The organism is Bacillota bacterium (assembly GCA_023511455.1).
GTDB lineage: Bacteria > Armatimonadota > HRBIN16 > HRBIN16 > HRBIN16 > HRBIN16.
In genome coordinates this window covers 1-54,727 of record JAIMBJ010000023.1, presented here as the reverse complement: position 1 = coordinate 54,727, position 54,727 = coordinate 1, and the positions used below count along the sequence as shown (strand labels likewise).

The following is a 54,727-nucleotide window of genomic DNA, read 5'->3' as shown; positions in this document are numbered from 1 at the left end:
GTGAGCGCGATGTTCAGTTTCGGCAACGGTAGCGGCGTGGTGTATTTGACGCAGGTGAACTACGGAGCGAACTTCCGGATTGAGGCGAACCAGAGCGCGACGTTGCTGTTCTCGGGCACCAACGCCTCCTCGTCAGTGGGTGTGGATGCGGTGGTAACGGTTCAGGTTACCACGTCGGCTGGTGTCACCTCTGCGACCTTCACCGGAGGCCGTGCGGTAGGCGACAGCGGTTTGAAAGTGAAGGATGCCTATGGCAACACGCTGTTGCTGACCGAGGCAGGCAACAGCACGTCGGTGAGCAACACGAAGGTGGCGGTGGTTACCGCACAGAGCCTGGTGTTCCAGATTGGCGCGAACGCGGGGCAGGTCGCGCGTGTCTCCCTGCGCGATACTCGCGCCGGTCAGCTGGGCACGACAGTGGTGGCGGGCAAGTCCCTGCAGGACATCGACGTCACGACTCAGCAGGGAGCACAGGACGCCATCCGCATCATCGACGAAGCCATTTCGCAGATCAGCCAGGTACGCGGGAATATTGGTTCCTTCCAGAAACAGGTTCTGGAGAGTACCATTCGCTCGCTGAATATCTCCCGCGAGAACCTGGCGGCGTCGGAGAGCGCGATCCGCGACACCAACGTTGCCGAGGAAGTGATGAACTACACCAAACTGCAGATTCTGCAGCAAGCGGGCATGGCAGTGCTGGCTCAGGCGAACGCCGCACCGCAAGCAGTGCTGTCGCTGCTCCGGTAATCCGCACCCTCCTGACCGAGAACCCGGCCGCCCCGATGGGGCGGCTGGTGCTTTTACGGCGCTAGGTTAGATACCGTACCGTCAGCAAAGGCGTCCTCTCGAAGGCAGCTATCTCCTCGTCGGTCATGGCTTTTACCTGCTCGACCAGTGCCTGCACTTGCTGACGCAGGTCTTCCACATCCAGCAGGTGCATCACCGCGGGAAACTGCCCGAGCTTGTCCAGCCCCGCCTGCAGTTTGCTCAGTGCGCCGCGGCGGTTGTAACGGACGGTGAGGTGGTAGCAACCCACCGCTACCTGCAGCAGGCCCTGGTAAAACAGGCGCAGTGAGGTTGGCTCCTCGCGCCAGAGCTCCTCCAGCACCTCATGGCACTCAAAGTACTCGCCTGCGTCGAACAAACGCATAGCGTCGTAGAAGCGGGCAGGTAAATCCATGATGAATTCCTTTTTCACCTAACCGCCCATCCCCTTCCCTGCAAGGGAAGGGGGAGCCAGACACCCCTCTCCCGCAGCTTCGAAAGAGGGGACAGGGGTGATGGCAACCTATCACCCCTTTCGTCACAGGAGAGGGGCAGGGGGTGAGGTCAAATTGCCACCAGCTCCGCGCCTCCCAGCAAACCGTAGTTGAAGCTGTTCAGCTCCTCGCGCAGGAACCATTCCTCCTGGAAGGCGTTGGGTCCCGCCCACATGTTATCGTCACCGTTCTTTTCGTGCAGCGGACCCCACGCATTCTGCAGCGAAGAGACCACCTCGATTTCCAGCCGGTTCTGATCGGGCTGTACCAGCGGGGTGAGCTCCAGCAGGTAGGGTCGCCACAGGATGCTGCCTGCCTCCTTGCCGTTGAGGCGCACCTTGAACAGCGTGCCCGATGGACGCATCAGCCGCAGGAACAACCGCTTGCCAGCGGGCGCGGTGAAGTCCGTTCGATACACCATCCTGCCCGTGTAGAAGGGATAGCCCTGCGTGCTCCACGAGCCGACCTTCAGGCGTTTCGGCTCCTCCACCAGTTTGGCCCGGAAGGGGTCGACCATCGCCACGCCGAAATCGCCCACCACGTAGGCGGTCTCCACCTCCGTGAGAAAGTCGTAGTGGACAGCGAAGTCCACAATGTTCTCGCCCCGCTGCACCAGCGAGGTAATCTCCGCCATCTGGAATCCCCTGTCCCAGTACCTGCCAAGCTCCTCTGCGCTATCCCAGCAAACAGGTTGTCCGTTCACCTTCAGCTTGCCCTTATACAGGTCTTCGATGACCACATAGCTCTTCGGCTGCTCGAGGTCGCTGAGGAAGCGGTAGCGCAGCACGATGTCGCCTCCCTTGCCCTCGAACAGCCGTTTGCGAATCGCCACCCAGGGCTGCCACTGCAGGGTCTCCTCCGTGCCGAACCGCTTTGCCAGCGACTTGCGCACCCGCCATTCGTAGTCCTCTGGTTCGAAGGTGTTGCCCCCGTCGAACGAGACGCTGATGCGGTCCATGACCAGCACGTTCGGGTCGGTGCGGGTGAAGTCGAACTCCTGCGGGAGGGGGATGACCTCGCCCTGTCGCAGGTCGGGCAGGCGTTCCTCCACCTGCGCGTTGGGCACATCCGCGCCTACCGTCAACAGCAGCGACCCGCACGGCGGCAGGCTGAACTCGTAGCGCAGGTCGTTGCCGATTGGTATGGCGTTCACGCGGCAGCAGGTCGCCTCCACTGCATCCCACTTCAGTACCGGCTTGCCCGCCGCTCCTTTAAGCGTCAGCACGTAGTCCCTGCCAGCGTTGCGGTCGGAGTTGACGATGAAGAAGATGTGTTCCTCCCCGTCGATGCGGTGCTGCAGGTAGGTCATGGGCACTGCCTTGCCGTCCGCACTTTTGAGGGTGAAGTCGCCCGGGGCAATCTCGTCGATGGCGTTCTGGATGGCTTCCACCGCGCAGGGCAGGGAGCGCACGTTGGGATGGTTGGCGAGTTCCAGCCACTTCTCGCGGGCAGGCTCGCAGTCCAGCTCGGACGGCAGCTCGCCCAGCAGGATGACCTTGCCGCCGTTGTGTGCAAACTGTTTGAGCAACTCGTAGGTTTTCGGTCTCCACGTGGTGGCGGGTGGCACCACCACCACCTGATAAGCCATCTCTCCGATGACGAAGCGGTCGCCTTCCACACGCCCCATGTCCTCGATGTAGCCTTCATCGCCGAGGTCACAGTCATAGCCCGCGTTGAGGATGGCGTCCAGCGTCTTGCGCATCAGCGCGTCCAGCTCATCTGCCGCGCGCAGGTCGGCGGTGGGCACGTCCAGCGGAGTGCGTCGCGCGTTGTCCTGCACCTGCCCCTGCACCTCCACTCCGAATCGTCGGGCAGCGGTTGCGCTCTCGATGGAGTGCAGCAGCAGGATGTCCACCGACGCCTTGCCGCGCGTCAGGGCGTATGCGACGCGGGTAAAGTAGTCATTCAGGGGCTTGAGGTCGTCCCAGTAGGTCTGCTGGTAGTTCCAGTTGGGCGGGTAGTCGCGCTTGCGCCGCCCTTTACCGGAGTACCACGTGAGGTGGGGGCAGAAGAAGTTGGCTCCCAGCACCAGGTCGTAGTCGCCCAGCCACTTGAAGTCCTCGAAGGTGTTGGTGTGGCGACTGACGCCGAAGATTTCGGTCAGCACGCGCTTCCTGCCCAGCTGCCGGGCGGCTGAGGAGACCTGTTTGACGGTGAACAGGTGGTTGTGCGCCACGCGACAGAGGTGGTCGATGCCGGGCGCCTGTTGATAGCGATAGTGCGCCATAATCCCGCCGTAGTGGCAGACAATCTGCCCGTGGAAGGTATCCTCGGCGTTGTAGTGCCCGGTGTGTTCCAGTCCGTGTTGTTCGCACCATTCGTAGATGGGCTTGCTGTACGCCTCCAGAAATTGGCGCAGGATGGTGCGGTGCATCAGCAGACGGATTTTGCGCGCCTCCGCGCCGTCGAAGAACATATAGGGCAGGTCTCGCCAGAAGTCGCGCCCCGTCCATTCGCGATAGCGTTCTGGCAGTCCCTCGTACCACGCGAAGCCGTTGGAGGCGGAGGGCACCTGCGGCTCGTCGGTGAAGATACCGGGGATGCGCTTGCCGAACTCTTCGCCCAGCTCGCCGTAGTAGCGCTCGTGGGTGAGGCGGATGAACTCGCGCATGGCTTCGGGGTGCAGCAGGTTGGCGTAGGACTCGCCGCCCCACCAGCCGGTTTTGGGCTGATAGGTACGCACGAGGAGCAGCCTCTCGTACTGGCGCGCCGATTCTAGCCTGTCCAGCGGCACCTGCTCGGCTTCCAGCAGGGTCAGGCGGTCGCGCTTCTTAATGGCGTAGCAGGCGCGCAGTGCCTGGTCTTCGTGCAGGGTGGGTTCCGGCTCGCCGGGCGCGACGAGAATGGCGTTGAGCGTGGCGGCGCGGTATTCGTCCTTCATGCCCGCGACCTGCCCACCCGCGTTGCCACTCGGCCAGAGGTCCTCGTCATACAGCCAGAGGTAGCCGTCGTGTTCCCTCGCCGCCTGCAGCGCGGCACGCATGGCAGCAAACCACTCCTCGCCCAGATAGTCGGTGATGAGACCGTGCCGCGAGTGGAAAAAGCCGCCCGACAATCCGACGCGAATCATATCCGCCATCTGTCGGGCGACCTCGTTCGGGTCGAGCCTGTCGTTAATCGCCCAGAAAGGCGCAGGACGCAAGATGCTGTCGGGTTTTCGGAATGCTTCGGTGTTCATCGCTCGCTCCTGTTTCCATCAGAGTTCAGACGGGTCTGTATTCGCTACTCGCGCGGTCATCCCTTTTGGCGGTTCGGGCAGGTTATCTGCTTGCCCACTAAGAAAAAAGATTATCGTTAGGAGGCGTTCTCTCATGCTCCATGTGGATAACAACCTGTCGCCGTCCGACCTGCTCCCTGCCATCGAGCGAATGTGGCAGCTGTCGGCGGCGAAGATACTGGATATCGAGCAAACATGGTCACCAGAAATGGGCGCGCCGGTGTTTACGGTGAAGGGGCGGTACGCCAGCCGCGCGTGGACGGACTGGACACACGGCTTCCAGTTCGGTTCCGCGCTGCTGCAGTATGACGCCACCGGTGATGAGAGTTTCCTGCACCTTGGGCGCGAGGGGACGTATCGCCACATCCCTGTACACATCACCCACATGGGCGTGCATGACCACGGCTTTAACATCATCAGCACCTACGGCAACCTGTGGCGGTTGATGGGGGAAGGACGTCTTCCTGTCGACGAAGGCGAGCGTCGGTTGTGCGAGCTGGCAATCCGCTGCAGCGGGGCGGTGCAGGCGAGCCGATGGGCGCGCACGGCAGACGGAGGCGGCTATATCTATTCGTTCAACGGGCCGCACTCGCTGTTCGCGGACACCATGCGCACCCTGCGCGTGCTTGCGCTGGCGCATCGGCTGGGACATGTGCTGAAAACGGAGGGCGACCGCACGGTGTCGCTGCTGGAGCGATTGATCACCCACGCGCGCACTACTACCCGCTACACGGTGTACTACGGCGAAGGGCGAGACATCTACGACGTGCGCGGGCGCGTGGCGCATGAGAGCCTGTTCAACCCGAACGACGGCAGCTACCGTTGCCCCTCTACGCAGCAGGGCTACTCGCCGTTCAGCACATGGACGCGCGGGCTGGCATGGGTGATGCTGGGCTTCGCGGAGCAGCTGGAGTTTGTCGATACGCTTAGCGACGCCGACTTGCAACCCTTTGGGGGACGTGAGGCGGTGCAGGCGATGCTGCTACAGCCCGCGCTGGCGACCGCCGATTTCTTCATCGAGAACACCCCCACCGACGGCATCCCCTACTGGGACACCGGCGCGCCCGGGCTGCGCGAACTGGGAGACTATCTGAATCGTCCTGCCGACCCGTTCAACGACCGGGAGCCGGTGGACAGCTCGGCGGCGGCGATTGCGTGCCAGGCGTTGCTGCGACTGGGGCATTGGCTGAGCGCAAACGGGCGCGAGCAGGAAGGTCATCGTTACGGGCAGGCGGGTTTGACCGTTCTACGCCGTCTGCTGGAAGAGCCTTACCTGAGCATGGACGAATCGCATCAGGGGCTGCTGCTACACAGCGTATACCACCGCCCGAACGGCTGGGACCACGTGCCCGAGGGACGGCGCATCCCCTGCGGCGAGTCCAGCATGTGGGGTGATTACCACCTGCGCGAGGCGTGCCTTTACGTGCAGCGGCTGGCAAAGGGGGAGGGATATTATGCGTTCTTCGGTCGTGACGGGTGAGCGGGTACAATCATGGTGGAGGTGTTTGCCATGAAGACGCTGATTCGGGCGCGATATGACGGCAGGGTACTGGTTCCAGAGGAGCCGCTGGATTTGCAGGCGGGACAAACGGTCACGATGATGTTGCTGGAGCCGTTACCGAAGGCGGAGGAGCTCCCGGTAGAAGAGCGGCTGGAGGCGCTGCGGCGATTTGTGGAAGGGGGAGTGCGTGGCGTTAATCTACCGCCTGAAGCGTTGCGACGCGAAACCATCTATGAGGACTAAAGATGGCCTACCTGGTGGACAGTAACGTTCTCGTGCGGCTGAGAGACCTCGACAGTCCTGAGCGTGCCGTCTGCGAGCAGGTGGTTCAGGTTAGCTTGCAACAGGGTGTGCGTCTGTATCTGTGCGCGCAATCGTTGATCGAGTTCTGGGCAGTCAGCACGCGCCCGCGCGAGACAAACGGGCTGGGATTGGATACAGAGCAGGTTTTCACTGGCATTACCACCATTGTCCGCAGCATTCCGCTGCTCCCTGAACCGCCGGACATCGCGGAGCGGTGGCTGCAGCTGGTAAGACAATACGAGGTCAAAGGCAAAGAGGTGCATGACGCGCGGCTGGTGGCGTTCGCAGTAGCGCACCGCATTGGGGACATATTGACCCTCAACCTCGACGACTTCACCCGCTACCGCGAGGTTGCGGCCTGGACGCCAGCGCAGCTGATAGACCACATCACTCAAGGAGGATAAAAAATGCCAGCACGACCGCGTATTGAAGCCAGTGATGTGGTGTTCATGTATGCACCGGAACCGGAACAGTACGACCTCTACCGAGGAACGGTTACCGGTTGGGGAGGCAGGACACGGCAGCGCGAGGGACGCCCGCTGGAAGAGTTCCGCACCCGCGTCTCCGAGGCGAAGCGACGAAATATGCGCTACTGCGCCAGCGTGGACTTTCTGGTGGACTTCGCCGGTTTCATCGATTTCCGCCCGGACACCTTCATGCAATCTGTATGCCGCGACCTCGACGGCAACCCGCTGACCGTGCCGTGGCTGCACGACCATTCGCACAAGGGGCACCCCGCCTACTGGTTCTGCACCAACAGCCCAGATTATCGCGCCTATCTGATGGACCAGACCGAGCGGGCGTGTCTTGCACCGATAGACGGGCTGCATATTGACGACTATCGGGGTACTTCCGCCTGTGCCGCATGGAACGGTGGATGCTTCTGCCGGCATTGCATGACCGCCTTCCGCGAATACCTGAATCGCAAGGGCAAACTGAGCGCGTCCGAAGCAGAACGCTTCGACTACCGCGAGCACTTGAGACAGGCTGGCATCACTGCTGCACAATACCGTCAGAATCCCTGGAAGGTTCCTTTCGGGGCGGAGTTCCAGCAGTTCCAGCGCGAAGCGGTGGCGCAACTCATCCGGCAGGTGTACGAGAAGGCTGAAAACCTGATGCGCAAACCGCTGCTGCGCAGTGTCAACTCCAGCGCGTCCAGTCCCGAGGCGTTGCTGGTAGAGCCTCTGGTGGACTACTTCTGCGGGGAGGTAGACCACCATGCCAGTCAGAAAGGTATCTCAGTAGAACCGCTGTTCGTGTATCGGCTGGTCGAGGCGTTTAACAAGCGTCAGACTGCGACGGCGAGCGGCTGGGACTGGGCGTGGATTGCCGCCAACGAGAAGCCGGGGCTGGTGCGCGCATGGGTGGCACAGGCGTACGCCTTCGGTTCGGTGTTCATGGTGCCGCACAACCAGTGGTGCTACACGCCGGAGAAGGGCACGCACTGGTGGCGGGGCAAGCCGGAGGATTTCACCCACCTGTACCGCTTTGTGCGCGAGCACCGCGACCTTTTCGACGGATACCTGTTCCTGACGAATACGCTGCTGGAGATAGATGAAGCGCGTTTCGAAGCGGCAAAGCGTCTGGCTCTGGCGATGCTGGAAGCCAGCGTGCCCTTTGCCGTCCTGTACCGCACGCCCGACAGACGCACCCACATCGCCGGCAATCTTCGAGCGAGCGGGTATCGCGTGCTAACCGCAGAGCACACGCCGACAAACCTGCCTGAAGAGACCCAGAACCAGCTGCAGGTGGAGAGCAAGAGCAAGTTTGTCGTCTCCCTGCGCCGGCGTGCGCAGCGAGGAGGCTATCCTGTGGTCATTCACCTGCTGAATCGTGACTATCGGGTGGAGACGGACGGCGTTGTCCCTGCCGATGCCACCTTGCGCCTTGGCGGCGTGTTGCTCCAGCGTTTGGGCATCTCCCCACGGGAGGCAACCGTCCTCTCACCGGAGGGCAGGGCAATGACAACCACTCTCCAGAAGACAAAAGAACGTATGGCGGTGGAGGTCAAAAACGCAGGACTGTGGACGGTGGTGGCGATAAAGTAACTATGCACCCTGTGGCTCTCATTACTGGTGGAACGCGGGGCATCGGCCTGGGCATCGCGCGATGTCTGGCGCAGGAGGGTTATGCGCTTGCGCTCAACGGTGTGCGCCCGGCTGAGGCAGTGAGGGCGGTGCTGGAGGGACTGTGCCAGTCGGGCCCGCCGGTCGAGTATTTTCAGGCGGACATCTCGCAGCCGGAGCAACGCCAGCAACTGGTGCAGGCGGTTCGCGAGCGGTTCGGAAGGCTGAACGTACTGGTCAACAACGCGGGCGTCGCCCCACAGGTGCGGGCGGACATCCTGGAGGCAGGTGAGGAGAGCTTCGAGCGGCTGATTCGCATCAACCTGCAGGCGCCCTACTTCCTGACGCAGGCGGTCGCCCGCTGGATGATCGAACAGAAGCAAGCCGACCCCGATTTCTCCGCCTGTATCGTGTTCATCACTTCCATCTCCGCCACGGTGGCATCGGTCAACCGCGGCGACTACTGTATCTCCAAAGCAGGGCTGTCGATGGCCGCGCAACTGTGGGCGGTGCGGCTGGCGGAGTTCGGCATCCCCGTTTACGAGGTGCGCCCCGGCATTATCCGCACCGACATGACCGCCCCCGTTCAGGAGCGCTATGACCGTCTTATCGCAGAAGGGCTTACCCTGCAGCCTCGCTGGGGCACGCCCGATGACGTGGGCAAAGCGGTGGCGATGCTGGTGCGAGGCGACCTGTCCTACTCGACGGGCGCGGTCATCATGGTGGACGGGGGGCTCACGGTACCCCGGTTGTAAGGGAGCCAGCGGGTCTGGATGCAAGGACTCCGCACCGTGCAAGGCGAAAACTGTTTTCAGGAGTTCGTACTGGAAGAGGGGTGCAGAATGCCAGAAACGGCGATAGCCGCTCCTCCGGTACTGCAGATGCGCGGTATCAGCAAGCAGTATCCGGGCGTGCAAGCGCTGGACAATGTGGACTTCGAAGTGCGTGCAGGCGAGGTGATGGCGCTGGTCGGCGAGAACGGCGCGGGCAAATCCACGCTGATGAAAATCCTCGCCGGCGCAGAGACGCGCGACCGGGGCGAAATCCTGCTGGATGGCAAGCCGGTGCACATCACCAATCCGCACGAGGCGATGGACCTGGGCATCCGCATCATCTATCAGGAGTTCAACCTCGTGCCGTATCTCAGCGCGGCAGAGAACATCTTTCTGGGACGTGAGCCGCGCGCGCGAGTACCCGGCTTTGTGGACTTCCGAACGATGTACGCCCGCGCCCAGCAGCTGATTGACGATTTGGGCGTGCAGATCGACGTCCGCACCCCGGTGCAGTACCTCTCGGTGGCGCAACAGCAGATGGTGGAAATCGCCAAAGCCATCTCCCAGAACGCGCGCGTGCTGGCGATGGACGAACCATCCGCCACCCTCACCGAACACGAGCTGCAAAACCTGTTCCGTCTCATTCGACGCCTGAAGGGGCAGTGCGTTGGCATCATCTATATCTCGCACCGGCTGGAGGAGATTTTTGAGATTGCCGACCGCGTGACCGTGCTGCGCGACGGCAAGCTGGTGGGCGTGCGACAGGTCGCCGAGACCAACCGCGACGAGCTCATCCGCATGATGGTGGGGCGCGAGATTACCGAACAGTTCCCCACCCGTAAAACGCAACGCGGTGACGTGGTGCTGGAGGTGCGCCATCTGAACCGCAAGGGCGTGCTGCACGACATCAGCCTGAAGGTGCATGAGGGGGAAATCGTCGGACTGGCGGGGCTGGTAGGTGCTGGACGCACCGAGCTGGCGCGCGCTATCTTCGGGGCAGACCCCATCGACAGCGGCGAGATTCTGCTGGAAGGCAAGCCCGTGCGCATCCGCTCGCCGCAGGACGCCATTCGACTGGGCATCGGCTTGATGACCGAAGACCGCAAGGCGCTGGGGCTTATCCTCAGCATGACCGTGCGCGAGAACAACACTCTGGCAAACCTCAAAGCGCTGACGCGGTTGGGCTTTGTGCAGCTGCGCAGGGAACGGCAGGTTGCCGAGCAGTATGTACGCGAACTGATGATACGCACGCCATCCATCGAGCAGGCGGTGAAGAACCTGTCGGGGGGCAACCAGCAGAAGGTAGTGCTGGCGAAGTGGCTGTTCACCCGCTCGAAGGTGTTGATATTCGACGAGCCGACGCGCGGTATTGACGTGGGCGCGAAGGCGGAGATTTACCAGCTGATGAACCGCCTGGCAGAAGAAGGGGTGGCTATCCTGATGATTTCCAGCGAGCTGCCCGAGGTGCTGGGCATGAGCGACCGCATTCTGGTGATGCATCAGGGACGCATCGTGGGCGAGCTGTCGCGCGAGGAAGCCACGCAGGAGCGCATCATGCACCTTGCCACTGGCGGTGAATAACACCATGAGCCAGCAGCGGTTTGAGCAACGACGCCGACTGTTCCACCAGGCATTGCAGCGGTTGCGAGAAGCACTCGCGATGCCCTACAGTGAGGTCGTCCGCGACGGCGTGATCCAGCGATTCGAGTTCACCTTCGAACTGCTGTGGAAAACCCTGCAGGTCTACCTGCACCATCTCGGCTATGAGGCGAACAGCCCGCGTCGTGTGCTGCGTGAGGCGTTCGAAGCCGGCATTATTCCCTCAGATTCGGAAGGTGACGGGTGGATGGCGATGCTGGATGACCGCAATCTCACCTCGCACACCTACGACGAGGCGCTTGCCGAAGCGATATACCAGCGCATCGCCAGCCAGCATATCGTCTTGCTGGAAGAGGCGGCGCGACGTCTGCAAAACATCGCTTGGGAGGAGTAGCTGGCGATGCAGGTGCGGGAGGACGACCTGAAAGTGCTGCAGGACATTTTCTCGCGCTTCCCGACGATTCAAAGGGTATTACTCTTCGGTTCCCGTGCTACCGGCACCGCGCGCCGCACCTCTGATATCGACCTCGCTATCATCGCCCCCGACATGTCTCCCGCCGAGTGGGCAGACCTGTGCGAGCAGATCGAGGAATCACCCATTATCTACCAGATAGACATGGTGCGTTTCGACACCCTGCCGCAGGAACTACTCAAAGAGCGTATCATTCAGGAAGGCGTGGTGATATATCCCTCGTGTCAGGGATAGCCTGCTCCCGTTGCTTCCGAACTATTCGTCCCCTACCGCACCGAAGTTGCCCACCAGAATGCCGAAGTCAAACAGGGTGACCTCTTCATCCCCGTCGAAATCCGCATCAGGGTTCCAGTTGCCATCGCCCGGCACCGAGCCGAAAGCCGCCACCAGCGCGCCAAAGTCAAACAGTGTCACCTCGTTGTCGCCGTCCACGTCACCGTTGGTGAGAGAGACATCGACCCCGCTCACGTCCATATCGCTAACCTGTACTCCTGCCACTACCGTCCGCAGCCAGTGACTGGCTTTGAAGGCGAGGTCGTAGGTACCGTTTTCCACGTCGGGGATGGTGTAGTTGCCGTCCGCGTTCAGGAAGATGGTCTCGGTGCGCACAGGCACGCCGCCCTGTCGCAGCTCCATGCCGATGGGCACTTGCGTCACATCTCCGACGAAGTCGCGTAGTTCAATACGTCCCCAAATCCGGAACGTGCGGAGTCCTGTATCCAGGAGAAAGGCTTCGTTGCGCCTCGTCTCGGCATTCCAGCCTTTGCCGACGATGAAACGTCCGTTGGGCGAGATGCCATAAGCAACCCCCAGGTGTGACCCGGGTGTTAACAGGGCGGCATAGGAGGTGTTCAGGTTCTCCATCCCACCAGACTGTGTCCAGCCGAACGCACGGCTCCACGACGCCCCAACGGGCTGAGAATCCCCGACCACCACCTCGCCGTTTGCCGAGACCGCCCGGGCGACAGACTGACTGCCTCCCAGTGTGCCAAGGTCCTGCATTCCTCCGCTTGCAGTCCAGCGAAAGGCGCGTGGCGATGCACTTCCGGCACGGCTGGCGCTACCGACCACGACGCTGCCGTCCGCAGACACATCGTAAGCGCAACTCTCCAAACCTCCCAGTGTACCGAGGTCCTGCATTCCTGCATCCCCCGTCCACCGGAAGGCATGGCGACGGAAGTCTGACCTGTTGGAATCCCCCACAACCACCGCTCCGTCTGCGGAGATGCCTCGTGCCACGCTATCGCCTCCTCCCAGCGAGCCCAGTTCCTGCAGACCGGTATCCGCTGTCCAGAGGAACGCACGGCGCGACGCACCAAAGTATGCCCACCCGCAAACCACCGAACCATCTGCACAGACGTCCGAAGCACCCAGCCCACCAAGATACTGTACCCCGCCCGGTGCTGTCCAGCGAAATGCTCCTCTGTCGGTAGAGCGACCTACCACTACGGAGCCATCTGGAGAACAACCATGTGCCGACCCGTTTCCCGCCACATTCAAGTTCTGCATGACTCCGTCAACCCAGCGGAAAGCGTTATAACCGCCGTAACCTGTGCTCGCCTGCCCAACCACGATACCGTTGTCGGAGACGGCGTACGCCTCGCTCTCACTGCCTCCCAACGTGCCGAGCCAGATAAGACGTTGTGAAAGCGCCGGTGGAGCCAGGCATAGGTACGTCAGGATGACGCAGCACACCACCTGTCGCCAGTGATGTCGCCGTACCATCGTGTATCCCTCCCCAGAAAGCAAGTATTTGTAGTAAGTACAGTGTAGTATGTGAAGTATGGTTAGTCAATGAGGTGTGGACATGGGCTCTTTATCAGTCTACAAAGAACAGGTATTTTCACCGGTTTCCGACGAGAGATATACAGTTCAATAGATTCCAGGCCGATAATGAGAGTATGCGCAATCTTCTGTTCACAATACTTATCGTGGTGAGCGTGATGCTCGCGCTGCTGCTGTGGACACCACCGCTGAGCACAGGAGACCACCGTGCGCCTGTGGTCGCCTCTGCGGGGTTGTTACGGTAGCAGTTCGATACGCCCAATCTGCACTTTCACCCCAGCCCGAGTGCAGGGGTCCAGCCGCAGGCGTGTCACCGTTCCTCGCCACCGCGGGTTCTCACTCAAAGACAGCACGTATTCGCGCCATTGTCCATCGACACGCACTGGGAACCTCTGGCTGGTGGCTTCGCTTTCGCCCATCGAATGGGTCGTCCAGAAGACCTGTGCCATATCCTCGAAGGGTTCTCCCTGCGCTTCCAGCCGCATCCGCAGGCGGATTTTGCGATAGCGACCTGCGGTAATTCGCACGGGAGGTCCGAAGAACGCGGGGTCATTGCTCGTCGTCATCGCGGTCAGTGCGCGGCCCTCGATGCGCGGCTCCGTGAGATTCATTCCGTGGTCCCATCCTGCCCCAGTTCTCGAGAACTCCCCGCGCGGTTGCGCGAACGATACCATCTCCACTTGTGGCGCTGGCAACCCGATATCGGCGGGCGTCAGGTCGATGTGCCCTGGCGAGGCGGAAGTAAACACCTCCCGAATGGCATCTAAATACCCGAAGCCGAACTCACGATGAGGCTCGATGTAGGATCCCTCGCCCCACTCGTTCCACGCTTCAATCAGTATCATCGGAACCACATTGCGCCGGTGCTGTTGTAAGAACTGCAGGGCATCCTGCAGGTGCTTCTTGAACTTGTCGGGTGTGCACCCATAGCGCACCAGCGCATCCTGCCCATGCCACGGACGACTATCCCAACCGCCGCACACCGGGGGCAGCAGGGGAATCGGGCTGTTCTGCACAATGCTCTCCCACTGCTGGCGATAGCCGTCAATCAACGTGTCGAATGGTGCCCACTTCGTACCGCCGGGCACTCCCAGGTGAGGCCAGTTATACGCGGTCACCGCATCGTAGCCTTCACGCGCAACCAGTGAAGCCTCCCCCGCGCTGCCGATACACGCGAGGATGTATAATCCGCCCAGTCCTGCCCGCGCGCACGCTTCACGCATGGCGTCAAACGCACGCCGGACGCCATCGCTGCCCATATCCGCACGCAACTGGTATGGGCTGAAAATCACCACGGCGGGCTTGCCATCGATTCTCAGATGCTCAGGACGGTGGAAGTAGTGTTCTATCCAGTAGCGTACCAAAGCCAGACAGTCCTCGTGCGAGGAAGTACCGGGCGCGTTGTGGTTTGCCCACAGGAGGCAGAACTGCAGAGACCGGCGGTAGTTGCTCTTGAAATACCCCTCATGCAGGGCGTGCTCCAGCTGGCGCGCTCCCTGCACCCAGTACCAATCGTACACAAAGAAGGTAATGCCGTGTTCCACTGCCCATTTGATATGCCAGTCGGCGATTTGGGGGTCGCCTTCGCGGTACCAACCCAGCACTGGCTTACGTTCCGGGAAGCGAGTAATCGGCGCCCACTGCCCCGCACTGCGCCAGCCGGGGAAGTAGTATACCCCTACCGGGTATTTGGGGACTACCGGTGCAGGGGCTGGTACCGCGCGCAGTTTCGCCTTCACCAAACGGGGCGTTACCTCTGCGCTGGTGCTGGCCTGGACAAACAGCGCGTTTGCCGCCCGTAACTGCGCCTGAAAATAGCCTTTCCACGCGCGAGAGAACGACACCAGCCAGCGCCATTCCGCCTCTCCACCAAAAGGTAATTCGGCAGCGGGCGAATGTAACGGCTGCAGCACACGCGCCGTCGGAGGCAGTTGAAGGGATACCCGCATCTCTCTTGCCGGCTGTCCGCCCCGATTCACCACGCGAAGCGTCACGGTCAGCGGGCTTTGCACACGTGGCAGGGCATCTTCTATCCCGAAGAACAACACATGCACATCGGGCGCGCCCAGTGGTTCCGATGCTACCCGCACCTCTTCCAGTGTGATCGCGTCTCCCGCGCGCTCGCCCGGACGGATGCCCAGCATGACCACCTCACCGCTCCAGTTTCGAGAGTCGAGCATATCGATATTGTAAAGGCGCGATTTGCCATCGGGAATGACCTCGAAAGCGTGCTGCTGGAGACCATACGCCTCCGTCGTGGCAAATACGATGGCGCATCGTCTCACTCCGGACGAACGGAGCCGCACCGCCACCATCTGGAAACGCTCCGCTTCGATGCCGACGCGCCCTGCGACAAAGCCGTCCGGTTCCGTCAGCTGCAGCCGCGCCCCGCTCGCGGTCATCTGCATTTGCGCTCCATGCCAGGCAAGCCAGTTGACACGGTTGTCGCGAAAGACGAAATCTCTCTGTCCTTCGCGAACACCCAATCCCGCCAGGCGAACGATGCGGATGGCGCGCAGGTGAAACTCGCCAATGCCGTAGGGGTCAAAGCGCAGGCGGACAATGCGCCCCTCCTTCTGCCAGAACGGGAAAACGCGATAGGTATGCCACTGCCCGTCGCCCTTCACGACAAAATCCGTGCGCTTCTCTGGCAGGAAGCCACCGTACGGGGACTGGGTCGTGTTGCTCCAGAACAACTCGGCAACGCCGGGCGTGGTGGCTTTGAGTTCGATTTCTATCGCCTGGTGTGGAACTGCTTGGAGGTCGAGAAGCGGAATGTACTCCAGTATCGGGTCGCTACCGGTGGTTCGGAACCGCATCGCGCCGTTCTCGAAGCGCACGTCCGTGATTTCGCCGTTTGCCCGCCATACTTCCAGCACATCGGGAGAATCGAAGCGCCACTCCGCTTCTGTTCGCGTCTGGTTCATGATTGCACCTCCCTTTGAGTCACCTCGCGCCAGTAACGCTCTGCCAGAATCACCGCCACGTAGTCGTCGTAGGGTTTGTCCGGGGTGCGCAGCCAGGAGGGTATGAGCCTGCGCCAGCCCTTCGGCGGATTCTCGCGCAGGTAGCGGCGGCGTGCTTGCTCGGAGGTATACGCCTCGTCAACTACCTGCATGGGCACGTCCGGCAGCACACGATGCAGCAACATCTCTATTGCGCGGAAGCCCGTACCGGCGCCTACCACGAGGCATTGCGGGCGAAAACGCTGATACAGCGAAGCCAGTTCCCTCTCGCATTCCTCCACCGCCAGTACGGCGCGATGCAACACCTGCCCGTCGCTCCGCACGACGGCTAAGCCCACTTTACTGCTCCCGGGGTCTATTGCCATCACCACCCCCTCAGACATGCTGCCACCCTTCCAGGCTCACTGCACGATGCGGAACCGCAAACGCAGGCTATCGGCGGAATAGGTATCGGCATCCGCTAGCACCACCACGTTCACATAGCGTCCCCTGCCCTCACGCACGATACGGTCCGCCAGGTCGGTTAACTCTACATTGGAAACCGTACCCACCGACGGTTCCCCGTCAGCCCCAACGCGTGGAATAATACCGGCTTCGATAGCTCGGGCGCGCACCTCATCGCGCAGAAACTCGATGAGAGTATTCACCATCTCGCCGGTGCTGCGCCCCGACCACACTCTCAGACGCGCAATCTCCTCGTCCTTGCGGTATACCAGGCGGTTGCGGTAAGGTCTCAATTCCACCTGTATCGGTTCGCCAGCCACACTGTTGCGCACCGCTACCGCCAGCACCGCCACTGGCACGTCGGATCGGGCTATCTGCTCCGCCAGCACTTCGACGCTCATGGCTTCATCCGCTACGATTTCAGTCGCGGCTCCTCCCGGACCCGGCATACTGATGCGCTTCAGAGGTACATACGCCGCTCTATGTGCGTTCCCTGCTGCGGCTCCTCGCTCCTGCGCAATGCGCGATGCCTCTGTCAGCAACCGGTATATCTCACTGCGCGTGCTGCGCACCGACAGACCATTGGAGATAACCCTGCGGGCAATCTCTTCGTCCTTGCGCGCCACAATCGGCTTCTCTTTCATCTGTTCCAGTCGCTCGACCAGGCTGCGCAATTCCGCCTCCTGCTCTTGCAGCTGTTTAATCGTCTCCCGAAGGGTGTCCGCCTGCTGTTGCAGCTGGCGGCTCTGCTCGGCAAGCTGAACGGTCTGCTGGCGCAGTTGCGCTGCCTGCTGCTGAAGGCGCGAATTCTCTGCGTTCAATTGTACGTTTTCGCTGGCATACCGCATGTTCTGCGATGCCAGGTCCGCGTTATTCTGCTGGTAGAGCGCATTCTGCTCCCGCAGGAACTGCCCTTGCCGCTGAAGCTCCTGATTGGTCCGCTGCAGCTTATCACTGCTCAACCTCAGAGCCGCGTTCTGCTTCAGTAGCCCCTGCAGTTGCAGATTCTGCTCGGCGATGCGACGGTTCAGTTCTGTTACCTGCTTCTGTCTCTGCTGGAGCTGATTCCTTACCTCCTCGAGCTGTTTCCGCTGTTGCTGCAGCTGGCGAGTGTTCTCCGCCATCTGCGTTTGCTGTTCACGCACACGCTGCGCGGCTTCTTCGTAACGTTGCTGAAGCTGACTGTAGTCGCTGCTGAGACGTGCATACTGCTGTTGCATCTGGCGAGACTGTTCCAGAATGCGTTCGCCCCGCACGATGATTTCACGAAACGTCTGCGCGGTTGCCAGCACCGCCACGATGGTCAGGAAAGCAATGAGCGAGCCGGTGAAGCTGGTGATGAGCATCGCGGTATGGCGCGGACGCAACCCCCACACGGAGATGCGCCGCTTGCCTAGGTAGCGTCCCAGCCAGTCGCCAAAGTAGGCGATGAAGCCGCTAACCACGATGAAGATGATGCCGATGATAATGGTGCGAACGGGCATATTGACCCCTCCTTATCGCTTCACCGACTGCGTTTCCAGAGTATCACCAAGCCAGCGACTGCCCCCAGTGCATCGGGCAAAAAGCTGGCGACCAGAGGCGACACACTGCCTCCACGCCCCAGGATGAACAGGTATTGCGCCATCGCCCAGTAAAGGAAAATGATGACGATGCTCAGGGCGAATCCGGCGGCTGCCGTGCTGCGCTGTCTGCGAATGCCCAGCGGCGCTCCCACAAAACCGAAGATGAGACTCGCCAGGGGCAGGGATATTTTGTTGTACAGCTCCACCTGCATCTGTCGCGTGTCCTCCCCTGCCCGCTGGTATCGGCGGATGCGCTCCAGTGTCTGGCGGAAGCTGCGGCTATCGGGGTCGGGCACGAGGTCGGTTTCTATTTCGCGCAGGCTTTTGCGGATACCCCCCCGCAGTACCCGGGTGGTCGTTCTGGTAAACTCGGCGCGGATGCGCCCATCTCCCGTCATCCAGTAACCGTCGTAAAGATCCCACTCTCTGCCGCCCAGCCATTTGGCGCGCTTCGCGTAGACAATCAACACAGGATGCCAGCTTTGCGACGCAGGAGCAAACTGAACGGCAGTGACGTCATACAGGATACCCGCCTGCAGGTCTACTCCGCCCTGTGCGGTGATCACGGTCTCCACCTTGCCCTCGCGCATGACGGTCTGTGTCACAGGTTGTGCCCGCTCGCCAATCTGACGCAGTACCGCCGTGCGCAACCGCCACATCTCCGCCGTCGCCGGTGGAACGACCAGCTCATTGAACGCCATCGCGGATATGCTGACCACTGCCCCCATCGCCAGCACCGGCGTCACAATACGCCACAGGCTGTACCCAGCGGCATACAGTGCGACTATCTCGCTCTCGCCGGAAAGCCTGCCAAAAGACAACAACGAGGAGAGTAACATCGCCATCGGAAAGGTCTTGACCATAATCTGAGGCAGGCTGAGCAGAACCATCTGCCCTACAGTCCATAACGAGGCTCCCCGCACCACATACTCGGTGAGCTGGAACAGGCTGCCACCGGCAAAAAAGAGAATGGTGAACAACAGCACACCGAACACGAACGGTCCGATGAGCTCCTGCAGTATCAAACGGTCTATCACTCTCAGCCGCATGGGTTAGATATGCTCGTACTCTTCGCCAAGATAGAACTGCCGGGCGATGGGGTCGTCGGGCAACCTGTCTGAATCGCCTTCGGTCAGGATTTTGCCGTTGTGGATGATGTAAGCCCTGTCGGTGATACGCAGGGTTGCCCGCACGTTATGGTCGGTGATCAGAATGCCCACGCCAAGCCTCTCGCGCAGGTGCGCGATGATGCGTTGTAGGTCTGCGATGGCAATGGGGTCTACGCCCGTGAACGGCTCGTCCAGCAGGATGAAACGTGGCGAAGCCGCAATGGTTCGGGCGACCTCTACCCTGCGCCGCTCACCACCTGACAACGTGTAACCGCGTGCATGGCGCAAATGGGCAATCTGGAACTCCTCCAGCAGGTCGTCAATACGCTGGCGAATCTGTTTCTCCGACAAGCCCTGCAGTTGCATCACCAGGCGCAGGTTATCTTCTACGGTCAGCTTGCGGAATACGGAAGGCTCCTGCGCCAGATAACCGATGCCCATTCGCGCGCGCGCATACATCGGTAGATGGGTGATTTCCTTATCGTCCAGCCACACCCGCCCCTCGTTGGGATGCACCAGCCCGACAATCATATAAAAGGTCGTGGTCTTTCCCGCACCGTTCGGACCCAGCAGCCCGACAACCTCGCCTGTGCTCATCTCAATAGAGACGCCGTCCACTACTCTCCTGCCCCTGTACACCTTAACCAGGTTCTGGGTGCGCAGCTTCATTTTTTCTTCTCCTCGGCCGGTGGACGCCTCGGTTGAATGACCGTCTCGGTGCGCTCGGGGTCACCCTCCAGAACCACACGCAGATGCTCTTCTCCCAGGTAAATGGTTCCCCTGTCACCCTTCTGCGTCGCCAGAAACTGCGGGTCGTCGACCTGCACAAACACACCGTCCTGTAACGTTACCTGGCGGGTGGTGTCGTCATAAAGCACTGTGCCCGCTCTGCCCTGCGCGGTACGTTTCTCCTTGGGCTGGACGAGGCGGAAAGTCACCTGCCCCTCGGCTCTGGCTCGCATCAAACGGGTTTCCTGCCCTGCCTGCAGGCGCGATTCGGCGGTGATTGTGCTGGCTTCCATGCGCATCTGCCCGTCGGTGCTCTCCAGAACCACACGATTTCCCGTCACTCTCACCGTAACGGTTCCATCCTTTTTATACTCTGTAACAATCTGCTGATAGCGGCTGAGCCGGTACTGTCCAACCTGCATCTGCGCCAGAGCAGGCAGCATGGTTACCATGAAACAGGCTATCAGTATTGGTTTTTGTGCAAATCTCATACACTTTACCCCTTCCACTACTCTTACGGCGAGGAGACCCGCATCATCTGCAAAGCGGTATCCAGCTCCACCTCCTGGGCACGCAGGCTGAACTGCTTGCCCGTGATAACCACATCTCCCCTTGCTATCAGACGATTCTGGCGTGCCAGCCATATCACTTCTTTCGCCTGCAGGTTGACGCCGTTCACCCTTGAGCGGGCACGAACGTCGCCGGTGGCTTCGATGCGCCACTGCTTCTGCAGGGCACGCACCTGCGCTGCGCGCAGGTCGGTGGTTGGCTGCCCCTTTTCGTACAGCACACACTGCACGTTCTCGAAGACGCCCGTTGCCCCTGCTTGTGCGCTTTTTGCCTCCGCACGGGGCACAACCGCTTCCCAGACCGTCTGGCTGGGAGTGCCGGGCTCCAGCCACGTCAGGCGCAGACCCTCTGTCTCCACCTGCAGGGAGGGCAGGTGCGCCCGCTGCTGCTCTGGCTGACGCGGAGGGGATGTATTTCGGTTTTCCCGCTGTGTGGCGCACCCCATGCCGCTGAGCCATACACAGCCACACAGCAGCGCAGCAACAAGCTGTATCCGGTTCATAGCGGGTACATGTTACACGAAGGACAGCGTGATGTGCAAGTTAGCGGACGGGGCAGGGGATAGACACAGAGCCATGAAAAGCAATGCCGGTACCCCACGGGGGTACCGGCACACAAAACCGGCGAAACTACTTGATTTCGACAGTTGCGCCTTCGGCTTCGAACTTCGCCTTGATTTGCTCCGCCTCTTCCTTGGTCACGCCCTGCTTGATGGGCTGTGGCGCGCTCTCCACCAGGTCTTTTGCTTCCTTCAAGCCCAGGTTGGTGATTTCGCGCACCACCTTGATGACCTGAATCTTCTTCTCACCCACCGACTTGAGGATGACATCGAAGGACGTCTTCTCCTCTTCAGCAGGAGCGGCTTCTGCGGCTGCACCTGCCGCTGCCATTCCCGGCATTGCGGCCACTGCCACCGGTGCCGCAGCGGTCACGCCAAACTCTTCCTGAAGAGCCTTCACCAGCTCGTTCAGTTCAAGCACACTCATGCCCTTGATGGCTTCGATAATCTCTTCCTTGGTCAGTGCCATGGTTGTACTCCCTCCTTACGCGCTTTGCGCAGATTTCTTGTCGGCTATCGCCTGAACGGTGTATACGAAATCACGCAGGATACCCTGCAGAGTGCCCACCAGTCCGGTGATAGGCGACTGCAGTCCACCTACCACCTGTGCAATCAGCACCTCGCGCGGCGGCAGTTTCGCCAGTTCCTGAACGGCTTCTGCACTGTAACGTTTACCGCCAAGAACAGCGCCCTTGACCGTCAACACGCGCAGTTCCCGGATGGCATCCGCTATCGCCTTGGCGGTGGCTGCTTCGTCGCCGTGAATAAAGGCAACAGCGGTCGGACCCTCCAGGATGTCGTCCAGGTTGTCGGTGACGAGCCCCTGCGACGCGAGTTTGAAAAGCGTGTTCTTCACCACCCGGTACTCCGCCTGATTCTGGCGGAGCTGCCGGCGCAGCTGGGTAATCTGAGATACGTTCAGCCCGCGATAATCGGTGAAGATGACGCCTTTCGACGCGCTCAGCCACTGGCGGATCTGCTCCACCTGCGCCACCTTTTGCGGATTGGGCGTTGCTCGCACGCGGTATCCACCTCCTTTCTGTTGGCGCGCTCCAAAGCACAACGGGGAACCCTGCCAGAGGCGAGGGTTCCCCGTACGAAACCACTCATCGCGCCAGCGGCGCGATATGGATTTCCGAACACACCCCATCTTCGCCTCGGCAGGCGGATACCCCATTAAGCTCTTATCGAGCGCCTGCTGTCTTCGGACAGCCTGCCCTGTGGGCAAGCGGTATGATTATACTTCAGGTTTCTGTCAAATGCAAGCCTTCAGGCGATGATGTTGGGGATTCCATCCAGGGCAGGTGCCAAACTGACTGGCGATGTGTTCGTGCCACAGCCCATAAAGCGCGGGCCCAAATCTTCCACCCATTTCTCGCCTTTCTGCTTGCGCAGCTCGTTGATTTTTTCCCGGAACTCCCAGTCGGCATCCTGCACAACGGTTTTGACATCCCGTTGCTCACCGGTGACTCGCATCAGATGCTTGATCCAGCGGCTGCCAAAAGTGACGTGGGTGCGCTCGTCCACAATGTCGTATTCATGTTCCAGGGCGGAGAGCGGGTCGTTGCGTTTCCACGCCGCCGCCACCCATGCCCGCTTAGGCTCAAAGCTGCACGCCTCGCCTACCTGAGTCAGGCTCGCCAGCCGATGCAGCAGGCTTAAGCTCGTCCAAACAGTGTAATGTCCAACGGGAATGGGCACGCTGTAGGGGTCTACACCGAACGCTTTCAGCCTTTCGAAGCCCATCATCGTGTGGCGTGCTTCGTCCCACATTTGCCGAATGAACTCCATGTAGTAGTCGAAGGGCATGTCGTACTTGCGACCGTCATACACGATACTGCCCACGATGTCGATGACAGGCAGTTCGGTGAAGTGGGTATAGGCAGTGGGTATGGCTTCGTATTCGGGCCAGTCTGGCAGAGTATAGCGGTCTGCGCTGCGGATGGTGAACCGCTCCTCCAGCGCCATCTCGGTGGGGTAGTGCCATTCGGGATATTCTGGAATGGGTGGGGCATCGGCGGGCGGACGCACCCCGAAGATGCCACCAATCGCGTACAGATGTTCGCGCAACTGCTGCTCGAACGTCAGGTCGCGCAACCTGCCTACCTGCTCTTTGCGCTTCAGGTAGTCCGTGCCCCAGCCGATGTCGCGCTTGAGCAGTGGCAGGTGCATCTCGAACAGCTCACGCGTCGGCGCGTCGTTTATCGGCAACGTATATCGATAATGGAGACTGTACGCCTTGTATTGAGCAGGGCGGATCACATAATACAATGCACCAAGCAGAGCCACATCATCCTTTGCGGTCATCAGGTGACGTACGAAATTCCGCCATTGCGGCAACACTTTGCGCTCAGCCTCGCTGACCAGAAAGTCGCGCAGGCGGGCACGCACGTCTCGGGCGCGGAGCATCGCCGAATGCAGGTGGTGGCTCAGCTCACACTTAGCCTCCAGGTCAGGCAGGATAGAGATGGCCCCTGCCAGCGTCGTTGCCAGCTCGAACTCGAGGGAGAAATAGTGATGGAAAATCGCCTGGTTTTCTTCCACACGGAAGTACGTCTGTTGTTTCTTCCGCCGCGTGTTCCCAGACACACGTTGTGCTGCACGGTCAGACGTGCGATGCACAATAGCCACAGCGGTTCCCTCCTCTCGTGTGCGTTTTGGTTAGTATAGCAAAACGTTTTCGAGAACACAAGAGGAGAAACCTGCCCGAGAGCGACTTACATCCTTCCCAGAGCGGTGTCGCGTTTGCGCTTCAGGTAAGCCGCCTCAGCCTGCACCATCTTCGCCAAAGACGCGCCGGCAGGCACGGTAAACTCCGCGTGTACCGAACAGGGTCCGGTAAAGCCTTCCTTGACCAGCAGGCGAAACACCTCGCCCCACGCAACGCCTCCCTGCCCGGCGGGAACGCATTCCCAGTGCAGCTTCTGTTCGTCCCCTGACAGCTGCAGGATGGGCTTATAGTCTTTCAAACCCACCATAGCCAGATATGGTTTGACCATTGCCAGTGCGAACGCAAATGGTTCCCCGTTCACCACCAGGTGCCCGGCATCCAGATACGCTCCGATGGCTGCGGGGTCAAAGTCGCGTAACAGATGCATGAGCGCAGCGGCGTTCAAACCCATGTATCCCATACCGCTATGCGTATGGTAAACCACCTTCACGTGATAGCGGCGAGCGAGCTTCTGCCAGCCATCCAGCGCGCGGCGAACGTTATCCACTTCCTGCCAGTACTGCCCCTTCGCCGGGTCAAACAGGAAGTAGCCGAGTTTGAGAATACGCACGTTAGCGACGTCCATCGCCCGCAGTAAAGGTTCCGCGTATGGAGTGGTGGGATAGAGCAGGCTGGTCTCACCTGTTACAGCCAGTACCGGTTGGTCGGACTCTGCCAGACGCTTTGCTGCCAGGGGGAGCGCGTGTTCCACATTGTCCGGGTTCACCGGATGCCCCTTGCGTACCGCGAGGTCCCAGCCTTCAGTACCCAGCTCCCGCCCCAGGGACACCAGCTCACCGATGTCATATTGCTGAAACATCTTGCTGAAAACGACGATGCGCATTGCCTTTTCCTCCCTTCACGGTTCCAGAGGCAGTACCGGTCGCCTGCCCCGAATCCGTGCGATTTGCCCGGCGCGGCGCACGTCCGGAGGAACGCCCATGTTATAGTTTTCGCGGTCCATGCTGCGCGCCCTCTCTATGCTCCGAAAAGCCTCTTCGATCTGCCCTGCGCGCGACTGCGCACCACTCAAAACCACCACCGCCCACGGGTCCTCCGCCGACTGTTTGACCGCTTTCTGTGCCAGTTCCACCGCAAGCCGTTTGTCCTCAGCACACAGCGATTGCCCACACAACACCCATGCGTCGTTGGGGCGGATGCTCGCTGCCAGCGCAAAGTAGCGCGCAGCAGCCGCGATGGAACCCACCGCTAATGTCTCATACCCTTTCTGCGCCAGAGCCAGCCAGTTCAGCGGGTTGCTCAGCAGGGCATCGCGGAAATGGTCTTCGGCACGCGGGAAGTCGCGCGTTTCCGCAAAAGCGGTCATCAGCAACGTATCTATCCACCCGGATGCCATCCCTTGCGTGTGAAGCGGCACCAGAATACGCAGCGCGTCGGAAGGTTTCATTTCGCGCAAAGCGATTTCTGCACGCGCCAGTGCCAGCAGGGTCTTTGCCTCGCCGGTTTCCTGCAGGTTCTCCACGACGCTACGTGCCTCCGTGGTTCTGGCGCGTGCCGCTTTTATCAGTGCACGGAATATGCTGACCACCGTTTTGTCTTCTGCCTGTCGCTCCGCCAGGTTGCACATCCGCTCCGCATCCTGCCACCTTCCGGCAAGTAAATAACAGCGTGCTGCAGACAGAAAGTTTTGCCTGTTGCTACCTGCCTGCAAGTAGGTCGTGGCTGCCTCCTCCAGCCTGCCCAAACGTGCCAGCGCGTGGGCTTTCTCCTGAGGCGTTTTCGCCTGAGAGAGAAGCAGTTCTCCGCCGCGCCGGGCTGCCTCTACCGCCGATTCCAGACTGGCAAACCTTTTCTCCTGGTCTAACTTCTGCGCGAAGGCTACTCGCACATGCGCTTGTGCCAGAGTCTCGAAGGTTTCGGGAGAGGGTGAGAGCTTTGCCGCCTGCTCCGCGCTCTCCACGGCTTTTGTCCACTGAGATACCCCCAGCCACGCACGCGCCAGCAGGTGGTGTGCTTGCCCATCGTTCGGGAGCAGACGCACCGCCCGGCGTGCTGCCTTCAGTGCATCGTCCCATCGGCCCTCTGCCAGATGTTCGCGAGACGCCTCCAGGTAGAAAGCTCCACCGCGCGATAAGCCGTTGTCCACCACATAGCGCACCTCGGTCGTCATCATGCGGTCACTCATATCCAGCACGCGCACTGTCAGCACGTGTTCGCCTTCCGACACAGAAAGAGTATCCCATGTCCACGTATACGGGGTACTGGTATCGCTGCCCATCAGGTTGCCATCCAGCAGGAAATCCACCCGCTTCAACGGCTCGCTGGAGGTCACCCGTATCTCGACGATGTCCGACACCTTACTCCCCGCCTCGGGAACCACTGTCAGGCGTGGTGGAAACCCCATCACGATGGCGATTGCCAGCCAAAACAGCATTTTCATGGCTCTACCTCCTCTTATTCATCGCTTCCCACATCACGGCAGGACACCCTCAATCGGGAGTATCCGTTGTTGAACAGCACGCTGACCACCACCACAGGCATCGTCTGCCCATCTGGCGGCTGAAACGAGGCTTCTGCACGTTCCATCGGTCTGACATTTGCCAGTACCACGGTATCGCCTTCCGCCGAATCCTCCAGAGCGAAACGCAGTGCCTTCCACAACTCGCTACCCGCGTTGATGACGGTTACTTTAACCGCTTTATCGTCCCACGATACGCCCACCGCCACATTCAGCAGAGCCGACGAAAGCTCCGACAGGGCATCGATCGCCGCGTCCGCCTCATCAGCCACCTCTTTCAGCGCAGCTTGCTGGGACGCCACCGCTCTGATTCCGCTGACCAGAAACAACATTCGGTGTACGCCGCGCGCCGTCATCCGCACATTGCCTCCACGCAGACGCGCCATGGACTGACGCCAGTGGTTGTCCACCTCGCGCATGAGCGAGGCTAATCGGGACAGCACGCCAGCGGGTGCTTTGCTCTGCCATATCGACCGCCGAAGACCAACGAGCGTTTTATCTATTTGTTGTCTTCTCTCTGCAAAGCGCAGCACCAACCCTGTGTCAGCCTGAAGCCACTCTGTTCGCTGTACCTTTCTGCCTGCTCCGTATTGCAACAGCCCGTTGCGTCGCTCGAAGGCAACGATTTCCCCTCCCCTGGTGAGTGTTAATCGCTCTACGGTGTAAACCCCGGCAGGTAACTCCCCTTCTATCGTCACCCTGAGCTTCTGAGGCGAGCTGTTCCACAACGCCAGCGTCCATGTCCGTTCCTGCCGCAGAGCCGCAGCACGTAACTGCTCATCGCTGCTGTCGCAGAGCAGGGTTTCTCCGTCGTCCCATCCCGCCCATCGCACGACGGCTGCCAGGTCGCCCGCAGGCTCGGTCGCGCCGACAAACTGGTGAAATGGAACGAGAGGTGTCTGGGCGCTCTGGGGGTACCACTTCACTTTCTCCTCCACCTGTGCCCACGCAACATGCAAACACCCCACACTCAGGAGTATGCTAGCCGCCAGAAACTTCACCCTCCGCTTCCTCCTCTACCAATCGCCGGCGCAGACGCCGTTCGAACTCGTCGCGGGGCAGTAATATGCGCCTGTCACAGTGCGTGCAGACCAGCCTCACATCTGCCCCCAATCGCACCACCCGCCAGCGGTTAGCCCCGCAGGCATGGGGCTTGCGCAACACTACATAATCTCCTATTTGCACTGGCAGGATTTCCATGTGCGTCATCCAATTTTCCTTGTATCCGATGCATTTGCCAAAAAGGACTAACCGTATGGAGATACGCGCTCCCTATCCTCATGAGCTGGACGAGATGCTGGAACTGATGTGTCGCGCTTTCGACCTGGACGCTGAACTGGCACGAGATATATTTTACTCCGACCCCTTCTTTGACCTGCTGGAGCGACGGGTGCTGGTGGACAAGGGGAAGTTGATTTCCTGCCTGACACTGGTGCCCGGTGTGTTCGCGCTGGGCAATGCACGCATACCTCTGACGGGAATCGCGGGCGTTGCCACGCACGAGGAGTACCGACGCAGAGGTTATGCTGGCGCGCTCTTGCGGGATACCATCAAACTGATGTACGACAAAAAAGTGCCTCTCTCCATGTTATACCCCTTTTCGCCTCGCTATTATCGGAAGTTTGGCTGGGAAATCGCTGCGGTAGAATGGTGGTGCGAGATACCCTCCCACCTGCTGTTGCCCTGCTCAGAGAGCCGCTTCGTCCGCCCCTATCGGGAGGGTGACCTGCCGCACCTGCACCGCGTGCATGACATCTACCTGCACAATACCCCCGGCGGTTTCGAACGTGAGCCAGCCCGATGGCAGTGGATTATGCGACAAAAATATCAGTGCGTCGTTGCCGACTTTCATGGAGCGGTAGAGGGTTATCTGGTTTACGACGTGCAGTCCGGGCGCAACCGTGTAGAAGTTCGAGAGATTATCTTTATCACATCTCGCGCCCAACGCGCTCTGCTGGGTTATCTCTCCAGCGGCAATCTGGCGGAAAAGATAGGCGTTGTAGCCCCCGTTTACCATGCCCAGCACTGGAGCACCTGGATAACCGACAACGAGGATGACCTGTTGCTGGATGCGCGCGGGGGGCTGCGACCCACCTACATGCTGCGCATTGTCCATCTACCTGCCCTGATAGATTGCCTGCGCCCACACTGGCGACGCTGGCAGGGAGCCATTCGTCTCTTGGTCGAAGACAGCTTTATCCCCGGAGGAAAACAGCAGGCACTGCTCACAGGCGAAGACAGCGCAAAACCCGTTAAAACCACGCAGTGGGCACAGGGTAGCGTGCAAGTTTGGAGCCAGATAGTTGGTGGCTATCTTGCCCCTTCGGAAGCGTATTCAGCAGGTCTCATCACACTGTCTGATCCACAAGTGGCAGATACACTGGATGACCTGTTCCCGAAATACTACCCATTCACCACGATAGCCGAGAGGTTCTGACCTACTCATCCAGCATACGGGTGCTGTTGTCGGGCAGTTCACGCGCCCCGCCCCTGACCTGCACATAGAAGCCGTAGAGCAAGAACGGCACGCTGGCCACACCGGCGATGCGGGTTATCCAGTAGGCAAACTGCGCCAGCACCAGCACCAACCAGCCCACGACGGACGCCGTAAGAAGCAGTAAGCCAATCGTCAGATAGATATTCAAGCCCTTCATGACCGCCTCCCCTTGGGGTTTCTATTCTCCTCGACACGCCGAAGCCAGCAAAGTTTCTCTGCACGTTAATCGACCAGCGCGGCGTGAGCCTTGCGGGGAGAGCTGCACAAAGCGCGTACCGCTTCTACGATATGCTCCGCCGACAACCCGACGAGCCGGCGCAGGATATCGATGGAGCCGTGTTCGATGAATTCATCCGGTATACCCAGGTGTTTCACCTGCACGTCGGCGACGCCCTCGTGTGCCAGCAGCTCCAGCACCGCAGCACCGAACCCGCCGCACACGGTATTCTCCTCGACCAGCACGAAACGTGGAACACGTTGCGCAAAACGCAGGATAGTCTCTCTGTCCAGTGGCTTCGCAAAGCGAGCATTCACCAGCGCGACATGCATCCCTTCCTGTTCCAGCTGCTGCACCGCCGCAAACGCGGTCGCCACCATCGAACCGATGGCGAAAATGACTGCGTCATTCCCCTCGCGCAACACCTCTGCCTTTCCGAGCTCAATGGGGCTGTCCGGTACACCCCAGTCCATCGCAGGCACCGCCCCCCGCGGGTAGCGTATGGCAACGGGACCGCTGTGCGCGACAGCAAAGCGCAACATCGCACGCAGTTCCTCTCCATCTTTCGGGGCCATAATCACGACATTAGGAATCAGGCGCAGATACGAGAGGTCATACACTCCGTGGTGTGTCGCGCCGTCGTCCCCAACCAGACCACCGCGGTCCAGCGCCAGCACCACGTGCAGATTCTGTATAGCCACATCGTGTAAAACCTGATCAAAAGCGCGCTGCAGGAAGGTCGAGTAAATGGCGGCTACTGGCACCATTCCTTCCGCTGCCAGCCCAGCCGCGAAGGTAACGGCATGTTGTTCGGCAATGCCGACATCGAAGTACCTTTCTGGGAACTTCTCCTGAAACTTGACCAATCCAGTCCCATCGGGCATTGCTGCGGTAATGCCCACCACCTTGGGGTTCTCCTCCGCGATACGTATCAGCTCATCCGCGAAGACCTGCGTGTAGGTTTCCCCTACTGCCTTCTTTTCCATCTTCCCGTCGTGCACGCAGAAGGGAGTGACACCGTGGTACTTTCGTGCATCGGCTTCGGAGAATTCGTACCCCTTGCCCTTCACGGTAATGACATGTATCAAAACGGGACCTTTCAGCTCTTTGGCGTGCGAGAAAACGTCTATCAACAGGTCGATATCGTGCCCATCCAGCGGACCGATGTATTCAAAGCCCATCTCCTCAAAGATGGCTCCTGTGTTTTCTGGAGCCACAATGTGCGTGATGCCGTGCTTGAGACCTCGGGCGTGTTTGGCAAGGATACGCGCTCTGCCTGGTAGGCCCTCCAGCACTTCCTTCGCTCGATGTTCTGCCCGCTGGTACCAGGGTTGCGCCCGCAAACGCGAGAGGAAAGTGGCAAGCGCGCCCACGTTCTCTGCAATCGACATCTCGTTATCGTTCAACACAACGGTCAGGTCGGTCTTCGCTTCTGCAGCGTTGTTCAGCGCCTCCAGCGCCATGCCCGCCGTGAGCGCAGCGTCCCCGACCACTGCTACCACACGCTCGCTGCTACCCCGCAAATCGCGGGCTTTGGCAAAACCCAACGCAGCGGAGATAGCGGTGCCAGCATGTCCTGCCCCCCATACGTCATATTCGCTCTCGTCGCGGCGCAGGAAGCCGCTGATGCCACCGTACTGCCTCAGAGTGCCAAACCGCTCCAGCCTGCCGGTGAGCAGCTTGTGGGCATAAGCCTGATGCCCCGTGTCCCAGATAATCTTGTCCTGCGGCATGTGCCACACGCTATGCAACGCGATGGTTAGCTCCACAGTTCCGAGGTTGGAGGCGAGATGTCCACCGGTGCGGGAGAGGGTTTCAATGATGGTTTCGCGGACCTCCGCCGCGAGCTGTTGCAGCTGCTCCCGGCTCATGGAACGCAAATCTGCGGGTGAGCGAACGATCTCCAGCAAACGCACGCACCTTCTCCTTCTTTGAGGGATTTCTTACCGTACTCAGTGTACCTTACTCTACACAACGTGTCAATGGAGAGAAGGGGAAACGGTAAGACCACTCGCAGCGGCCTTTTCGCTTCGCTTCTGCTCATACATGTCCTGGTCTGCCAGCAATAGCAGGCTGGTGTCACCGTTGCTCACAGTAGCACATCCGATACTGAGCGTGACCTCGCAGGGCAAATCCAGCTGTGCCGTAGCCTCTTTCAACGCCTGTTGTAAACGCTGCGCCAGCATCCGCGCTCCAGCCTTGTCCGTGTCCGGTAACAGTATCACAAACTCGTCGCCGCCGTAGCGGGCAGGAATGTCGCCAGCCCGCACCTGCTGAAGCACCTGCCCAACCACCTGCAACACCATATCACCGGTTTCATGCCCGTAAGTGTCATTGATTTGCTTGAAATTATCGATATCCATGAGCAGCAACGATACCAGACGGGGATGCCTTTGTGCGCCATGCAGAATCTGCCGGTAAGCAACCTCGAAGTAGAGGCGATTGAACAGACCCGTCAGCGGGTCCTGGTACACCTTTTGCAGGAGGTCGGACTGCGTTTCCAGAACATCCAGAGAGGCTGCCATCATCTGCACGGTTACCCGCAGCCACTCGGTCTCGTCTGCGCTGAAATCGCCATGCGGTTCTTCTCGCCACAGGAGGATGCACCCTTTCACCATGTCGCGAACGGTCATCTCGTCAGCAACGCAGTATTGACCATGACGACGAATGAGACTCTCCATGTTTCTCACCCACACATTCAGCCCATCGCCGGGTGAGGGCATCTCCCAGAGCTGACGATACAACCAGTTTGGCACGCTACCGATGGCAAACCGATGCCACGAGTTATTCCACGATGAGAACCACAGCAACGTGCATCCTGCCGCCTGCAACAGTTCGCACAGCCGTCTCAAAGAGTTTTCCACAATGATGCGATACGCCTGATGACTAGGGTCCTCGGAAGGCGTTCCTATCGGCGATCTGTTGGTCTGCAGGATACTTTGCGCGAGGCGGGCGAAACGGGGCATCAGACGGTGATGCAGGGAACCGATTTTCGCTACCTTCACAGCAACGTACACCCTGAACAACGGATAACCGCTACAGACCACCGCATAGGTTTGCCCTTGAGACTGCACCACTACCGGGGAGGATTGAGCACGTGTTCTGGTCATCTGTTGCAACAGGTGCACGTTCTGGAGACTCATATTGCGCACAACCAGCGTATAGACCGAATGCTCGTGTTCCACCCAGATGGCTCCAGTGTCGCTCCGCAACGCCGCAAGCATTGTGTCCACCAGCTGCTCTATCGCCTTCGCCGTGTAGCGAGGGAGGGATGCGAGGCGAGGCGACAGAGAAGCCCCGTTGTCGCCACTATCGGACCGATTTCGAACTTGTGTGAAACTCATTCACTTGCCCCTCCAGAGGATGTCCCGTACAGCGCGTCCTCCTCCCGATATGTTGCCAGCCAGGCAACGATAGCATCGCGGTGGAAACGCCAGTGCTTACCCACCTTGCGCCCCGGCAGTTTGCCCTGCTCGGCGAGACGGTAGACGGTATGCACGGACAGCCGCAAAAAATCCGCAAGTTCTCGCACACTCATCACTTCGGTGGTAGCTGTTTCCGGATTCTTCTTTTGTGTTTTCCTGCTCATTTTTTGCTCTTTATTGCGTCTGTTTGCTGTTCTTATCATCGGTAAAACTATCGGGATTCTTTAGGGTTATTTCCGCAGCAGTGAATCCGCCTTACAGCAGAGAAAAGAGTCTATACCATGCACGTCACGCTTTTGCGAGCGCATCCACACAGCGCACCCAGCATGAAGCGAGTCACACAGGCAATGCACCGGTATCTGCCTGTGCCGTGCGAAATCCGATACGTGAGCCTGCGCCCCCCAACGATTCTCCGATGGCGCGTGCCTGCGGCGGTTATCCACGTTCTGTACGTGCTCTTCACGCAACGATACCTTCAACATCTGGCAGCCCGCCTGCCGCGCTGCGATGTACTGCACGTGGTAGACCACAGCGAGTCCTTCCTGTTTCCAGTTACATCTGCGAACCGGAAGGTCGTTACCTGTCACGACCTGATACCGCTCGTCATGCAGAATATCTATCGCCACCCTTTAAGCCGGATGCTGGGGCAATGGCTGTATCGAAGGTCAATCGAGCACCTCACAGACGCAGAAGTCATCATCACCTGCAGCCACGCCACTGCCAGCGACCTGATGCGTCTCTTTTCTGTGCCCGCGCAGAAAGTGAAAACGGTATATAACGGCGTGGATACCGGCTTTTTCACCGTCCTGCCAGACGACCTGCGGCGGCGCAAACGCGAGGAGCTGGGGTTCCAGCCGCACGAGATAGCGATACTGCACGTCGGCTCGAACGCCCCCTACAAGAACATTCCAGCCGTCCTGCGCACGGTAGCACACCTGCGCCACATCGGTCATCCGGTGAGGTGGGTCAAAGCAGGACAGCCCTTACCGCCATCCCACCAGCGATTGGCACGCGAGCTGGACATTGCAGATTGCATTCAGGTGGACGCCGATACAGACGACCTGCGCCTTCGCGACCTGTACCAGAGCTGCGATGTCCTGCTTTTTCCCTCGTGGCGCGAAGGATTCGGTTTGCCGGTACTGGAATCGCTGGCGTGCGGCACGCCAGCAGTAATTGCAGACACCCCTGCGCTGAACGAGTGGGCAGGCAAGGTCTGTCCGGTTGCATCGCCGAACGACGTACAGTCGCTGGCGGAGAAGGTGCTTCTGAGCGTGGAAGAGAGCCGTTCACACGCTGTGCGGGCACGCTGGCGCGAATTCGCTCTGCAGTTCGAATGGCGAAGCATCGTCCGGCAAATCGCGGAGGCGTATGCTCAGGATTAATGCCATGCGAATCCTTTATGTGAATCAGTGGGGAGGGCTGGGCGGAGCAGAAATCAGTTTGCTGCGCGTGCTGGAGCGCCTGCCGCGCGATCAGGTGCAACCGGCTCTGGCTTGCCCGCCCGGCGCACTTGCCGAAGAGGCGCGCGCTCTGGGGATAGATGTGCTTCCCATCGAGTTCCCTTCCCTGCGCCGCAGCAGTAAACTGAGCGAGGGTGTTTCTCAACGGCTCCGTAATGCTATCGCGCGGTCCGACCTGGTGCATGCCTACTCCGTACGCGCGGGGTGGTTTGCCGGCCGTCCTTGCCGCGACCTGCGCGTGCCGTTGGTGTGGTCTATCCACGACCTGTTCCCCTTCCCCTGGCAGAGGATATGGCTTCGAACGGTGGCTCAGCGCTATGCACAAGCGGTGGTTGCCTACTCCAGGGCGTTACAAAGACAGATGGGAAGGAGGCTGCAGGACAGGGTACAGCACCTCCCGCACGGCGTGGACACCTCCCTGTTCCGCCCGCTGGAGCCTCCAGCGCGTACGGAGGTGCGCCGTCGGTTTGGCACCCCTGCCGATGTTCCTGTGGTGATTCACGTGGGAAGGGTGATGCCCTTCAAAGGACAGCACCTCTTTTTGCAGATGGCGCAGATACTGCGTTGCCAGCATCGTGAGGCTGTCTTCTGGCTGGCGGGTGATGACAGCATGGGAGACCATCGTTATGCCGTGAGGGTGCGGGCAATGTCCGAGGCAAATCATTCGCAGATACGCTGGTTGGGATTTCAGCGCGACATTGCTCCTGTTATCGCCGCTGCTGACGTGCTGGTACATTGCAGTACCCGCCCGGAGCCGTTTGGTCTGGTCATTCTGGAGGCAATGGCAAGCGGTGCTGTCGTTGTTTCGGCAAATCGGGGTGCGCCAGCCGAAATCATGGAGAACGGACGAACCGGTATTCTGACGCCCCCAAACAAACCCCGTCCCCTGGCGGATGCCGTGCATTCCCTGCTCACCAGCGAGCAACAACGATGGGAGATAGCCTCTTCGGCGCGCCGCGCGGTCTGTGAACGATATACTTTAGAACAGCATATCCAGCGCCTTCTCGCGCTGTATCAGAGTCTACTGTAAACCACGTTGCCACCGCTCGAAGTGCTCGCGAGCGAGGCGTTCCCAGCCCTGGCGCACCAGATTCAGCCCGAACATGTACAGCTCGAACCGTTCGGACAACCGTCTGAACAACGGCGCCTCCTAACGCCACTCGCCCTCTTCAAAGGTGGAAACGATGTAGTAGGACTTCTTGCCCTGCTGCACGTAATCGATCAGCGCATCTTTGCTCAGCGCGTGGCGAAGGCGCGGCATCGCCTCTGGATAGACGCCTGACCAGAACAGCGTAAAGTCCCCGATATGACGATGTACCTCACGCTCGCGGGCAAAGGATGTGGCGTTGAGCAACATATCGCCTTCCGCCAGCATCTCGGCTACCTCTTGTAACGCCCTGCCGCGAGCATCGCGGATGCGGTAGACGTTATCGACGTGGGTAAACTCGGTCAGCAGGTTCACCATGTAGCGTAAAACCGCAGGCTCGTACTCCTGAAGCACGCGCGTAAACGCCTGCTCCACTAGGGTAGCAAACAATTGCCGCAGCGGATGTTGTTCTGAGATAGGCTGTGGCATTGCTTTGCCCTCCTGTGCCCAACCGTCTCAGAGAAACTTGCCACACTATCTTCATCTATTATACTATGACCGTGAGGAGAAGGGTTTCGTTCCATCATCAGGGGACGGGATTGTCAGCGTCTACCTCTGGAGGCAAACGGGATGTCTCATAATGGAAAACCCGAGGACCGTTCCGCGCTGGATATGCCTGCCTGGATGGTTGCACTGGTCATCGTGGTGATGCTGTTGATTGCCCTTTTGGCTTTCTGGCACAGCGCAAGGGTCTCGTACCAGTCGCTTCCGCGCAATCAGTCCGCCGTGGTGGAGCAGTAGAAAAAGGGCGTCCCAACCGCGGGACGCCCAGAGACGACCGCTTCTATCGCGGTGGCAGCTGTTCCGGCGCAACGGTAGCGTTGGCACCTTTGCCTTTCATCGGTCCCGTGTAGTATCCGGGTGCCGAAGGCTCAGGAAGTGGTCTGGGGCGCGTATTCACCCAGTAAGCCACCGCGTGGTGCTATGCGGGCGGCTTCCATCGATTAGACACGCGCTTCCCTGATGGCAGGTAGGTTAACCTCAGTTACAGAACTGAATCGGCATCACGGTTACCATCGTGGAGGCACCCGATGAAAATCTGTTTCAACACCATCACCTGCGGGGCAGATAAACCGCTGGAAACAACGCTCGACCTGCTGGGCAAATACGGTTACGATGGCGTGGAGATCGAGGCTGGGCGTATCGATGACTATCTTACGCGCCATTCTCTCAGCGACCTCAGACGCCAGCTGGCAAAGAACTGCCTGCAAGTCGCGGCAGTGATGGCGTTTCCCTTTTTCGCCTTCGATACCGTCCAGCAGGAAGAGCAGTTGCGTCGCATCGACAGGTATGCACGCACCGCCCGCCAGCTGGGCAGCAAAACCCTTCTCTGCTTCACTGCCGACGCCCCACCGCCGGGCATGGGCATCGCCGAGGCGATTGAGCGCGCAGGCAAATCCGCCCAGCGCTACGGCGAGGTCAGTGGGCAGTATGGGGTGAAATGCGCGCTGGAGCCAATCGGTGGCGCGCCCTTCATGCCCGGACCGCGACAGGCACTGGCGGTGGTCGGAGCATCTACCAGCCGGAACGTCGGCATCATGATGGACACCTTCCACTACTATAAGTCGGGCATCCCGCTGGAAGAGATACGCCGGTTGCCCAAAGAGCACCTGCTCATCGTACACGTCAACGACTGCCCCGACCTGCCTCGCGAGCAGATGAACGACAGCCACCGTGTGTATCCCGGGCACGGCGTGATACCGCTGGTGGAGGAGTTCCGAATTCTTAAAAACGAGATAGGCTACACGGGGTTCTTGAGCATCGAAATCTTTAACCGCGACTACTGGGCAGACAGTCATGAAAACGTCATCCGTAACGCCAAAGCCGCGCTGGATGCTGTGCTGGCAAAAATCTAATGAAGGAGGAGGCAAAACGTGGAAAAGATTCGTTTGGGATATGTTGGAGCAGGCTTTATGGCACAGGCAGTGCACCTGCCCAACTTCACCGCCCTGCCCGACTGTGAAGTGGTGGCGCTGGCGGAGGTGCGCCCGCAGCTCGCGCAGAAGGTGGCGGAGCGTTTTGGCATCCCGCGTGTATATACCACGCATAGCGAGCTGCTGTTAGACCCAGACATTGATGCCGTTGCGGTATCGGCGCATTACGTGCATCAGGCGCAGGTGGCAGAAGACGCGCTGCGGGCGGGCAAGCCTGTGTTCATGGAAAAACCAATGGCTCTGACGGTGGAGCGTGCGGAACGCATGTTACAGGCGGCGCGAGAGGGAGGCGGTCGCCTGATGGTTGCCTACATGAAGCGATACGACGCCGGCATTGAGCTGGCAAAGCAACTCATCGACCAGTGCCGCCAGTCCGGCGAGCTGGGCAAACTCTTCTACCTGCGAGCCCGCTGCTTCGGAGGCAACTGGACGGCAGGCAACTCGGCAACGGTCATCCAGACCGACGAACCTTACCCCAGTGCGCCCAACGAGGTACCCCAGTGGCTGCCTGAGAAATACCACCACAGCTACATCGCCTACCTGCAGGTGTACTGCCACAACGTGAACCTCGCCCGCTGGCTGCTGAACGCTGGTGATGACTGGCAGGTGACAGCCGTCGACCTCGACGACGACGCCTTCACGGGTGTGGCTGTACTGCGGATGGGTGGCGTGCGTGTTTCACTGGAAACGGGGGGACTGGCAGCGCACCAGTGGGATGAAGATAGCCAGGCATACTTCCAGAAGGGGTGGGTGAAGGTAACCTCGCCCCCGTTGCTGCTGCGCAACTCCTGTGCTACCGTAGAGGTTTATCGTGCAGAGGATGGCGCAGAGTACTCCCGCCACTTTCCCGAAGAGGGCTGGTCGTGGTCGTTTCAGCGTGAGGCGGCACACTTCATCCACTGCATACGCACGGGCGAACCATTTCGTTCTTCTGGAGAAGATGCGATTCAGGACGTCCGTATCTTCGAAGCCATCTATCAGAAGTGGCTGGGGATGTGAAAGGGGGGAACTTTGCGTGCATATCCGCGTTCTAATACAACGGGAGCCCGATGCAGCGGACCTTCCCCTGCCCCAGTATGCCACGCCCGGGTCGGCGGGGGCAGACCTGTACGCGGCGATAGATGAACCGGTGATACTGCAACCCGGTGAGCGTCGAAAAATCAGCACTGGCATCCGCATTGCCCTGCCGCCGGGTTACGAAGCACAGGTACGCCCGCGCAGCGGACTGGCAGAGCGGTATGGTTTGGGCATGGTGAACGCTCCGGGAACCATCGACAGCGATTACCGGGGTGTTGTTCAGGTCATACTCATCAACCTGGGGCAGGAGCCGATTACCATCCGTCGCGGCGACCGCATCGCGCAGATGGTGATTGCACCGGTAGCGCGGGCAGTTTGGCAGGAAGTGGATGCGCTGCCCGAAACCGAGCGTGCAGAAGGTGGATTCGGCAGCACCGGATTCTCTACGGAAAAGTAGCAAAGAGGTGTGTCCAACATGAAGTTCTGTGACCATTGCCTGGCACCACTGAGCCAGAATGCGACGCATTGCCCGGAGTGCGGTCTTCCGGTCACCTCCGGCACGGATGACCCGCTGCTGATTGCCGAAGAGGAACGCCTGGTCAACCCGCGTCTGGCGCACGCCAACCTGTTGCGAATGCGTGGGCAGTGGGAAGAGGCGATGCGCGTGTGTGCCGATGTGCTGCGCCAGTTCCCCAGCAACGTGCACGCCCACGCACTGATGGGCGATATCTACCGGGACCAAGGGAACCTGGAAGAGGCGGCACAGTGGTATAAACTCGCTTTAGACCTTGCTCCCGACAGCGTGGTAGACCGCCGCCGTCTGGAACAGGTGCAGCAGGAGCTGGAGCTGCGCCAGAAGGCGCAGAGCCAGTCGCAGGAGGTAGAACACCTGCAAAGGCAAGCGCGAACGTTGCGCATCTTCAGCGCATCGGTACTGGGAGCGGCAGTGCTTATCGCCATCGGCATCACATGGGCGTTCCAGAGCCGGATAGCAGGACGTTCGGCTCCTGCCCCGGTCAGCATCACCACCACTCGTCTGCCGATGGAAGCATCCGGCGCAACTACCCTGCCTGCACCTGAACCCAACGCCGATAACTCTCCAGTTACTCCCGCTGCAACTCCTCAACAGCCCGCTACAACGGTCAAAACAGACTCTCATCCGCGCACGGAGGATGACCTGCTGGCAGAGAAAGTGAAAGAGTGGCTGCTCCAGCACGAGATAAAGCCCTCTGTGCTGGCAACGGCATATGACCCGCTGGCGAATCACCTGCTCGTCACCTTCGGTTACGATTCAGACGCAGGCAAAGACACCCTTTACCGCACTGCCTGGCTGGCAGCCGCCGCCGCTTTTGCCATACAACCCGATGTCCAGACCGTCCGGATACGCTGCATGGTACCGGTAAGCAGCCATGCGGGAGAGAAGGTGCTGGTGCTGGGGTTCGCCGCCGACATCCCGCGCAAGCAGATGCCGCCGCAGCCTGAAGGTACTCCCGCGAAAGACATCCCCGCCTTCTTCCAGAACGCCTACTACAACCCGGCGGCGGGTCTGGCACCTGAGGTACGTTAGCCGCCGTTCCACACTTCATGGACAAACTGGAGGGCGAACCTCCGGGTGAGCCGAGAACGTGGCAAATTGGCTCGGCAGGAGCTTCGCCCTCCAGCACGGGGAACAGCAGGGGTGGGAGACGACCCACCCTGCCTCACAACTACTTGCCACCAGCCCGCTGCTGCAACCCGTTGAAAAACTGATTCCACATCTCAGCGCTTCGCTGACCAAAGGGGGTGCTGGTATCCGGCTTGAAGGGGTTGAAATCCTTCATTTGAGACGGGTCGGGCATCCGGAAGTTTCCCCCAGGTCCGCCGCCGGGTCTGCCGCCCGCACCGGCAGCACCGCCCGGACGAGCACCAGGTGCCCCGCCAGGTGCACCACCGGGTCCGCCCGGTCGCATTCCCATGCCACCGCCGCCGGGTCCGCCGCGACGGTTGCGCCTCTCCGCTTCAATGCGCGCGATAGCGTTCAGCTGGTTCACGTTCAGCGCCGCCTTGATGCCCTTCAGCGCGTTCTTGGCATCGTCCTGCGTCATTTTTGGCTTGTTGCGGTAGGGTTGCAATACCGCCAGAATCTTCTTTGCCTGTGCAGGCGTCAGCTTCGTCTTCGGGTCCTTGTCGATCTCTGTGAGCGCACGCAACGTGCTGGTGAGCTGGAAGGTGTATTTGTGCGCCTCACGCCACTTGCGCCATGCCTCTATCTGCCTCTGCATTTCCGGGGTCATCTGGAAGCCCCCCGCGCCCGGTGGCGGTTGAGCGACAGCTGCCACTGCGGTGATAAGCAGCAGCAACACGCCGGTGCACAGAGCTAATCGTTTCATCATCACGTTCCTCCCTCAGGTTTCTTGGTTACTCGTAGCGCAATGCTTCTATCGGATTGAGAGCCGACGCCTTTTGCGCCGGATAGATGCCGAAGAAGATGCCCACTGCTGCCGAAAAGCCGAACGCCAGCAGGATAGGTTGCATCGTGATGTGCACCTGCCAGCCAGACGCGCTTGCCAGCACGTACGACGCCCCCAGTCCGGCGGCAACACCGATCAATCCTCCAACGAGGCTCAGCGTCATCGCCTCAATCAGGAACTGCAGAAGGATGTCTCGCCGTTTTGCGCCGACCGCCTTGCGGATGCCGATTTCGCGCGTGCGCTCGGTAACCGACACCAGCATGATGTTCATAATGCCGATACCGCCCACCAGCAGCGACACGCTTGCGATGCCCGCCAGCAGCAGCGTGAACGTGCGCGACACATCCTCTGCCGTCTGCACGAACTCCGCCTGATTCATGATGCGGAAGTTGTTCTCCTGACCGGGGTTCAGGCGTTGGCGGCGGCGCATGATGTTCTCTACCTCCTGATACGCGGCGTTCATGCGCTCCTCACTCACCGCCTGCACACTGATACTGTTGATAAAATCCATCCCAAACAGACGACGCATGGCGGTGGTATAGGGCACGAAGATGATGTCATCGGGGTTGCCAAAGCCCTGCGCCCCTTTGGGCGCGAGCAAGCCCACCACCTTGAAGCTGACGCCGCGGATGCGGATGGTCTTACCGATGCACGAGGAGCCGTTAAACAGGTTCTCGTACACCGTTTGCCCGATGACGCACACCCGCGCCATGCTATCCACCTCGCGCTGGGTGATGAAACGCCCCTGCTGCACGGGGTAGTTGCGGATTTCGGAATACTCAGGCGACACGCCGCTGACATTGGTGTTGGTGTTGCGGTTCTTGTACTTCACCTGCGCGTTGCGACGCACCTCCGGCGACGCCGCGCGCACCGAGGGGCAACTGCGCCGGATGGCGTCCACGTCCTCCGGCTTCAGGATTTGCATCGAGCCGAAGCCCCCAAACGCTGCCCCCATGCGCTGCTGACCGGGGAACACCACCAGCACGTTCGTGCCCAGCTGCTGGATGCGCTGCATGGTCTGCTCGCGTGCGCCCTGCGCCACCGAAATCATGGCGATGACCGCTCCCACACCGATGATGATGCCGAGCATGGTCAGCGACGAGCGCAGCTTGTTCGCCAGCAGGCTACGCAGGGCTATCTGGAAGTTCTCCACGAAGTTCATGCGTTCACCTCCCGCACTATCTCATGCGCATCGGCGGACCGCCGAACATGGGGAAGCCCATTCCCCGAGGCGGACCTCCGCTGCCTTGCGCCTGCGTTTGCGGCTGGATAATCTGCGTGACCACCTCCACGCCCTCCTGCAATCCGCTGACGATTTCGATGGTGTCGTTGCCTTCCAGACCGATTTCCACGTCGCGGCGCACGGGCTTACCGCCTTCCATCACCTGCACGTAGTATTTGCCGTCCTGCTCCTTGACTGCCTCCGAAGGCACCATCAGCACATCCTCTTTGCGGTCGACCACGAACTCGCAGGTGGCGTTCATGCCGGGCTTGAGGCGGGCATCGGGGTTCTCGATCTCCACCCGCACGTAGACCACCGTCACGTTCTGCTCGACCACTGCCTGCGGGTCGATGCGGGTTACCGTGCCTTCAAAGATTTCGCTGGGGTAGGCATCTAAGGTGACATCCACCTTCTGCCCCGTCTGGATGAAGGCGATGTCGGTTTCGTCGACCTGCACGTCCACGAACATGCGGCTCACGTCGGCAATCTGCACGATGCTGGTTCCCTGCGAGAAGACGTTGGTTCCGGGCGGGACGATAGTTCCCTCTTCCACGAACTTCTTAATCACGATGCCATCACGAGGGGCGACGATGGTGGTGCTGCGCAACTGCTCCTGCGCGTTCTGCAGGCTGGCTTTGCTGCGCACCTTTTGCGCCTGCGCGGAACGGATGTCTGCCTCGCGGATACGGTTCTGCAGGGCGTTTGCCTCCGCCTGCTTGAGGGCGGCTTCCGCCTGTCGAACCGCCGCCTCTGCCTGCATCACATCCGCTTCGCGAAGTGCGACCTGCTCGGCGTTGGTGCGCGCCGACTCCAGCGCGGCTCGCGCTTCTTCCAGACGCCGTTCGGCGTTGCGCAGGGTGGTTTGCAGGTCGCGCTCCAGCATGGACAACCGTTTCTGCGCCGTGTCGAACTGCGCCTTCGCCACATCGCGTTGTGTGCGGGCGGTATCCACCGCCTGCTGCGACACGAAGCCCTTTCGAAGCAGCTCCTCTTGACGTGCCAGATTCTTCTCGGCGTTCTCGTAGTTCGCCTTTGCCTGGTCGTATTGCGCCTGCACCTCGGTGCGCGTCTGCGGGATGGTAACCTCCTTCAGCTGGCGCAGGTTCTCTTGCGCAGTCTCGTAGCTCGCCTCCGCCTGCTGGATGGCTGCCTGGCTTAATTTGGGTTGCATCGCCAGCTGGCGGCGTGCCTGTTCCAGACGCGCCTTCGCCGCTTCGAGGTTCGCCCGCGCCTGTAGCACGGCTACCTCGCTCTGCACGCTTTGCAGCTGCAGGTTCAGGCGCGACTGCAATTCACGCGCCTCCGCTGCCTGCAGGTCTGCTTGCGCCTGCTCGAATACAGTCATGGTGTCGGTGGGGTCAATGCGAGCAATCAGCTGCCCGGCTTTCACCTCCGAGCCGACGTCCACCGCCAGCTGAGTCACCATGCCACCTGCCTTGGACTTCACGTCCACCACCGTTAGCGGCTGTAGCGTACCCTCAGCGGTTACCGACTTGGTGACTGTGCCGCGCTCAACCTTCGCCGTACGGTATTCGGGCTTGGGCTGGTTGTTATTGCGCAATCTGCTCCACGCGATGGAACCACCAGCCACGATGATAATCAGTATCACGGCGATGATAATCGCTCGTTTCATCCCTGTGCCCCTCCCTCCGAGAACGCATAGTCTTTACCGATAGCCCGCTGCAGCCGCGCGTCCGCTGCCAGCAGGTCATAGATGGCTTGCACGTAGTTGGTCTCGGCATTTACCAGTGCCACCTGCGCGTTAATCACTTCAATCAGGCTGCTGACGCCCTCTTTGCGGCTCTCCAGCGCGGCTTCGTAGTTGACCCGTGCCGCCTCCAGCGCCTTGCGTGCGGCGTTCAATCGTTCCAGCGCCTCCGCTCGCGACAGGTAAGCCTGTTCGACGTCCAGACGCACAATCAGCTTTGTCTGCTCCAGCTGCTGCATCGCGCTATCATAGCTTGCCTGTGACTCCCGCACCGCCGCGCGCGCCGCGCCCCCGTCAAACAGCGGATAGGTCGCGACGACACTGAAGCTGCGCGTGTCGCCCGGATCGGGCTCGATACGCCGTCCGTAGGTGAAATCGCTCTGTATCTGAAGTCCCGCCTGAATCTGTGCCAGACGCAGGCTCAACCGCTGGATTTCACTGCTAACGCGCTGACGCTGGTAGTCTGGGCGCTGCGCGAACGCCTGCTGCAGGTAATCCTCCAACGAGCCTAATGGCGGCAACTGCGCTGCCTCCTGCTCGCCCACTTCCGCCACTTGCACAGGCACCTCCTGACCGATGCCCAGCTCATTGCGCAGGTTCGCCTCCGCTAATCGTACCTGATTGCGTGCTTGTATGAGTGATACCTGCGCATTTGCCAGCTCGGCTTCCGCCTGCAGCACGTCCTTCTGCGCCGCCACGCCGACCTCCACCTGCGCCCGCACCACGTCCACTGTCTGCTGGGCCCGCTGTACGCTTGCCTCTGCCACCCGCAGTAACGCGATGCGGCGCAGCAACTCGTAGTATGCAGTGGTGACACTGAGTACCTTTTGCTGCACCGCCTCCCGATACGCTTGCTCTGATGCCTCCACCGAACGACGCGCCTGAGCGGCAGAGATTTCCCGCTGTCCCGAATCGAACACCGTCTGCCGCAGGGCGATGTCGGAGCGCGTTTCGTCGATCTTGCCGATGCGCGTGCCAAAGCCGGGCAGCGCGGTTCGCGTCTGCTGATTCACATAGCTGACCGACGGGCTCAGGGTGGGAAAATAACGTGCCTCCGCCTGAACTCGCCTTGCTTTTGCCTGCTCTAACTGGTTCTTCGCAATAGCAACGGACGGATGTTTCTGCAGAGCTATTCTTATCGCATCTTTCAGAGTTAGCGGCTGGGGCAACTGGCTAATCTCCTGCGCCCACGCCGATGCCGCCAGCAACAAAACGCAACACCACACTCCTCGTTTGAGCATCACCTGTTCGGTTCCTTTCCCCCTCAATTTTTCGGAGCCGATATATTTGACGTGAGAAGGACGGGGCTGGTTGCGAAGTTCCTGCCTGCCCTGCGCCACCCTGTACTATTACGCAAGTTAGACTGCGAAAATATCACTTGCTTTATTTATGATGAACCACCAGGTCACGAAGGACACCAAGAAGACGAAGGTTTCCTCTTCGTGCCCCTTTGTGTCTTCGTGGTTTGCTCTGTGCATGATGAACCACCAAGTCACGAAGGACACCAAGAGATGACAGCAGGTCTTGCTTTTTTTTTCGATGTGATATGATGAACTTAGAAAAGCGGGTAACGTCGCAGTCCACGTATCGGCAAGGAGGCTTGGGCAAAGGATGAAACGCTTGGTGAGTGTAAACCTGCTGATAGCCCTGGCGTCTAACCTGCAGAGTATGCCATGTTGTGGAGTGAGGGCTTGCTGCTGGTGTGGACAGGCTCATGGCCTCTGCCGGTAGGTGTGATGCCCTACAGCACCGTTAACACACCTTCGGAGGTGTTCGTGGTGCTGGACGCACCCAAAGCGCCGATGAGCCCCGCGTGGGTGAGCTTGTTGCGGTATAGCTGCAGATGGGCGGCAAAGCAGAACAATCTTTACGATGCAGCCAGGGCTGTGACCTTCGGTGTATTTTACCAGAGACTGGGCTTTTTCTACCCTGACGACACCGCGACCCGTTGGGTGCGAGAAGATGGCTTCTACATGTTGAGAGCCGTTATAAGCCGATGGGAGACAGGAGTGTGGACAAGAGGCAACTGTGTAGATGTTTCCTTTTTCACCATGCTTGCTTTGTGCGCGGTGGGCATGGACTTCTCTGCTAGACAGCTTGCCACTACATCGTTGCTGCCGCCATCTCCACAGTGTGGGCGGGAGAACTGCACTAATCGTGGACATCCGCATTTCCATACCAACATGCTCTGTCCCATCGGGAGCGACCCAACCCCAGGCGATGACCCACGCGAGCCTATACCCCCTTACCCAGACTACACTTACAGATGGTATTCTTGGGCTTGGCATCAAGTCTGTTCAATATCTGGTGCCGACGACACTGGCGCAGGTATTTGGGATCCTACGGCGGCACAGAAGCTCGACCTCTTCGGCAGTAGCTACCGAAACCCCGCCGCTGACCACCCCTCTTGCCGATGGATACAGGAAGGCTACTGGCAAACACCTCGTATGCCCGGAGCGATTCTGGGGTTGGTTAACGAACCATGGCAGGCAGACACAGAACCAGTGGTCGTGTGGATAGGAAAATGCGCAGTGAGCGCTGAGGACCTCACCCCATCCGAGTGAAAACGCGGGAGGTTTGATATGTGGACAAGAAGGTGGTTCATCATCCTGACAGCAGCTGCTGTCGTCACGCTGGCGCTGGCTTGCCAACTGGTCGGGCAAATGAGCCGTGACGAACTCCGCCGACTGCTCAAAGAGCAGGTTGCTATTCGGCAGGGCGAGCTCCCCTACATTGAGAAAGTGACAGTGGGAACGGGGTTTATGGCGCACGGAGCGCCTTACCTCACCCAATCGCTGCGTTTCCAGCGCCAAGGACTAATGGGATACTTTCCAGCGGAGATGACCGTAGAGATGGTGGTCCCTTCAGATGAGAAGCAGGCTTACCGGCAAGCGGTCTTTTTTGCACAAACGCAGTTTGCTCTGCCAGGGACTCCAGGTTTGCCCGAAGGCACTCACAGTGGCTTCCCCGTCGGATTAAAGAGCTGGGTATACGCTCCGCCTGATGGGGCTAAGCCTGGTCCTGGGCAGGGAACGTCGGTCATTGTGGTATATGGTGGCTCCGTTGCCCTCAGGGTGTCCATACAATACCAACCCATTGACCCTAAGGCGAAGACAGCGGTCTTTCTGCCTGTCAGCCGTGAGGACCGGGAACGCTCAGAGTATGTCGCGCGTCTCTTGCTCTCTCGTGTCCAGATGCTGCTGATGAACTGGGAGGGGTCCAATGTGCTCCGTATTCACAGTGGGCGAGCTACTCTGCCTGCAAGGAAAACCTCGACGGGTCTATACATCCCGGCTGGCTCCGCTCTGCGACAACATGGCGGCGTTGTCAAACAGGGTCGGACAGGGGTGTTCACGGCGGACTGGCGGGGCAAGCGGGTTACTGTCCCCGTGGCTGCACGAGTGCTACTGATAGGTAAGCAACAGATATCCCTCTCCACGCCAGTGCTGTATGATGGACAGGAGGTCTGGGTAGAAGCGCGAGGGTTTGCGCAGGCACTTGGCGGGAAGCTGGTGAAACAGGGAGGGGCTATATCGCTCTCGCCATAACGACAGACAGGCTCTGTGCGGCACACTTCTGGCATGTCACTCTTCGGCGTGGGGAGCGATGGATAGCGCTGGAGGCGTTTCGTCGGGTTTGCTATCCATTGAGGATAAAGTGTGGGATGCCCCTTACGGCTTTGTCAGAACAGATGGGTCAATTGTCCACAGCACCGGCTGGACGCGGGATAGTCATTATAAGCCCGTATTGGTGCGCCGATTCGTGAGGTGGGAGAATCACGCTCCTCAGCAAGAGGTTGGCCCCTTAGACCCTGGAAACCCATGGAACCCTTCGCCTGACAACGGGTTCCTACCCGCTATAACTGCTGAGGATTTGCCCGAGGCGAACTAAGGAGGGTGAAACCATGTCCGAGAGAACCCGATTGGTTTTGAGCCTTCTGGTAATACTGCTGGCTGAATGTACGAAGGCACAACCACTGCCGCCTTCCCACGCCTGGGAGCTACGGACAAACCAGAGCGGACGACACTACCACGAAGCCATCTGGAACCATAGCCATTGGCTTAAACACGCGGACGTCCCGGACGCAGACAAGACCGCACTGCTGGGGTTGAATCTGCTCTATGCAGAAGAGGAAATCCCGGGCTTCTCTTCGTTTCCCAGCGATTTGAACGGATTGCATACGTGGGTCTCTGTGGGCAAGGTAAGCGGCTTTCGCAGAACATACAGTGCGGCTGAGACACGCCACCTCCAAATCGGCGAGTTGGAGAAGTTCACTCCTGTGAGGCAACTGGATATCGCCATAGAACTATTTCCTTCCGCCGATTCCGCGCGCGTGTCATTGGATGCCATTTATCGCAGCCAGTTGCGGAGCTATCAGAACCGGATAGTTTCTCTCTCCGAATCAGACAGCCTCCCCACACTCAACTGCGGCTTGCCTTCGGGCAACCAGCTGGGAACCGCCTTTGTGGTCTGCCCGGCCTATTCCCCTGCACCGATCATCGCTTTTCAAGTGGGGCGCGCACTGGTGCGAGTACAGATGACGGGTCACACAGACCTCAAGTTTGCCGAGGCGGCTGCATGGGGGATACTTTACCGCCTGCAGCACCATCCTGAACTCATTGGCAGGGGAACGCCGCTGTTCCGCCTTGATGGCACTGTCGACCTGAACGGGGTGAAAGTAGCTGCGTTGACACTGTTACGCGACGCCAGCTGTCAGGTAAAAGAAGACAGGGAGGTGCGCCCCTGGTCGCGTCAGGTGCAGATTCTCGTCTCCAAAAGCCCGCTGCCAGTTGTCTCGAAGGGCACGATATGCACGCGATGGACTGCTCGGGTAACCTGGGGTCAGCGCTGGGTGGAGTTAGAGGCGTTTGGCTGGGAGATGAAGACGTGGGACGGCAAAGTAGTGAAGTTATCCCGTCCGGTTTTCCCCTACCGCGGCGAGCTGATTGCCCCGTTGCAGGAGGTCAAGCAGGCGTTGGGCTTGACGGTGCAGGCGCAGTAGTCCGTGGGGCGGCCGCACCATGTTTTGTGTGCCCTGCGCAGGCTGAAGCCTGCGGCTACAGAGCTGGTGTCTTCCGCAACGTTGGTGCGCCCCGCCTGTACGTCGCCCGCTGTCTCCTTCCTACCCCTCTTCCAGCACCACCATCTGATGTCCACGTACTTCGGGCACGGTCAGGCACAAATAGTCCCCATCCATCTGGAAGGGTATCTGCTCGCGCTGCGGCGCCAGATACACCCGCTTGGGCGAAGCACTGCGCAGGCGCAAAGACACGTTGTACAGCGGAAGGACGTCCTCCAGATAGTCTGCCGCCAGCGTGCGCCGCTCTGGGATGTAATGCAGCAAATGCACCACCGAACGCCGATGCGCTGGCTGACGGTTCCACGTGACCTGCAGGGTGCTGGGCGCGTCGGTCATCACCAGCGGGTCGGGCAGCAGCAAGCGCAGGGCGTTCAAAACCATCTGTTTATAGAAGGTCATCCCGTACTGCGCGAAGGTGCTGAACACGGGATGCGCCACATACACGATGCCGCCCTTCCTGAGCGCGGCGGGCAGGTCGGTGCGACGCGCGGGTGGCGTGTGTGCGTGGCTGCAGAAGTGCTGATAGGTGCGGTTGAAATACGGCTCCCACACCTCCGCCAGCACCTCCGCCCCCTCTGCAGGCGACACCCTCTGCCCGCGCAGATACATCACGTATAGCGTATCGGGGATATCCTGCGCCAGCGCGCCCAGTGGACGCACGAAATCGGGCGAGAAGGGCAGCTCGCCCTCGTGGATGGCGGGCATGTCAGGCAGGGCGAAGCCAGAACCATCTTCCCTCAAGCCCGACCGCCCCGTATACAGCAGGGCACCCCCCGTCTGCACATACGCCTGCACCTTTTGCGCCAGCGCGTCGTCCACCACCACCTCGTCGGGCAGAATCACCACGCGGTAGCGGCTCCAGTCGCTGTCGCCGTCGATGAAGTCAAACTGGTGCCTGCCCTCCTGCAGGATTCGGTATGCGCCGAGATTCGCGGGTGGGATGCGCACATGTTGGGGCTGCAACGCCTCCACATTGAACACACCGACTTCCACGACGGGCTGGGCGTCCACGCACCACTCCTCCCGCTGCTCCACCTGCGCATACACCGGTCCAATCAGGTCGTAGGTAGCGGGGTCTAACTTGCCCGATGGGTGCAGCTGGTCGCCGATGCTACATTTCGCCCCCAGCGCCAGCATCTGGAAGCATTCGTACTCCAGCGCGGCGCGGGGCTTGTAGCTGTTGAAGTGCCCCCAGCTTACCGCAAACTTGCCGGTCATGCCTAAGCAGTCCAGCCCCAGCGTGCGGGCGTAGCGCATGGTGATGGGGAAGTGCGCGTAGCCCCAGCCGCCAGATGGCAGCGACTCCAGCTCCAGATGGGTGTAGGTATGGAGGCTGGGGCGGATAGCGGGGTTGATATGCCCTGCGTTGAAGAAGATGGTACACCGCTTGTTGCGGACGCGCACCGCCGACGCCAGTCGCTCTTTGGTGCGGTTCACCAGCAGGTCGCGCATTGCCTGTTGCGCCTTCGGGTCTGCGGGATCCCACCCCTGTCGCTCGAACTCCTGCAGCGCCCACACGCTGAACACGTCCACCTGAAAGATGATGTCGAAGAAGATGCCGTCCACCTCGTCCCCAAAGCGTTGAAGCACCTCATCGGTCTGCTCGATGACGTAATCGATATAGGGCGACGCGAAGCACAGCTTGTGCCAGCCGGGCTGCAGGGGTGGCGGTCCTGAACGCTTGCCATTGGCGTCCACTTCGAGCCATTCTGGGTGCTGCCGTGCCATGTATTCGTCCCAGCCGACGGTGATGTAGATGGGACAGCGGATGTCGTGCCGATGGCAAGCCTCTATCTGAAGGGCAAGCAGGTCGCAGGTCAGATGGGGATGCTTGTTCAGGAAGCGCGTCTCGTGATAAATCCAGCCGTGATGGCAGCGGCTGAACAGCGTGACCGAATTAACGTGCGCCCGCTTCAGCGTGTCGACAAACTCGTCCGCGTTAAACTCCGAGCCGACGCCCGGAATGTGTTCGGAAGTATGGAAGTCTAAATGAACCTGTCGAAAGCGAAGTACATGCACGCCTCGGTCCTCCCTTTTCACTGTCACATACCACACCGAAGCGATTCTTTAGCCAAAGCGGTTTCTCCTTGTCAACCGGCTCATGCTCGGAATCCAGGTCTGGAAAAGGGTTCTCCGGCAACAGGAGGATTATTGGCGGTCGTCGTCCCGACTATAAAACACCACCCCAACGCGCCGGATATGGTCAATCACATCGGGGTCGGTAATATGGCTGAGGATAGAAAGGTCCACCATATAGGGCAACAGCAGGTCATCTATTTCCATATCGATGCGGGCGAGCAACCTGTCGTTCAGGTCATCGTTGCCAATCAGCACCAGGTCAATATCCGACCCTTCTCTATAGTTCCCTTTGGCGCGGGAACCGTACAATATCGCCCGATGCACCTGCGGGTACCTGGCAAACACCTCGCAGATTTTGTGTATGGTAGCCTCTTTCAAACCGAAACGCTCACCCATCACGAGCTTTCCTTCAAAGCCTGCAATGTCTCGTGGAGCTGGACAAATAGAGGAAAGTACTGCTCGGTCACCAGTCTGGCTATCTGATGCGCTGTGTCCTCGTTGTAGGTGTGGCTGGTCAGCGTGCGACTGCGAACCATGTCCATCCACACCTCACTACTATTGTAACACCATGGCACTCAGCCCATCAAATCACTGATACCGCCAGCACACTGATGGCGAACAACAGCAGTAACAGCAGACCGTCCACCGTATGGCGCATATGGGCGGGAAACAGACTGCGCCACCCGATGACGAACGCCAGCGCAATGGGCACCAGCGCGGGATAGAGATACCGCCCCTGCGTCTGGAAGTAGGTCAGGATGAAGCGCACGAACGCCCCCAGCACCAGCAGCAACAGCACGCCTGCCACCGCCCACCAGCGAAACGCCCCTTCGGCAAACGTCTCCCGCTCGCGCCACAATGCCAGCGCAAACCCCAGCAGGGTCAGCAGGTGCCAGATGCCCAGCACCAGGTACACCCTGTCTGGCAGGAAGTTGGGCAACCCTTTGGCGGCGGTTTGCGGCGTGCCGTAGGCAAACCAGAACGATCGATACGTCCAGTCCGCCACCACCTGCAGGTATTCCGTCATACTCGCGCCCCCCTGCAGGAACTGCTCGGCGCGGGCGGTCACAGCGAAGGTGCGCTCGAAGGCTTTCAGCAGCAGGGGGTCATCATACAGCTGCATGTTGCGCACGAACCAGGGGAACATCATCGCCAGCGCAAGCCCCACGCTCACCAGCAGCCCCAGCCAGCGGCGGGTGTGGTGCGTGCGGGGAACCAGCAGCCACCCGACCACCATCGTCGGTAGCAGCAGCAGCGCGGTGACCTTCGTTAACCCCGCCAACCCAGCCCAGACCCCCATGCGCCATGCAATCCAGCGCGACGGCTTCGCCTGCGTGTACAGCAGCGCAAACTCCATCAGCGCCAGCGCGAACAGCAGATTGGTCAGCGAATCGTTGTTGACCGCCGAGCAGATAGCCACGTTCATGGGCAGCAGGGCGGTCATCCCCGCCGCAGTGAGCGCCACCGCAGGCACTTCCGGCATCAGTAACCTGCCGATGCGGTAGACCACCAGCACCAGCAGCACACCAAACAGCATGGACAGCATCCGCACGACGCGGGCTGGGGGGACAGGCAAAATCCGCCCCATTCGCCACACTTGCGCCGCGAGTGTGTAGTACAGCGGTGGCTGATGCGCCTCGTAGCCCACCCCGGAGTAGCCTTCAAAGCGCGGTAGTCTGCCCTGCTCCGCCACATAGCGCACGTAGGCGATGTGCGCGCCTTCATCGGGGGTGTGGAAATAGCCGTTGCGTCCGACAGGCGTGCGGAAGTTAAACAGCAGGCTCAGCACGAGAAACACCGCCACCACTGCCCATAACAGGGCGGATGGAGTGCCGCGAAAATCCTCGCTGCCTGCCTTCGCTTTTGCACGCCGATTTCGGGACACGTTTACAGCTCCACGACCTGCGCGGTCTCCATTCCATCTAAGGCGCGGATTTCCGCCAGCAGGGAGGCGTCAATGGGGTCGTCCACCATCAGCACCATCAGCGCCTTACCCCCTACCCTCTCGCGTCCCAGGTGCATCCCCGCGATGTTCACTTTTCGGCTGCCCAATAGGGTACCGACACGCCCAATGACGCCCGGCTTGTCGGTGTGGCTGGTGAACAGCATGATGCCCTGCGGGATGACATCCACGCGGTAGCCGTCCACTGTCACGATGCGGGCATCGCTTTTGCCGAACACCGTGCCTGCTATCTCATGCTTGTCACCACCCGATGTCTGCGCCGTTACCGTAATCAGCGACGGGTATAGCTCATGCGCCTCTGGCTGCTGCTGCAGGCTCTGGGTGACGTGGATGCCGCGGCTCTGCGCGATGAGCAGGGCGTTGACGGGGTTGACGGGTTCGCTCAGCACTGGCTGCAGGATGCCTGTAACCACCGCGCGGGTGAGAATGTCGGTGGGCAGCTCGGCGAAGTCGGGGCTGTAGGTGACCTGCACCTGCACGATGGGCGCGCGCGCCAGCTGTGTGTGCAGCTTGCCCATCTTCTCCGCCAGCATCAGGTAAGGCGCGATGCGCTGCAGCACCTCGGGGTCAATGGGTGGCAGGTTCACTGCGCTTCGAGCGGGACCACCTCTCAGCACGGACACAATCTGTTCCGCCACGTCGATAGCCACGTTCACCTGCGCCTCCGTTGTAGACGCTCCCAGGTGGGGGGTCAGCACGCACTGCTCCAGCGACAGCAACGGGTTATCAGAGGGAGGGGGTTCCTTGCTGAACACGTCCACCGCTGCGCCTGCCAGCTTCCCTGAACGGATGGCGTCTGCCAGTGCCTGTTCGTCCACGATGCCGCCCCGCGCACAGTTGATGAGAAACGCGCCATCCTTCATCCGCGCGATGCGCTCGGCGTTGATGAGATTGCGCGTCTGCTCGTTCAGGGGAGCGTGGATGGACACGAAGTCACTCTGTGCCAGAAGGGTGTCCAGGTCGGTCAGGGTGGCACCGATTCGTTCCGCCACTTCCGACGGCGTAAAGGGGTCGTAGGCGATGACGTTCATGCCCAGTCCCTTCGCCCGTCGCGCCACCTCACGCCCAATCTTGCCCAGTCCGATGATACCCAGCGTTTTGCGGTAGACCTCGGTGCCGACGAACTTGCTGCGCTTCCACTCGCCTGCTCGCAGGCTGCGGTCTGCCTGCGGGATATTGCGCGCCAGCGCGAGCATCATTGCCACCGTCAGCTCCGCCGCAGCAATGGTGTTGCCCTCCGGCGAGTTCACCACGATAATGCCGCGTTGGGTGGCAGCCGCCACATCGATGTTGTCTACTCCCACACCTGCCCTGCCGATGATGCGCAGGCGCGTCGCCGCGGCAATCACCTCGGCGGTTACCTTCGTCTCGCTGCGCACCACCAGCGCATCGTAATCGCCGATACAGCGGATGAGTTCCTCCTTCGGCAGTCCCGTGCGGACGTCCACCTCGCCCGCCTGTCGCAAGACCTCGACGCCAGCTTCCGCGATGGGGTCGCTGACCAGAATACGAGCCATGATGCGTGCCTCCCCAAAAGCAGAGCGTTCCAGAGAAGATTTTGTAACGCAGGGAAGTTTCTCCTGCTGGTGGCTTTACACTGCCCGCTGGATATAACCGCTGTAGTCGGGCAGTAGTCGCTGATACTCGCCCTGCATCAGCGGCGAGGAGATGATGAAATCGGCGGAAGCGCGGTTGCAGGCAATAGGGATGTTCCACACTACCGCGATGCGCAACAACGCCTTCACGTCGGGGTCGTGCGGTTGCGGCTCCAACGGGTCCCAGAAGAAGATGAGGAAATCGATCTCCCCCTCCGCAATCTTCGCGCCAATCTGCTGGTCACCGCCCAGCGGACCGCTTTTCAGTTTGATAACGGGCAGTCCCAGCGTTTCTTCCAGCAGGCGTCCGGTAGTGCCGGTGGCGTACAGGATATGCTGTGCCAGCAGTTCACGGTTGAATCGCGCCCATTCCAGCAGGTCTGCCTTCTGATGGTCATGCGCCACCAGTGCAATGCGTTTCTTTGGCGGCATCGATACCGTCAGCTCTGTGGTGGTTGGGTTCACCAGCGTATCTCCTGTTGCTCCATCCGTTGGGTGATTTCCACCCAGATTATACTCTTCAGAGCGACGCTGTGGAAAGGTTTTTTGCAGGGATGCGAAACGAGAAGGACGCAAGCGGCGAGTTCCGCAAAATGTTCAGCACTGATGGTGGGCGAACGGGCGAAAATGTCGGAAAGGGTGCCCGCTTCCCAACGCATTCAAACCCACGTAGGGGCGACCCCTTGTGGCTGCCCGCAATCCTGTAGGGGCAGGCTCTTGACTCCCCTACTCCATCGAGAGATAATAACCCTGAAAATGAATACGTATTCTCAACAGGTGAACACGGTACCAAATTACCCGAAAGGAGGGCATTCACATGATACACA

52 protein-coding genes are annotated in these 54,727 nt (G+C 60.1%); 20 read left to right on the top strand and 32 right to left on the bottom strand.

Annotated features, from left to right (window positions below; translation table 11 throughout):
• Nucleotides 1-747, top strand: a 747-nt coding sequence (locus K6U75_12140) for a flagellin (protein ID MCL6475789.1), incomplete at its 5' end; no start/stop codon positions are given.
• Between the two features lie 61 nt (nucleotides 748-808).
• Here K6U75_12140 and K6U75_12135 read toward each other — a convergent pair.
• Nucleotides 809-1,198, bottom strand: coding sequence for a DUF309 domain-containing protein (locus K6U75_12135; GenBank protein ID MCL6475788.1), 390 nt, complete (start codon nucleotides 1,196-1,198; stop codon nucleotides 809-811).
• A gap of 131 nt (nucleotides 1,199-1,329) precedes the next feature.
• Entirely contained in the window at nucleotides 1,330-4,437 is a 3,108-nt protein-coding gene (locus K6U75_12130) for a hypothetical protein (GenBank protein MCL6475787.1), read from the bottom strand.
• 133 nt (nucleotides 4,438-4,570) lie between these two features.
• Here K6U75_12130 and K6U75_12125 point away from each other — a divergent pair, with 133 nt between their 5' ends.
• From K6U75_12125 to K6U75_12090, 8 genes are all read left to right on the top strand, one after another.
• Nucleotides 4,571-5,956 carry a glycoside hydrolase family 88 protein gene (locus K6U75_12125; GenBank protein MCL6475786.1) on the top strand — a complete coding sequence of 462 codons (1,386 nt, stop codon included), beginning with the start codon at nucleotides 4,571-4,573 and terminating at the stop codon, nucleotides 5,954-5,956.
• A gap of 30 nt (nucleotides 5,957-5,986) precedes the next feature.
• A complete protein-coding gene (locus K6U75_12120) occupies nucleotides 5,987-6,220 on the top strand; it encodes a hypothetical protein (protein ID MCL6475785.1) in 234 nt (77 codons plus the stop codon).
• Nucleotides 6,221-6,222: 2 nt separating this feature from the next.
• The gene (locus tag K6U75_12115; protein MCL6475784.1) at nucleotides 6,223-6,684 is read left to right on the top strand and encodes a PIN domain-containing protein; all 462 of its coding nucleotides are present in this window, start codon (nucleotides 6,223-6,225) and stop codon (nucleotides 6,682-6,684) included.
• Between the two features lie 3 nt (nucleotides 6,685-6,687).
• A complete protein-coding gene (locus K6U75_12110; protein ID MCL6475783.1) occupies nucleotides 6,688-8,328 on the top strand; it encodes a hypothetical protein in 1,641 nt (546 codons plus the stop codon).
• A gap of 2 nt (nucleotides 8,329-8,330) precedes the next feature.
• Nucleotides 8,331-9,101, top strand: coding sequence for a 3-ketoacyl-ACP reductase (locus K6U75_12105; protein ID MCL6475782.1), 771 nt, complete (start codon nucleotides 8,331-8,333; stop codon nucleotides 9,099-9,101).
• Nucleotides 9,102-9,188: 87 nt separating this feature from the next.
• Nucleotides 9,189-10,700, top strand: coding sequence for a sugar ABC transporter ATP-binding protein (locus K6U75_12100; protein ID MCL6475781.1), 1,512 nt, complete (start codon nucleotides 9,189-9,191; stop codon nucleotides 10,698-10,700).
• Nucleotides 10,701-10,704: 4 nt separating this feature from the next.
• A complete protein-coding gene (locus K6U75_12095) occupies nucleotides 10,705-11,112 on the top strand; it encodes a nucleotidyltransferase substrate binding protein (protein MCL6475780.1) in 408 nt (135 codons plus the stop codon).
• A gap of 6 nt (nucleotides 11,113-11,118) precedes the next feature.
• Nucleotides 11,119-11,424: a nucleotidyltransferase domain-containing protein gene (locus K6U75_12090; protein ID MCL6475779.1), complete on the top strand. Its 306-nt coding sequence runs from the start codon at nucleotides 11,119-11,121 to the stop codon at nucleotides 11,422-11,424.
• 21 nt (nucleotides 11,425-11,445) lie between these two features.
• Here the strand turns inward: K6U75_12090 and K6U75_12085 are convergent, their stop codons facing one another.
• From K6U75_12085 to K6U75_12015, 15 genes are all read right to left on the bottom strand, one after another.
• Complete coding sequence (locus tag K6U75_12085; protein MCL6475778.1) at nucleotides 11,446-12,915, bottom strand: hypothetical protein; 1,470 nt, start codon at nucleotides 12,913-12,915, stop codon at nucleotides 11,446-11,448.
• Between the two features lie 296 nt (nucleotides 12,916-13,211).
• A complete protein-coding gene (locus K6U75_12080) occupies nucleotides 13,212-15,902 on the bottom strand; it encodes a glycoside hydrolase family 99-like domain-containing protein (protein ID MCL6475777.1) in 2,691 nt (896 codons plus the stop codon).
• The gene (locus K6U75_12075) at nucleotides 15,899-16,324 is read right to left on the bottom strand and encodes a resolvase (protein MCL6475776.1); all 426 of its coding nucleotides are present in this window, start codon (nucleotides 16,322-16,324) and stop codon (nucleotides 15,899-15,901) included. The genes K6U75_12080 and K6U75_12075 overlap by 4 nt, the downstream gene beginning before the upstream one ends.
• A gap of 18 nt (nucleotides 16,325-16,342) precedes the next feature.
• Nucleotides 16,343-17,869 carry a DUF3084 domain-containing protein gene (locus K6U75_12070; GenBank protein MCL6475775.1) on the bottom strand — a complete coding sequence of 509 codons (1,527 nt, stop codon included), beginning with the start codon at nucleotides 17,867-17,869 and terminating at the stop codon, nucleotides 16,343-16,345.
• A 20-nt stretch (nucleotides 17,870-17,889) separates the two neighbouring features.
• Entirely contained in the window at nucleotides 17,890-18,999 is a 1,110-nt protein-coding gene (locus tag K6U75_12065; protein ID MCL6475774.1) for an LptF/LptG family permease, read from the bottom strand.
• Between the two features lie 3 nt (nucleotides 19,000-19,002).
• Complete coding sequence (gene lptB, locus K6U75_12060; GenBank protein MCL6475773.1) at nucleotides 19,003-19,728, bottom strand: LPS export ABC transporter ATP-binding protein; 726 nt, start codon at nucleotides 19,726-19,728, stop codon at nucleotides 19,003-19,005.
• Nucleotides 19,725-20,279: a hypothetical protein gene (locus K6U75_12055; protein ID MCL6475772.1), complete on the bottom strand. Its 555-nt coding sequence runs from the start codon at nucleotides 20,277-20,279 to the stop codon at nucleotides 19,725-19,727. Before K6U75_12055 ends, lptB begins: the two co-directional genes overlap by 4 nt.
• Before the next feature lie 23 nt (nucleotides 20,280-20,302).
• Nucleotides 20,303-20,860: a hypothetical protein gene (locus tag K6U75_12050; GenBank protein ID MCL6475771.1), complete on the bottom strand. Its 558-nt coding sequence runs from the start codon at nucleotides 20,858-20,860 to the stop codon at nucleotides 20,303-20,305.
• A gap of 127 nt (nucleotides 20,861-20,987) precedes the next feature.
• Nucleotides 20,988-21,380 carry a 50S ribosomal protein L7/L12 gene (rplL, locus tag K6U75_12045; protein ID MCL6475770.1) on the bottom strand — a complete coding sequence of 131 codons (393 nt, stop codon included), beginning with the start codon at nucleotides 21,378-21,380 and terminating at the stop codon, nucleotides 20,988-20,990.
• A gap of 21 nt (nucleotides 21,381-21,401) precedes the next feature.
• A complete protein-coding gene (gene rplJ / locus K6U75_12040; GenBank protein MCL6475769.1) occupies nucleotides 21,402-22,067 on the bottom strand; it encodes a 50S ribosomal protein L10 in 666 nt (221 codons plus the stop codon).
• 119 nt (nucleotides 22,068-22,186) lie between these two features.
• The gene (locus K6U75_12035; GenBank protein ID MCL6475768.1) at nucleotides 22,187-23,548 is read right to left on the bottom strand and encodes a ferritin-like domain-containing protein; all 1,362 of its coding nucleotides are present in this window, start codon (nucleotides 23,546-23,548) and stop codon (nucleotides 22,187-22,189) included.
• An 86-nt stretch (nucleotides 23,549-23,634) separates the two neighbouring features.
• Nucleotides 23,635-24,471 carry a sugar phosphate isomerase/epimerase gene (locus K6U75_12030; protein ID MCL6475767.1) on the bottom strand — a complete coding sequence of 279 codons (837 nt, stop codon included), beginning with the start codon at nucleotides 24,469-24,471 and terminating at the stop codon, nucleotides 23,635-23,637.
• 15 nt (nucleotides 24,472-24,486) lie between these two features.
• Nucleotides 24,487-26,028 (bottom strand): hypothetical protein, encoded by a 1,542-nt coding sequence (locus K6U75_12025; GenBank protein ID MCL6475766.1) that lies wholly within the window; start codon nucleotides 26,026-26,028, stop codon nucleotides 24,487-24,489.
• A gap of 14 nt (nucleotides 26,029-26,042) precedes the next feature.
• The gene (locus K6U75_12020) at nucleotides 26,043-27,107 is read right to left on the bottom strand and encodes a hypothetical protein (protein ID MCL6475765.1); all 1,065 of its coding nucleotides are present in this window, start codon (nucleotides 27,105-27,107) and stop codon (nucleotides 26,043-26,045) included.
• Complete coding sequence (locus K6U75_12015) at nucleotides 27,088-27,306, bottom strand: DUF951 domain-containing protein (protein ID MCL6475764.1); 219 nt, start codon at nucleotides 27,304-27,306, stop codon at nucleotides 27,088-27,090. The genes K6U75_12020 and K6U75_12015 overlap by 20 nt, the downstream gene beginning before the upstream one ends.
• Before the next feature lie 55 nt (nucleotides 27,307-27,361).
• On the opposite strand from K6U75_12015, the gene K6U75_12010 reads away from it, so the two are divergent.
• A complete protein-coding gene (locus tag K6U75_12010) occupies nucleotides 27,362-28,543 on the top strand; it encodes a GNAT family N-acetyltransferase (GenBank protein MCL6475763.1) in 1,182 nt (393 codons plus the stop codon).
• Nucleotide 28,544: 1 nt separating this feature from the next.
• Here the strand turns inward: K6U75_12010 and K6U75_12005 are convergent, their stop codons facing one another.
• From K6U75_12005 to K6U75_11990, 4 genes are all read right to left on the bottom strand, one after another.
• A complete protein-coding gene (locus tag K6U75_12005; protein ID MCL6475762.1) occupies nucleotides 28,545-28,760 on the bottom strand; it encodes a hypothetical protein in 216 nt (71 codons plus the stop codon).
• Between the two features lie 65 nt (nucleotides 28,761-28,825).
• On the bottom strand, nucleotides 28,826-30,736 hold the full coding sequence (dxs, locus tag K6U75_12000; protein ID MCL6475761.1) for a 1-deoxy-D-xylulose-5-phosphate synthase: 1,911 nt from the start codon (nucleotides 30,734-30,736) through the stop codon (nucleotides 28,826-28,828).
• A gap of 63 nt (nucleotides 30,737-30,799) precedes the next feature.
• Nucleotides 30,800-32,164 (bottom strand): GGDEF domain-containing protein, encoded by a 1,365-nt coding sequence (locus tag K6U75_11995; GenBank protein MCL6475760.1) that lies wholly within the window; start codon nucleotides 32,162-32,164, stop codon nucleotides 30,800-30,802.
• A complete protein-coding gene (locus K6U75_11990; GenBank protein MCL6475759.1) occupies nucleotides 32,161-32,409 on the bottom strand; it encodes a helix-turn-helix domain-containing protein in 249 nt (82 codons plus the stop codon). Before K6U75_11990 ends, K6U75_11995 begins: the two co-directional genes overlap by 4 nt.
• Nucleotides 32,410-32,526: 117 nt before the next feature.
• Between K6U75_11990 and K6U75_11985 the strand changes: the two genes are divergently transcribed.
• Together K6U75_11985 and K6U75_11980 are read left to right on the top strand one after the other, a co-directional pair.
• Nucleotides 32,527-33,627: a glycosyltransferase family 4 protein gene (locus tag K6U75_11985; GenBank protein ID MCL6475758.1), complete on the top strand. Its 1,101-nt coding sequence runs from the start codon at nucleotides 32,527-32,529 to the stop codon at nucleotides 33,625-33,627.
• A 4-nt stretch (nucleotides 33,628-33,631) separates the two neighbouring features.
• The gene (locus K6U75_11980; protein MCL6475757.1) at nucleotides 33,632-34,735 is read left to right on the top strand and encodes a glycosyltransferase family 4 protein; all 1,104 of its coding nucleotides are present in this window, start codon (nucleotides 33,632-33,634) and stop codon (nucleotides 34,733-34,735) included.
• A 120-nt stretch (nucleotides 34,736-34,855) separates the two neighbouring features.
• On the opposite strand, the gene K6U75_11975 is transcribed toward K6U75_11980, so the two are convergent.
• The gene (locus K6U75_11975; GenBank protein ID MCL6475756.1) at nucleotides 34,856-35,281 is read right to left on the bottom strand and encodes a hypothetical protein; all 426 of its coding nucleotides are present in this window, start codon (nucleotides 35,279-35,281) and stop codon (nucleotides 34,856-34,858) included.
• Between the two features lie 141 nt (nucleotides 35,282-35,422).
• Between K6U75_11975 and K6U75_11970 the strand changes: the two genes are divergently transcribed.
• From K6U75_11970 to K6U75_11950, 5 genes are all read left to right on the top strand, one after another.
• The gene (locus tag K6U75_11970) at nucleotides 35,423-35,593 is read left to right on the top strand and encodes a hypothetical protein (GenBank protein ID MCL6475755.1); all 171 of its coding nucleotides are present in this window, start codon (nucleotides 35,423-35,425) and stop codon (nucleotides 35,591-35,593) included.
• Between the two features lie 290 nt (nucleotides 35,594-35,883).
• Nucleotides 35,884-36,708 (top strand): sugar phosphate isomerase/epimerase, encoded by an 825-nt coding sequence (locus K6U75_11965; GenBank protein ID MCL6475754.1) that lies wholly within the window; start codon nucleotides 35,884-35,886, stop codon nucleotides 36,706-36,708.
• Between the two features lie 18 nt (nucleotides 36,709-36,726).
• A complete protein-coding gene (locus K6U75_11960) occupies nucleotides 36,727-37,785 on the top strand; it encodes a Gfo/Idh/MocA family oxidoreductase (protein MCL6475753.1) in 1,059 nt (352 codons plus the stop codon).
• The gene (gene dut / locus K6U75_11955; GenBank protein MCL6475752.1) at nucleotides 37,727-38,260 is read left to right on the top strand and encodes a dUTP diphosphatase; all 534 of its coding nucleotides are present in this window, start codon (nucleotides 37,727-37,729) and stop codon (nucleotides 38,258-38,260) included. The genes K6U75_11960 and dut overlap by 59 nt, the downstream gene beginning before the upstream one ends.
• Nucleotides 38,261-38,278: 18 nt before the next feature.
• Complete coding sequence (locus K6U75_11950; GenBank protein MCL6475751.1) at nucleotides 38,279-39,370, top strand: tetratricopeptide repeat protein; 1,092 nt, start codon at nucleotides 38,279-38,281, stop codon at nucleotides 39,368-39,370.
• 139 nt (nucleotides 39,371-39,509) lie between these two features.
• On the opposite strand, the gene K6U75_11945 is transcribed toward K6U75_11950, so the two are convergent.
• From K6U75_11945 to K6U75_11930, 4 genes are read right to left on the bottom strand one after another with little or no spacing between them, the layout of a single operon-like run.
• Complete coding sequence (locus K6U75_11945) at nucleotides 39,510-40,175, bottom strand: hypothetical protein (protein MCL6475750.1); 666 nt, start codon at nucleotides 40,173-40,175, stop codon at nucleotides 39,510-39,512.
• A gap of 25 nt (nucleotides 40,176-40,200) precedes the next feature.
• Nucleotides 40,201-41,415 carry an ABC transporter permease gene (locus K6U75_11940; protein ID MCL6475749.1) on the bottom strand — a complete coding sequence of 405 codons (1,215 nt, stop codon included), beginning with the start codon at nucleotides 41,413-41,415 and terminating at the stop codon, nucleotides 40,201-40,203.
• A 16-nt stretch (nucleotides 41,416-41,431) separates the two neighbouring features.
• Nucleotides 41,432-43,108 (bottom strand): efflux RND transporter periplasmic adaptor subunit, encoded by a 1,677-nt coding sequence (locus K6U75_11935; protein ID MCL6475748.1) that lies wholly within the window; start codon nucleotides 43,106-43,108, stop codon nucleotides 41,432-41,434.
• Entirely contained in the window at nucleotides 43,105-44,424 is a 1,320-nt protein-coding gene (locus K6U75_11930) for a TolC family protein (GenBank protein MCL6475747.1), read from the bottom strand. Before K6U75_11930 ends, K6U75_11935 begins: the two co-directional genes overlap by 4 nt.
• Before the next feature lie 432 nt (nucleotides 44,425-44,856).
• Between K6U75_11930 and K6U75_11925 the strand changes: the two genes are divergently transcribed.
• From K6U75_11925 to K6U75_11915, 3 genes are all read left to right on the top strand, one after another.
• Nucleotides 44,857-45,747, top strand: coding sequence for a hypothetical protein (locus K6U75_11925; protein ID MCL6475746.1), 891 nt, complete (start codon nucleotides 44,857-44,859; stop codon nucleotides 45,745-45,747).
• An 18-nt stretch (nucleotides 45,748-45,765) separates the two neighbouring features.
• Nucleotides 45,766-46,731, top strand: coding sequence for a hypothetical protein (locus tag K6U75_11920; GenBank protein MCL6475745.1), 966 nt, complete (start codon nucleotides 45,766-45,768; stop codon nucleotides 46,729-46,731).
• A gap of 356 nt (nucleotides 46,732-47,087) precedes the next feature.
• Nucleotides 47,088-48,185 carry a hypothetical protein gene (locus tag K6U75_11915; GenBank protein ID MCL6475744.1) on the top strand — a complete coding sequence of 366 codons (1,098 nt, stop codon included), beginning with the start codon at nucleotides 47,088-47,090 and terminating at the stop codon, nucleotides 48,183-48,185.
• Nucleotides 48,186-48,305: 120 nt separating this feature from the next.
• On the opposite strand, the gene K6U75_11910 is transcribed toward K6U75_11915, so the two are convergent.
• From K6U75_11910 to K6U75_11885, 6 genes are all read right to left on the bottom strand, one after another.
• Nucleotides 48,306-50,282 (bottom strand): beta-galactosidase trimerization domain-containing protein, encoded by a 1,977-nt coding sequence (locus K6U75_11910; GenBank protein MCL6475743.1) that lies wholly within the window; start codon nucleotides 50,280-50,282, stop codon nucleotides 48,306-48,308.
• 129 nt (nucleotides 50,283-50,411) lie between these two features.
• A complete protein-coding gene (locus tag K6U75_11905; protein MCL6475742.1) occupies nucleotides 50,412-50,738 on the bottom strand; it encodes a nucleotidyltransferase domain-containing protein in 327 nt (108 codons plus the stop codon).
• Nucleotides 50,738-50,884, bottom strand: a complete 147-nt coding sequence (locus K6U75_11900) for a nucleotidyltransferase substrate binding protein (protein ID MCL6475741.1) — start codon at nucleotides 50,882-50,884, stop codon at nucleotides 50,738-50,740. The genes K6U75_11905 and K6U75_11900 overlap by 1 nt, the downstream gene beginning before the upstream one ends.
• Nucleotides 50,885-50,925: 41 nt before the next feature.
• Nucleotides 50,926-52,227 (bottom strand): glycosyltransferase family 39 protein, encoded by a 1,302-nt coding sequence (locus K6U75_11895; GenBank protein ID MCL6475740.1) that lies wholly within the window; start codon nucleotides 52,225-52,227, stop codon nucleotides 50,926-50,928.
• A gap of 2 nt (nucleotides 52,228-52,229) precedes the next feature.
• Nucleotides 52,230-53,822, bottom strand: a complete 1,593-nt coding sequence (serA, locus tag K6U75_11890) for a phosphoglycerate dehydrogenase (protein ID MCL6475739.1) — start codon at nucleotides 53,820-53,822, stop codon at nucleotides 52,230-52,232.
• Between the two features lie 75 nt (nucleotides 53,823-53,897).
• Nucleotides 53,898-54,332 (bottom strand): methylglyoxal synthase, encoded by a 435-nt coding sequence (locus K6U75_11885; GenBank protein ID MCL6475738.1) that lies wholly within the window; start codon nucleotides 54,330-54,332, stop codon nucleotides 53,898-53,900.
• Nucleotides 54,333-54,727 lie beyond the last annotated feature (395 nt).

Excerpts from the sequence above, each read along its gene's own strand:
- K6U75_12130 (MCL6475787.1), bottom strand. The coding sequence starts at position 4,437 with ATGAACACCGAAGCATTCCGAAAACCCGACAGCATCTTGCGTCCTGCG.
- K6U75_12125 (MCL6475786.1), top strand. The coding sequence starts at position 4,571 with ATGCTCCATGTGGATAACAACCTGTCGCCGTCCGACCTGCTCCCTGCC.
- K6U75_12120 (MCL6475785.1), top strand. The coding sequence starts at position 5,987 with ATGAAGACGCTGATTCGGGCGCGATATGACGGCAGGGTACTGGTTCCA.
- K6U75_12115 (MCL6475784.1), top strand. The coding sequence starts at position 6,223 with ATGGCCTACCTGGTGGACAGTAACGTTCTCGTGCGGCTGAGAGACCTC.
- K6U75_12110 (MCL6475783.1), top strand. The coding sequence starts at position 6,688 with ATGCCAGCACGACCGCGTATTGAAGCCAGTGATGTGGTGTTCATGTAT.
- K6U75_12105 (MCL6475782.1), top strand. The coding sequence starts at position 8,331 with ATGCACCCTGTGGCTCTCATTACTGGTGGAACGCGGGGCATCGGCCTG.
- K6U75_12100 (MCL6475781.1), top strand. The coding sequence starts at position 9,189 with ATGCCAGAAACGGCGATAGCCGCTCCTCCGGTACTGCAGATGCGCGGT.
- K6U75_12095 (MCL6475780.1), top strand. The coding sequence starts at position 10,705 with ATGAGCCAGCAGCGGTTTGAGCAACGACGCCGACTGTTCCACCAGGCA.
- K6U75_12090 (MCL6475779.1), top strand. The coding sequence starts at position 11,119 with ATGCAGGTGCGGGAGGACGACCTGAAAGTGCTGCAGGACATTTTCTCG.
- K6U75_12085 (MCL6475778.1), bottom strand. The coding sequence starts at position 12,915 with ATGGTACGGCGACATCACTGGCGACAGGTGGTGTGCTGCGTCATCCTG.
- K6U75_12080 (MCL6475777.1), bottom strand. The coding sequence starts at position 15,902 with ATGAACCAGACGCGAACAGAAGCGGAGTGGCGCTTCGATTCTCCCGAT.
- K6U75_12075 (MCL6475776.1), bottom strand. The coding sequence starts at position 16,324 with ATGTCTGAGGGGGTGGTGATGGCAATAGACCCCGGGAGCAGTAAAGTG.
- K6U75_12070 (MCL6475775.1), bottom strand. The coding sequence starts at position 17,869 with ATGCCCGTTCGCACCATTATCATCGGCATCATCTTCATCGTGGTTAGC.
- K6U75_12065 (MCL6475774.1), bottom strand. The coding sequence starts at position 18,999 with ATGCGGCTGAGAGTGATAGACCGTTTGATACTGCAGGAGCTCATCGGA.
- lptB (MCL6475773.1), bottom strand. The coding sequence starts at position 19,728 with ATGAAGCTGCGCACCCAGAACCTGGTTAAGGTGTACAGGGGCAGGAGA.
- K6U75_12055 (MCL6475772.1), bottom strand. The coding sequence starts at position 20,279 with ATGAGATTTGCACAAAAACCAATACTGATAGCCTGTTTCATGGTAACC.
- K6U75_12050 (MCL6475771.1), bottom strand. The coding sequence starts at position 20,860 with ATGAACCGGATACAGCTTGTTGCTGCGCTGCTGTGTGGCTGTGTATGG.
- rplJ (MCL6475769.1), bottom strand. The coding sequence starts at position 22,067 with ATGGGGTGTGTTCGGAAATCCATATCGCGCCGCTGGCGCGATGAGTGG.
- K6U75_12030 (MCL6475767.1), bottom strand. The coding sequence starts at position 24,471 with ATGCGCATCGTCGTTTTCAGCAAGATGTTTCAGCAATATGACATCGGT.
- K6U75_12025 (MCL6475766.1), bottom strand. The coding sequence starts at position 26,028 with ATGAAAATGCTGTTTTGGCTGGCAATCGCCATCGTGATGGGGTTTCCA.
- K6U75_12015 (MCL6475764.1), bottom strand. The coding sequence starts at position 27,306 with ATGGAAATCCTGCCAGTGCAAATAGGAGATTATGTAGTGTTGCGCAAG.
- K6U75_12010 (MCL6475763.1), top strand. The coding sequence starts at position 27,362 with ATGGAGATACGCGCTCCCTATCCTCATGAGCTGGACGAGATGCTGGAA.
- K6U75_12005 (MCL6475762.1), bottom strand. The coding sequence starts at position 28,760 with ATGAAGGGCTTGAATATCTATCTGACGATTGGCTTACTGCTTCTTACG.
- K6U75_11995 (MCL6475760.1), bottom strand. The coding sequence starts at position 32,164 with ATGAGTTTCACACAAGTTCGAAATCGGTCCGATAGTGGCGACAACGGG.
- K6U75_11990 (MCL6475759.1), bottom strand. The coding sequence starts at position 32,409 with ATGAGCAGGAAAACACAAAAGAAGAATCCGGAAACAGCTACCACCGAA.
- K6U75_11985 (MCL6475758.1), top strand. The coding sequence starts at position 32,527 with ATGCACGTCACGCTTTTGCGAGCGCATCCACACAGCGCACCCAGCATG.
- K6U75_11980 (MCL6475757.1), top strand. The coding sequence starts at position 33,632 with ATGCGAATCCTTTATGTGAATCAGTGGGGAGGGCTGGGCGGAGCAGAA.
- K6U75_11975 (MCL6475756.1), bottom strand. The coding sequence starts at position 35,281 with ATGCCACAGCCTATCTCAGAACAACATCCGCTGCGGCAATTGTTTGCT.
- K6U75_11970 (MCL6475755.1), top strand. The coding sequence starts at position 35,423 with ATGTCTCATAATGGAAAACCCGAGGACCGTTCCGCGCTGGATATGCCT.
- K6U75_11965 (MCL6475754.1), top strand. The coding sequence starts at position 35,884 with ATGAAAATCTGTTTCAACACCATCACCTGCGGGGCAGATAAACCGCTG.
- dut (MCL6475752.1), top strand. The coding sequence starts at position 37,727 with ATGCGATTCAGGACGTCCGTATCTTCGAAGCCATCTATCAGAAGTGGC.
- K6U75_11950 (MCL6475751.1), top strand. The coding sequence starts at position 38,279 with ATGAAGTTCTGTGACCATTGCCTGGCACCACTGAGCCAGAATGCGACG.
- K6U75_11945 (MCL6475750.1), bottom strand. The coding sequence starts at position 40,175 with ATGATGAAACGATTAGCTCTGTGCACCGGCGTGTTGCTGCTGCTTATC.
- K6U75_11940 (MCL6475749.1), bottom strand. The coding sequence starts at position 41,415 with ATGAACTTCGTGGAGAACTTCCAGATAGCCCTGCGTAGCCTGCTGGCG.
- K6U75_11935 (MCL6475748.1), bottom strand. The coding sequence starts at position 43,108 with ATGAAACGAGCGATTATCATCGCCGTGATACTGATTATCATCGTGGCT.
- K6U75_11930 (MCL6475747.1), bottom strand. The coding sequence starts at position 44,424 with ATGCTCAAACGAGGAGTGTGGTGTTGCGTTTTGTTGCTGGCGGCATCG.
- K6U75_11925 (MCL6475746.1), top strand. The coding sequence starts at position 44,857 with ATGTTGTGGAGTGAGGGCTTGCTGCTGGTGTGGACAGGCTCATGGCCT.
- K6U75_11920 (MCL6475745.1), top strand. The coding sequence starts at position 45,766 with ATGTGGACAAGAAGGTGGTTCATCATCCTGACAGCAGCTGCTGTCGTC.
- K6U75_11915 (MCL6475744.1), top strand. The coding sequence starts at position 47,088 with ATGTCCGAGAGAACCCGATTGGTTTTGAGCCTTCTGGTAATACTGCTG.
- K6U75_11905 (MCL6475742.1), bottom strand. The coding sequence starts at position 50,738 with ATGGGTGAGCGTTTCGGTTTGAAAGAGGCTACCATACACAAAATCTGC.
- K6U75_11900 (MCL6475741.1), bottom strand. The coding sequence starts at position 50,884 with ATGGACATGGTTCGCAGTCGCACGCTGACCAGCCACACCTACAACGAG.
- serA (MCL6475739.1), bottom strand. The coding sequence starts at position 53,822 with ATGGCTCGTATTCTGGTCAGCGACCCCATCGCGGAAGCTGGCGTCGAG.
- K6U75_11885 (MCL6475738.1), bottom strand. The coding sequence starts at position 54,332 with ATGCCGCCAAAGAAACGCATTGCACTGGTGGCGCATGACCATCAGAAG.